This is a genomic window from Streptomyces sp. NPDC031265 (assembly GCF_055570295.1).
The window spans coordinates 19,310-74,501 of sequence record NZ_JBVIHM010000019.1; the positions used below are offsets into that span (position 1 = coordinate 19,310).

Consider the following 55,192-nt stretch of genomic DNA (forward strand, 5'->3'; position numbering starts at 1 on the left):
AGTGCAGGAATGACGGAGCCACAAAACAACAAACCACCACACACCGAACCCCACCCCCCCCCCCCCCCCCCCCCCCCCCCCCCCCCCCCCCCCCCCCCCCCCCCCCCCCGCCGCATGATCACCCGCTTCACCGCTCACGCTTAACCGCTCGCGTCACGCGGCCTCGCCCGGCGCCGGACACAGCGCCTCGTCGCGCAGGCGGGTGCAGCACTGACGCAGCAGACGGCACACGTGCATCTGGGAGATGCCGAGTTCGAGGCCGATGTTCTTCTGCGTCATGCCCTGGAAGTAGCGCAGATAGAGGATCTTCCGGTCGCGGGCGGGGAGTTCGCGCAGACCGGGCTTGAGGGACTCGCGGTCGATCAGCGTGTCGAGCGCCGGGTCCTCGGAGCCGAGGGTGTCGGCCAGCGTGTAGGGGCTCTGCGCGTCGGCCTGCTCGGCGTCCAGGGACATGGCGCGGAAGCTGTCGAGGGCCTCCAGGCCGTCCCGTACGTCCGTCTCGCTCAGGCCGGTGTGTTCCGCCACTTCCCGGACGGTCGGTTCGCCGATTCCGGCGGACTGCAGCTCGTGGCGGGCCGTGCGGACGCGATTGCGGAGTTCCTGGACGCGGCGCGGCACATGGAGGGTCCACATGTGGTCGCGGAAGTGGCGCTTGATCTCGCCGGTGATGGTGGGAACGGCATAGGCGACGAACGGCGTGCCGAGGACGGGATCGAAGCCGTCGACGGCTTTGAGCAGACCGACGGCGGCGACCTGGCGCAGATCCTCCGCGGATTCGCCGCGGTCGTGGAAACGCACGGCGAGCCGTTGCGACAGGGGAAGCCAGGAATTCACCAACTCTTCGCGCAGTGCTGCCCGTTCGGGCCCGTCCGGCAGTGCGGCGAGCCGTACGAACGCTTCATCGGTATCCGGTGTGTCGTCATACGTGCGGCGATTGGCGCAGCGAGTGGACATGACTTGCGCTCCTTGGGCGACAAAGGGTTCACCGCCGAGAGGAATGGGGCGCAGGGCCGGGACACGGGTCCCCGCCACCGCCCATTCCGTGGCAGCGTATTTCCACTGAAACGGGCCGTATGCATGCGGCGGAGCGGAATTCGGGGAACTTCGTGGCGTGTGCGAGGGATGACTTTGGGTGCGAGGCCGTGTGAATGCCGGGGCGTTGTCCGCACCCGTCTCCGCCACGGGGGCGACGCCGCTGCCGGGAGCTGGTTAGATCGAGCCAGGCGCGATCCCGGCGCAGATCGCGGAGGCGGCCCCTGCAGGGCAGAGGGAGACACGATGGGCACGGCCAAAAGGACGGGCGCGGAGTCGCCCGCGCCGCGGGGTGGCGGGAACCACGATCTGCTCCGGGTGCACGGCGCGCGCGTGAACAACCTCAAGGACGTCAGCGTCGAGATCCCCAAGCGCCGGCTGACGGTGTTCACCGGCGTCTCCGGCTCCGGCAAGAGCTCGCTGGTGTTCGACACGATCGCCGCGGAGTCGCAGCGGCTGATCAACGAGACGTACAGCGCCTTCGTCCAGGGCTTCATGCCCAATCTGGCGCGGCCCGAGGTCGACGTCCTCGAAGGGCTGACGACCGCGATCATCGTCGACCAGCAGCGGATGGGCGCCGACCCCCGCTCCACCGTCGGCACCGCCACCGATGCCAACGCGATGCTGCGCATCCTCTTCAGCAGGCTCGGGCAGCCGCACATCGGCTCGCCCAACGCGTTCGCCTTCAACGTCCCCTCGGTCCGGGCGAGCGGCGCGATCACGGTCGAGCGCGGGGCCGGCAGGACCAAGGCCGTTACGGCGACCTTCAACCGCACCGGCGGTATGTGTACGCGCTGCGAAGGCCGGGGCTCGGTCACCGACATCGACCTCACCCAGCTCTACGACGACTCCAAGTCGATCGCGGAGGGCGCGTTCACCATCCCCGGCTGGAAGTCGGACAGCTTCTGGACCGTGCGGGTCTACGCCGAGTCGGGCCTCCTCGATCCGGACAAGCCGATCCGCAGGTTCACCAAGAAGGAGATGCAGGACTTCCTCTACCGGGAGCCGACCAAGGTCAAGGTCGAGGGCGTCAACCTCACCTACGAGGGGCTGATCCCGAAGATCCAGAAGTCGATGCTCTCCAAGGACCGGGAGGCGATGCAGCCGCACATCCGGGAGTTCGTCGACCGGGCGGTCACCTTCACCGCCTGCCCCGAGTGCGGCGGCACCCGCCTCAGCGAGGCGGCCCGGTCGTCGAAGATCGAGGGGGTCAGCATCGCCGACGCCTGCGCGATGCAGATCAGCGACCTGGCCGAATGGGTCCGTGGCCTCGACGAGCCGTCCCCAAGCTCTTCGGGCAGGGGATACGCCAAGGTGGCGCCGCTCCTGGCGACCCTGCGACGGACGCTCGACTCGTTCGTGGAGATCGGCCTCGGCTACCTCGCCCTTGAGCGGCCGTCGGGCACGCTGTCGGGCGGCGAGGCCCAGCGGGTCAAGATGATCCGCCACCTCGGCTCCTCGCTCACCGACGTCACGTACGTCTTCGACGAGCCCACCACGGGGCTGCACCCCCATGACATCCAGCGGATGAACGAGCTGCTGCTGCGGTTGCGCGACAAGGGCAACACGGTGCTCGTGGTGGAGCACAAACCGCAGACCATCGCGATCGCCGACCACGTCGTCGACCTCGGCCCCGGTGCGGGGCAGGCGGGCGGCACCGTCTGCTTCGAGGGCACCGTCGAGGGGCTGCGGGCGGGTGACACCGTCACCGGCCGGCATCTCGACGACCGCGCCGCCCTCAAGGAGAAGGTGCGGACGCCCGGCGGCACGCTGGAGATCCGTGGTGCGACCACGCACAACCTGCGCGGAGTCGACGTCGACCTGCCGCTGGGCGTGCTCTGCGTGGTCACCGGTGTGGCGGGCTCCGGCAAGAGCTCCCTGGTCCACGGCTCGATCCCGCCCGGCGCGGGCGTGGTCTCGGTCGACCAGGGAGCCATCAAGGGCTCCCGGCGCAGCAACCCCGCCACGTACACCGGGCTGCTCGACCCGATCCGCAAGGCGTTCGCCAAGGCCAACGGTGTGAAGCCGGCGCTGTTCAGTGCCAACTCCGAGGGTGCCTGCCCCAGTTGCAACGGCGCCGGGGTCATCTACACCGACCTGGCGATGATGGCCGGCGTCGCCACCACCTGCGAGGAGTGCGAGGGGAAGCGGTTCGAAGCATCGGTCCTCGACCACCACCTCGGCGGCCGCGACATCAGCGAGGTGCTGGCGATGCCGGTGAGCGAGGCGGAGGAGTTCTTCGCCGACGGCGAGGCGCGCACGCCGGTCGCGCACAAGATCCTCACCCGGCTCTCCGACGTCGGACTCGGCTACCTCACCCTCGGCCAGCCGCTCACCACCCTGTCCGGCGGCGAGCGGCAGCGGCTCAAACTGGCCACCCATATGGCCGAGAAGGGCGGCGTCTACGTCCTGGACGAGCCGACCACCGGCCTCCACCTCGCCGACGTCGAGCAGCTGCTCGGCCTGCTCGACCGGCTCGTCGACTCCGGCAAGTCGGTCATCGTCGTCGAACACCACCCGGCGGTCATGGCGCACGCCGACTGGATCGTGGACCTCGGCCCCGGCGCGGGCCACGACGGCGGCCGGATCGTCTTCGAGGGCACCCCCGCCGACCTGGTCGCCGCCCGCTCCACCCTTACGGGCGAGCACCTCGCGCAGTACGTCGGCGCGTGAACCGCGCCCTCGTGGACACCGTACGGCGGGAGCGGGAGCCGGAGTGCTAGGTCCTGACGCTCTGGCTCGTGACCAGGTCGATCACCGCCGGAATGCCGCCTTCCGTGAAGGCGCGGTGCTGCCGGTCGGCGCCGGTACCCCGGCGCAGGAGGCGCTGCATCAGGGAGTTCACCTCAAGCCCGTCGCCCGCGGCCTCCAGGGCGGGGCCGATGTGCCGGGCCAGCTGGCACAGCACGTCGCCGCAGCTGCGGCGCTGCCCGGCGGGGTCGAGGAGCACCCCGTTCAGCCCTTCCCGGGCGGCGCGCCAGGTCGCGGCCTGGAGCAGTTCGAGGGGGCATTCCGGTACGGGGTCGCCGTCCTTGTGCTCCCGGATGGCGGTGGCGACCAGGGCGCGGATGATCCCGGCGAGCATCACCGCCTCGTCGACCCGCACCTGCACGTCCAGACAGCGCACCTCGATGGTCGGGTAGCGCTCGGAGAGGCGTGCGTGCCAGTAGAACTGCCCGCTGTCGCTGACCGCCCCGGCGTTGATGAGGGCTTCCGTGCGGGTCTCGTAGTCGTCGAGGTCGGCGAAGCGCGGCGGGGGGCCGCTGACGGGCCAGCGACTGAAGACGAGGGTGCGCCAACTGGCGAATCCCGTGTCGCGGCCGTGCCACAGCGGTGAGTTCGCCGACATGGCGAGCAGGGTGGGAAGCCAGACGCGGATCCGGTTGAGGACGGCGACGCCGACTTCCCGGTCGGGTACTCCGACGTGCACGTGCATGCCGTTGATCAGCTGCTCGTCGACCAGCTGCCCCGCGTTCGTCTGTATCGCCAGATAGCGGGGCCGTGGAGTGACCGGGACGGGGCCCGCGCCGTTGACGGGGGCGGCCCCCACGGCGGCGACCCGGCAGCCCAGCTGCTCCGCCGCGGTCCCCACCGTGTGCCGCAGGCGCACCAGATGGTTGCCGAGCTCCCCCAGGGCCAGGCAGACCGGGGTCGCGACCTCCAGCTGGGCCTGGAGCAGCTCCAGCTGTACCTCCGGCTCGTCGACCGTATCCGGTCCGGTCAGCGCCCGTACCTCTTCCGAACGGGGCAGGGGCCGGCCGGTCACGGGGTCCACCAGCAAATACTCTTCTTCGACCCCAAAGGTGAGCATGAGAGGTGATTACCCGCGTCCGGACCACTCGAACCGGTGTGCGTTTGCGCCAGTCGGCCGGTACGGGCCCGGGGCGGCGCCGTACGACCGGCGGGCGGAGCAGCGGGACGGGCCGCCGAGATGCCGGAGGGCGTCGGCTGTACGAGGGTGGAGACGCCGCCGACGCGTCAGACGGAGGAGCCGTGAGGATGGAAGCAAGCGATGGCCCGCGTGAGCACAGGCCCGAGCCAGGCTCCGAACCGGCCGACCGGGGCGGGGCGCTCCCGCCGACGCACTCGCGCGTGACCCTGCGGGTGAACGGCGCCGCCCATGTCATCGAGCTCGACCACCGCACCACGCTGCTCGACCTGCTGCGCGAGCACCTCGCCCTCACCGGGTCGAAGAAGGGCTGCGACCAGGGCCAGTGCGGGGCGTGCACCGTGCTCGTAGACGGCAGACGGGTCAACAGCTGTCTGCTGCTGGCGGTCGCGCAGGAGGGACGCGAGGTCGTCACCATCGAGGGGCTCGCCGATGCGGTGGGCACGGACGGCGATCTGCATCCTCTGCAACAGGCGTTCCTGGACCGGGACGCGCTCCAGTGCGGCTACTGCACACCGGGGCAGCTCTGCTCGGCCGTGGGCATGCTGGACGAGGCCAGACACGGTCAGCCGTCGGTCGTCACCGACACCGAACGGCCGACCGGCGCCCCCGTGCGGCTGACCGCCGAGGAGATCCGGGAGCGGCTGAGCGGCAACCTGTGCCGCTGCGGGGCGTATCCGTACATCGTGGAGGCCGTGCAGGAAGTGGTCGTACGGGATGTGGCCGTGCGGGAGGTCACCGCGTGAAGCCGATGTCCTATGTGAGGGCCGGGACCGTCGCGGAGGCGGCAGCCGCCCACGCGGGCCGCCCGGAGGCCCGGTACCTGGCCGGCGGCACCAACCTCGTCGATCTGATGAAGCTCGGCGTGGAACGGCCCGACGTGCTCATCGACATCACACGGCTGCCGCTCGACCAGGTGGAGGAGTTGCCCGACGGCGCGCTGCGGCTCGGCGCGACCGTGCGCAACACCGAGCTCGCCGCGCATCCGCTGGTCCGCGAGCGGTATCCGGTGCTGTCGCAGGCGGTGCTCAGCGGCGCCTCGGGCCAGCTGCGCAATGTGGCCACCACGGCGGGAAACCTCCTCCAGCGCACCCGCTGCGCCTACTTCCAGGACGTGTCCAAGCCGTGCAACAAACGGGTGCCGGGCAGCGGCTGCGGCGCCCTGGACGGCGTCAACCGCGACCACGCGGTGCTCGGCCACTCGGAACACTGCGTCGCCACCCACCCCTCCGACCTGGCCGTGGCGCTTGCGGCCCTCGACGCGGTGGTCGAGTTGGCGAGGCCCGGCGGCGGCCGGACGGTCGAGTTGACCGAATTCCACCGGCTGCCGCAGGACAGCCCCGACCAGGACACCGTGATCCGCCCCGGCGAGCTCATCACCGGGGTGCTGCTGCCGCCCCTGCCCCACGGCGCCGTCTCGCGCTACCGCAAGGCGCGGGACCGGGCGTCGTATGCCTTCGCGCTCGCCTCCGTCGCCGCCGCCGTCCAGGTGGAGGGCGGAGTCGTCCGGCACATCGCGGTCGCGTTCGGCGGCCTGGCCCACCGCCCGTGGCGCGCCCGGCGGACGGAGGCCGCGCTGCTGGGCAGCGCACCCACCCCCGAGGCGGTCGCCCAGGCCGTGGAGGCCGAGCTCGCCGCCGCCGTCCCGCTGCGCGACAACGCGTACAAGGTGTCGCTCGCCCGCGACCTTGCCCGCGAAGTGCTCGGCTCGCTGATCGCCAGGTCCTGAACACCCCGAGAGGAGAACCGCCGTGGGACCGTCCCCGAGCGCCCTGGGCGCGCCCGTCGAGCGCCGGGAGGGCCGCGCGAAGGTGACCGGCGCCGCCAAGTACGCCACGGAGTACGCGCCGCCCGGCCGGGTGCACGCCTGGCCGGTGCCCGCCACCGTGGCGCGCGGCAAGGTCGTCTCCCTCGATGTCTCGGCCGCACTCGCGCTGCCCGGTGTGCTGGCCGTCCTCACTCCGGACTCCGCCGCCCGTCTCGCCGACGCGGGCGATCCGACCCTGGCCGTGCTCCAGGACTCCCAGGTGCCGCACCACGGCTGGCCGGTCGCCCTGGCCGTCGCCGAGACCCTGGAGACGGCACGGGACGCCGCCGGAGCCGTCCGGGTGCGCTACGCGAGCGAGCCGCACGATGTGACCCTGACCAGGGACCACCCGGAGGCCTACAGTCCGGAGGAGGTCAACGGGGGCCATCCCGGGGAGCGTCGGCAGGGCGATCCGGAGGGCGCGTTCGCCGAAGCGGCGGTCCGGGTGGACGTGTCGTACGCGGTGCCCCCGCTGCACAACCACCCCATGGAGCCGCACGGGGCGACCGCGCTCTGGCAGGACGACGCGCTCGCCGTGTTCGACTCCAGCCAGGGCGGCGACACCGTGCGCGCCATCCTGGCGAAGCTCTTCGCCCTGCCGGAGGAACGGGTGAGCGTCGTCTGCGAGCACGTCGGCGGCGGCTTCGGCTCCAAAGGCACACCCCGCCCCCATGTCGTCCTCGCCGCACTGGCCGCCCGGCACGTCGGACGTCCCGTCCAACTCGCCCTGCCCAGACGTGAGTTGACGGAGCTGGTCGGTCATCGCGCCCCGACCCTGCACCGCGTCCGGCTCGGTGCCCGGCCCGACGGCACCCTCACCTCGCTGATCCACGAGGTCACCACGCACACCTCGCGGGTCAAGGAGTTCGTCGAGCAGGCGGCGGTGCCCGCCCGCGTGATGTACGCCAGCGGGAGCAGCCGCACGAGCCACCGGGCGGTGGCCCTCGACGTCCCCACCCCGTCCTGGATGCGCGCCCCCGGCGAGACACCCGGCATGTACGCCCTGGAGTCCGCCGTCGACGAACTCGCCTGCGCCCTCGGTATGGACCCCATCGACCTGCGGGTGTGCAACGAACCCCCGGCCGAGCCGGACAGCGGACACCCCTTCAGCAGCCGGCACCTCGTCGAGTGCCTGCGCGAGGGCGCGGCGCGCTTCGGCTGGGACGGGCGCGACCCCCGGCCGGGCGTACGGCGTTCGGGGCCGTGGCTGACAGGCACCGGGGTCGCGGCCGCCACCTATCCGGTGCTGGTCTCGCCCAGCCGCGCGACGGTCACCGCCCACCCCGACGGGCTGTACGTCGTACGGCTCAACGCCACCGACATCGGCACCGGCGCCCGTACCGTACTCGCCCAGATCGCGGCGGAGGCGCTCGGCGTCGGGGTGGAGTCGGTCCGTACGGAGATCGGCGTCACCGGGCTGCCCAGCGCGCCGCTCGCGGGCGGCTCCGCCGGCACGGCGTCCTGGGGCTGGGCCGTGGACGAGGCGTGCCGGTCCCTGGCCGCTCAACTGGCCGAGCGGTCCGGCCCGTTGCCGCCCGGGGGACTCACGGCGTCCGCCGACACCGCGGGGAAGGCGGATGCGGAATCCCCCTACGCGCGGCACGCGTTCGGCGCCCACTTCGCCGAAGCCGCCGTCGACACGGACACCGGGGAGGTGCGGGTGCGGAGGCTGCTCGGGGTGTACGCGGCGGGGCGGATCCTCAACGCGCGCACCGCCCGCTCCCAGTTCATCGGCGGCATGGTCATGGGCCTCGGCATGGCGCTCACCGAGGGCGGCAGTGTGGACCCCGCCTCCGGCGCCTTCATCGGCAGCGATCTCGCGGGCTACCACGTGCCCAGCCACGCCGACGTGCCCGCGATCGAGGCGCACTGGATCGACGAGGAGGACCCTCACCTCAACCCGATGGGCAGCAAGGGCATCGGGGAGATCGGCATCGTGGGAACGGCCGCCGCGATCGGCAACGCCGTCCACCACGCCACCGGCGTCCGCTTCCGGGAGCTGCCGCTCACCCCGGACCGCGTACACGTCTGACGCTCATACGCGGCGGCGGTGGCTGGTGTCGCACCACGGGTAGGTCCGGCTGCGACGGCAGGTGCACAGCGCGACCACACAGCGGTCGGAGACCGCGCTGGTGCCGTCCTCCAGGACGACTTCCACCGGCCCCTCGACGAGGACGGGCCCCTCGCGCCGGACTCGGATGCGGCGCGGCTTGTCAGACGGGTCGTTCGGCACGGATGACCACCAGTTCTTCCGTCGTCTCGTCGTCCTCGATCAGACCCTGCGCGTCCAGCCACGCCCGCCGGGCCCGCAGGACCGGCCCGAAGGGGATGAACCGCCGCGCGGCCACCGCCGCCTTCAGCCCCGCGCCGCGCAGCTCCCGCAGGCTCGCTTCCGGGCCGCTGAGCGCGGAGTGGACCAGCAGGAGCACACCGCCGGGGCGCAGCAGGAGGGGTGCCTCGCGGCAGATACGGCGCACGAGCAGCCGCCCGTCGTGCCCGGCGTCCCAGGCCCGTGCGGCGCCGTGCCGGGGAGCGGTGGCGGTGCGCGCGGGCACGTAGGGCGGATTGCTCAGAATGAGGTCGTACGCGCGTCCCGCGACCGGCGCCAGCAGGTTTCCGCGCACCACGTGCACCGGCAGACCGGTCAGCCGGGCGTTGAGGCGTGCGGTGAGAACGGCACGCCAGGAGATGTCCACGGCGGTCACCCTGGCACCGCGCCGGGCCGCGGCGAGGGCCAGTGCGCCGGTGCCGGTGCACACATCGAGGATGTGGGCACCCGGCGGCACCGGCTCGTCGCGCAGGGCTTCGGCCAGCAGCGCGGTGTCGGCCTGTGGGGTGTAGACGCCGGGTGGGGCCAGAAGAGTCATGTATGCCGAGTGCCCGGCAATGCAGGAAAGATCCTTGTAAATACGCGTTTATCAGTCGGATTCCGATTTCGGCCCGGCGGACAGGGGGACCGGGGCGGTTTCTCCGTCGTCGAGGGGCGCCCGCAGTGAGGTGCGCCCCGCCCGCCAGTGCCCCAGCAGGTCCTCGCCGAAGCGGTCCTCCAGGAACATGGTGGCGTCGATGCCGAACACGACATCGGGGGCGAGCTGCGGCTCCTGCTCCAGGAGGCCGCCGATCACCTCGTGCCGCACCACCTGCTCGTGCACCGCGTCGGCCTCCACGTGCTCGGTGTAGAAGAGCTCGGCGGCCGGCCCCGCGCCCGCGCGCTTCATCGCGAGCGCCATGCGCCGGGAACCGGGCGACGAGATGACCTCAAGGGTGGCGAAGTGGCCGACGAGTGCGCCCCGCAGGCTCCGGTGCAGCCCGAGCAACGACATCAGGTTCACCGTGGCGAGCATGCGCGCCGACCCGGCGTTCAGGTAGTGGCCGTATGCCGTGTCGAGGCCGAGGTCGGTCATGAGGTCGGCGAAGAGCCGGGCGTGCACCCGCTCGGCGCGCCCGCCGCCGTACTCGTCGAACTCCACCGCCGCCATCCCGGCCTTGGCCCGGCCCCACAGCCGGGGGAGCACCCAGGCGTGCGGGTCGGCTTCCTTGAGGTGGTAGAGCGAGCGCTGGGCGGCGTACTCGCGCAGCTGCCACAGGCGGCCCTCCTCCTGGAGGTAGTGCGAGACACCGGTGCCGTGGACGGGCTCGACGAGCAGTTCGCCCAGGGCCTCGTCCACGTCGTGCGCGCGTGCCGCGTCGCGCCGCAGGGCGTCGAGGAACCGGGCCTCCAGCAGAGCGCGCGCGGTGAGCAGCGCGGGATCCCATTCACAGGCGTCGTCCACCCCGGCGAAACCCCGGTAGTGCGGCTCGTAGCAGACGTACAGCGCGAGCTGGAGGTCGTCGCCGTAGGGGTCGGCGTCGGCGGCCGCCCGCGCGTCCGGCAAGGGGGTGCCGTCGCCGCGCAGGTGGGCGATCACCGCCGCGGAGACCTCACCGCGGCCGTCCGGCAGGGCGGGGCCTCGTTGATCGATGGTCATGGCCTGTGTGTACCCGCTGTACGTCGGCGCATCCGCTGCCCCTCCCGGCGGTGCCCCTCGGATTGCGATCTGTCAGAGCGGGTACCGATGCGTGACCCCTAGTGCACCGCGGGAGCGGATGGCCGTGCCGGGGCACGGAGAGTGGCAGGAGGCCGTGATGGACAGCGACGACAGGAAGCGGCGTACCGACGACGGGCGCGACGAAACCGTCGAGGGGCGCGCGGACCGCAAGTGGGGCGACCTCATCCAGGAGGTCAGGGTGGCCCAGACGGGCGTGCAGATCCTCTTCGGGTTCCTCCTGACCGTGGCCTTCACCCCGCTCTTCCACCAACTCGGCGACACCGACAAGGCGATCTACGTCAGTACGGTCGTGCTCGGATCGGCGACCACCGGCGCCCTGGTGGCTCCGGTCTCCTTCCACCGGATCCTCTCCGGCCGCCACGTCAAACCCACGGCCGTCGCGTGGGCCTCCCGGTTCACCGTCGTCGGGCTCGTGCTGCTGTTCGCCACGATGACCTCGTCGCTCGTCCTGGTGCTGCGGGTGGCGTCGCACGGCGGGTACTGGCCGTGGCTGGTCGGTGCGGTGGTGGCCTGGTACCTGGTGTGCTGGTTCGTGCTGCCGCTGTGGGTGCGCCACTGGCACACGGAGGGTGAGGCGGACTGAGCGCCCGCCTCCGGGGCCACCCGGGTGACCTCCGGCCCGTCAATGGGCCGGATCGGTCGGAAGGCCCACGGGCATCTCGAACCACACGGTCTTCCCCGCTCCGCGCGGCACCCAGCCCCAAGCCGACGAAAGCCTCTGCAGCAGATACAGGCCGTGCCCCGACGACCGGGCCGGGCGGTGCCTCCCGTGCGGGCGCGGCCGCAGGGGGCTGTGGTCGCTCACCTGCACCCACAGCTTGCCGTCGATGCGGTCGAGGCGGAGTTCGTACGGGTCGTCACCGTGCCGGCACGCATTGGTGACCACCTCGGAGACCAGCAGCAGCACGTCCTCCACGACGGCGCGCCTCTCCGCGCCACGCGGGCCGAGCCACTCGTCGAGGACCTCACGGGTCAGATCGCGGCACCGGCCCACCACACCGGGTCCCTGTTCGAGGCTGAACCGGCGACACTCTGTCACGTGTGGGATGGCGTGCCCGCGATTCATGCCGGGCGAGTACCCGGACCGCGATGGATGAACCGCAATCGGCATCAAACCACTGTGAAAAGGGCATCACGTTGTCAGGACGCTCGGACGACGGACCCCGCCGCCAACCGGCGGCGCAGGCCCCCGCCCCGTCGAAGGAGCCCTATGCCAACCGCCCGAGAAGACACCATCCGCACGGAATCGCCGCCCGTGGCACCGGCGGCCACGGGCCGCAGCCGCGCGCTGGACGGCCTACCCGAGGTGGCCAGGCCCGAGGCCCTGAGCACCGACGACGCGCAGTCCCTCTCGGAGACCATGTTCCGGCGCCTGGCCGAGCTCGACGAGGGCACGCCCGAGCACGCGTACGTACGGAACACGCTGGTCGAGCTCAACCTCAGCCTGGTCAAGTTCGCGGCGCGGCGGTTCCGCAACCGCGCCGAGCCGATGGAGGACATCGTCCAGGTCGGCACCATCGGACTGATCAAGGCGATCGACCGCTTCGAGGTCGAGCGGGGAGTGGAGTTCTCCTCCTTCGCGCTGCCCACGATCACCGGTGAGATGAAGCGGTTCTTCCGCGACACCAGCTGGGCGGTCCAGGTACCCCGCAGGCTTCAGGAGCTGCGTCTGCGGATGGCCAGGGCCCTGGAGGTACTCGGCCAGGAGCTGGGCCGCCCGCCGACGACGGCGGAGCTGGCCGTCCACCTCGGGGTGACCGAGGCCGAGGTCGTCGAGGGCGAGCAGGCGGCCAACGGGTACATGGCGCGTTCGCTCGACATCCCGGACGACGAAAGCGGGGCCGCCGTCGGCCTCATGTGCAGGCTCGGCGAGGAGGAGGGCGCGTTCGACGTCGTCGACTCGCTGGAATCCCTCAAACCGCTCATCGCGGGCCTCACGGACCGCGAGCGCACTCTGCTCTCCCTGCGCTTCGGCGAGGAGCTCACGCAGGCCGAGATCGGCGCCAGGGTGGGACTCTCGCAGATGCACGTCTCCCGCCTGCTGGCCCAGATCCTGGAACACCTGCGTGCGGGGCTGCTCGAAGACGTCCCCGAATCCGTCGCCGCCGAATCGGGCACCGTCGAATAGGCCGGAGCCCGGTCAGCGGCTCTCGGGAGAGTGGCGGTACCCGGGCGAGTGCGTGCGCTGCCGCGAGGGCAGTACGACCTCCACCCACACCACCTTGCCCGTCCCCACCGGCATCGAGCCCCAGTCCCCGGCGAGCCGGTCGAGCACCATCAGACCGTGACCGCCGGGCAGCGAGGGGGCCCGGGGGCGGCGTGTGGGGGCGACGGGACTGCCGTCGGCCACCTCCGCCCGGAGGTGGCCGTCCTCGTGGCGCAGCACCAGCTCGCGGGGGCCGCCCGCGTGCAGACAGGCGTTGGTGACGACCTCGGAGACGAGCAGGAGCACATCGTCCACGCGTGCGCGGTCGTCCTCCTGCACGGCCGTGGTCCACCCCCAGTCGGCCAGCGCGTGCGCGGTGAAGTCCCGGCAGCGGGTCACCACGCCCTTCGTGCCGAAGAGCTCAAGGCGGCGGATCTGGCTTCGCCCGGCCCGGCTCGTGTCGCCCATCGCCTTCTCCGCTACTCCGGCGGGCGGCCCGCGAGCGCCTGGCCCAGGTCGGAGTGGATACGGAACACCGCGTCCGCACCGGTGATCTCGAACATCCGGGCGACGGGCGGCTGGAGCGCCACGAGCTCGATGCCGGCGCCCGTGGTCTGCGCGGCCGCCGCCCGCGCCCGCAGCAGCGCGTTCAGCCCGGTCGAGTCGCAGAACCACAGAGCGGCGCAGTCGACCACGATCCGTTCCGGGGCCTCGGTGATCTGCTCCGCGAGCGCGGCACGCAACGGCTTCACCGTGTCGTGGTCCAGCTCACCGGTGAGCGAGAGCACCGCGATCCCGCCGATCCGCCGCGCCGCGACGGCGAACCGTCTGCCTCCGGCGGTGCTCCCGTCATGCGAGTCGTCGCTCGTGTCCGCTGCCATGAGTCACCCGCCTCCTTTGCCACTGCCCGGTGCTCCGCACCGGCGCCTGTAGGGAGAGTGCCCAATGATCGGCGCTCTAGTGCGCGGGCGGGGCCGTGGGTCCGGCCCACTCATCCTGCCCGGCCCGGGCGGCGTCGCGATCGGTGTGGCCGAGCCGTGTGTGTGCCCCGGCCCGCGCCCCGTATCGATGCCTGTCCGGTTTGAGCTGCTGATACGGGGTGACCCGGAAGACAGCGTGAGAATCCGGAGAACGAGAGAGGGGCACCGATGGGCATCACCGACAGCGCGGCCAGGCTCGCGGCCGAGGCGGACGTGAAGGGACGCACGACGCACGCCACCCACAGGACGACCGAGGCGGTGGCCGGGGTCCAGACGGCGGTCGGCCAGGCGGCCCGCACGGTCCGGGACCACACCCCCGCGCCCGTACGCCGGGCGACGGCCGTGGCAGCGGTGGCCGGGCGCGCCCACCCCCAGCAGCTCGTGCTGGCCGCGGTGGCCGTGGCGGCGGCGTTTTTCGTCCTGCGGGGCCGACGCGACAAGGAGTGAGGGCGCCCGCCGCCACGCCGCTCCGCACGCCGTTCGGCCGACCGAGGACCGCGCCCGGTCGCACGCGCGGGCGTCCGGGCGCAGCATGGAAGGCGGAAAGTCGTGCCGATCGGCCTGGGCCTGGCCAGCGGGCGTGTCCCGCACAGGGGCGTACGGGTGAGGAGGCCGGTGATGGCTGGTGCGCAGTCCTTCCCGGCCCGTTCGGGGGCGAGAGATCCGTCGCTGGTGGCCGGTGGTCTGCTGGACGTGCTCGGGGTGGCCGCGGTAGTCCTTGACGCCGAGGGCCGCATCCGGCTGTGGAGTCCGCAGGCCAAACGGGTGTACGGGTACACCGCCGAGGAGGCCCTCGGGCAGTACGCCGCGAAGCTGCTGGTGGACGAGGAGCACCGCCATGTGGTGCTGGGTCTCTTCGCCCAGGTGATGTCCGGTGAGGGCACCTGGGCGGGGGTGTTCCCCGTCCGGCACAAGGACGGCAGCACGCTCCTGGTGGAGTTCCGCAACGTACGCCTCGAAGCCGACAACGGCCGTATGTTCGCGCTGGGCCTGGCCTCCGAGCAGGCCACGCTGCGGCGGGTGGAGCGCGATCTGGCCCTCTCGCTGCGGCTCGTGGACCAGTCGCCCATCGGCCTGGCGGTCCTCGACACCGAGCTGCGGTACGTCCTGGTGAACCCGGCCCTTGAGCGCATCAACGGCATTCCGGCCGACGAGCACCTGGGGCGCCGGATCGTCGACGTACTGCCGTTCCTGGACGGGGCCACGGTCGAGACGAGGATGCGCCAGGTGATGGCGAGCGGACGCCCGGTGCTCGACGAGTTCACCACCGGCCGCACCGCCGCCGACCCCGAGCGGGATCACGCCTGGCTGGTGTCGGTGTACCGGCTCGACGACCAGGCGGGCCACGTCCTGGGTATCGCGGTGTCCGTCGTCGATGTGACCGAGCAGCACGAGGCGGCCGTCTCCGCCGCCCAGGCGCGGCGCCGGCTGTCACTGATCGCGGACGCGTCCGTCCGCATCGGCACCACCCTCGACCTGGAGGTGACGGCCCGCGAGCTGGCCGACGTCGCCGTCCCGGAGGTGGCGGACATCGCGGCCGTCGACGTGCTCGACACCGTCCTGGCCGGTCCCCGGCCGGGGGAGGCGGACGGCGGCGCCGTGCGGTTCCGCGCGCTGGCGCTCAACGCGGCCTACCCCACCCCCGCCACCAAGGCCGCCGACCCGGTCGGCGACGTCGCCCTGTACGGCCCCACCCGGCTGGTGACCCAGTGCGCCCGCACGGGCCGCCCCGTCCTCGTCCCGCGGGTGCGCCCCGAGGATCTGCCGCGCATCGCCCGCAACGAGGACGCCGTCCACCTCCTCGCCGCCGCCGGCGTCCACTCCTACCTCGCCGTCCCCCTCATCGCCCGCGGCCAGGTCCTCGGCGCACTCGACCTCAAACGCGCCCGCAACCCCGCCCCCTTCAGCGAGGACGACGTCCTGCTCGCCACCGAACTCGCCGCCCGCGCGGCCGTGTCCATCGACAACGCCCGCTGGTACCAGCGCCAGCGCGAGACGGCTCTGATGCTGCAGCGCCACCTCCTGCCCCAACGCCCGGTCGCCCCGAGCGGGCTGGACATCGCCTACCGCTACCAGCCGGCCGCCGCCGACGACGAGACCGGCGGCGACTGGTTCGACGTCATCGCCCTCAGCGGCGACCGTACGGCCCTCGTCGTCGGCGATGTGATGGGCAGCGGAATCAACGCCGCCGCCACCATGGGCCAACTGCGGGCCACGGCCCGCGCACTGGCCCGTCTCGACCTGGACCCCGCCACCGTACTGACCCATCTGGACGCCGCCACCGCCGATCTGGGCGATGCGACGGCGACCTGTGTGTACGCGCTCTACGACCCCCACACGCACCTGTGCCACATCGCCGTCGCCGGTCACCCACCCCCGGTGCACCTGCGGCCCGGCCGCCCGCCCCGGCTCCTGGACCTGCCCACCGGTGCGCCACTGGGCGTGGGCGGCGTGCCGTTCTCGACCACCGCCGTCACCCTCGACCCGGGGGACGATCTCGTCCTGTACACCGACGGTCTGATCGAGACCCGCGACCAGGACATCGACACCCGTCTGGCGACCCTCACCGATCTGCTGACCGGCCCGAGCCGCCCCCTGGAGGACACCTGCGACTTCCTCCTCGCGGCCCTGCGCCGCCCGGACACCCACGACGACGTCGCCCTGCTCATCGCCCGGGTCCACGCACTCGCGGACACCTGACCGGGCTCACATCTTCGTGCCGAAGTCCTGGGTCCACCAGGGGCCCCCGGAGCCGTTGTGGATCCCGACCCCCAGCTCCCTGAAGGCGCAGTTGAGGATGTTCGCGCGGTGCCCGGGGCTGTTCATCCAGGAGTTCATGACGTCGGCCGGGGTCTGCTGGCCGCGGGCGATGTTCTCGCCGTAGGTGGACCACTGGTAGCCGGCGGCGTGGATGCGCTCGCCCGGGCCCGCCCCGCTCGGGTCGGTGTGGTCGAAGAAGTTCTGTGCCGCCATGTTGTCGGAGTGGCGCTGCGCGGCCGTGGCGAGCCGGGAGTTGTCGGTCACGGGTCCGCAGCCGTTCCTGGCCCGCTCGGTGTTGACCAGCGCGATCACCTGCTGGGCGGTCGACCCCTGCCTGGCGAGGGAGTTCGGGGCGCTGGGGGAGTGCGACGCGGGAGTTCGTGCGGCGGCACTGCGCGGTGCGGGGCTGTGCGCGGCCGGCTTCGGCGAGGCGGCCGATCGGCTCGGTGACGGCGATGAACTCGGCTTCCGAGAGGCCGAGTTGGGCGACCGTGTGGGCGACGGCCCGGTGGCGGTGGCGCCGTCGGGGCTCGCCGTCGTGACGGTGGCGTCGGCCGGGGCGTCCGCGACGGTGTGGCCGGGCGCGGACGGATCGTTCGAGAGATGGATGACCACGGCGAGGCCGCCTATCGCGGTGGCGCCCGCCAGCACCGCGGCGGCACGGCGCCGCCGCCTGGCACGGTCCCGGTCGCGGCGGAGCTCGCCCCGGGTCGCCGCCTCGGCGTGCGCGCCTCGGCCACGGGGTGCCTGGCGGTGGCGGCCGGGCGCCGACTGCGCCCGTACGGGCTCCGCCGTGGCCCCTTCGGGTTGGGGTCCATCGGCCACCCCGTACGCCATGGGCGCGGTACCCCGGTGTGCGGCCAGGGCCGCGAACAGACCGGCCGCCGAGGCCACCGGAACCAGGGCGAGCCCCGCCAGCAGGCCTTCGGGCGGTACGAGTCCGCTGCCGAGGCCGGAGCAGACCGGGCACACGCGGGTGTGCCGGGTGATGCGTTTGCGCCACAGTGCGGAGGGCACACCGTCCCAGAGCGGGAGCAGGCCGGTGAGTTCGTGGCAGCGCGGGGCGACCGCGAGGGTCCGTACCACTTGGCGGCACGCGTCGAGCCGCTCCTTCATGCGCTGCACGCGTACGGCCGTGTGCTGCGGGGACAGTTCGAGCGACGCGGCCACCTCGGCCCGGGTCAGGCACCCCGCCGTCTCCAGCCACCACAGCGAGAGCAGCCCCCGGTCCTCCGGCTCCAGCCAGCGGGTGGCTTCGGCAGCCTCCCTGCGTTGCCCGGAGAGCCCGAGCCGCAGGATCGTCAGGTCGACGAAGTCGGCGCCGGGGTCGGGCAGGTCGCTCGTCTCCTGGATGCCGGTGCCGTCCGGCCGGGTGCGGGCGCGCTGCCAGTACTGGCGCAGCTGGTTCATGGTGATGGCCACCACCCACGACCGGAAGCTGCCGGAATCCCGCAGCCCCGCCAGGCCGTCGAGCATCCGCAGCACGCTCTCCTGGACCACGTCGTCGACATCGGCGTGACCGTTCAGCGCCCGCCCGACGATGTTGTACACCAGCGGCAGGCAGGCCGCGACGAGCTCGTCCTGGGCCTGCTGATCACCGGCTCGCGCCGCCTCGACCGTGGCCGTCCCGTACTCCATGTTCACGCCTCGTCCACTCTCCCCGGGCCCCGGTGGTCTCCGGGCTCCAACCGACTGCTTCTCCACCGTGGGAGATCGACGGGGGACCGGCGGATAACGAAAAACGTGGAGGGAGTTTTTTCGCGCCCTCGGTCACGCCGCGTCACACCGTCCGTCGGGTCACGAGATGGCTCACGGAGTCATCGAGAACTCCGCCAACCTGGTCTACACGGGGCAGTCCGACGCCATGAACGAGGCGCTCGCGGACTACTTCGGCAACGCCATCGAGACGGACGCGTACGGCATTCCCACCGACAACCCGGACTCGGGCCTGGTGGGCGACGCTGTGCCGGACGAAGTCCCCGCGCGCCTGCGCGCTGCGCTACCTGAACGACGGGCGGACCACCGCCAAGTCCTGCATCGGCGCCGGTTTCGAGGCGGACAACGGCGGTGTCCACCTCAACTCCTCCATCTTCGCGGGCGCGCTGTGGGACGTGCGCGAGGACGTCGGGGCGGCGCCGACGGCAAGGGCCGGCTGAAGCTGATGAGCCCCACCGACGGCCGCTACCAGGTCAACCCGGCGACCGACGGCAAGAACGTGGCGTGGCAGGCGTACGGGGCGAGCGGCGTGGACATCCTGGCCCGGCCGCCCGCGGGCGGACCGGTCAAGGTGCTGTGGCACACCAGCCGCAGCGTGGGCAGCTCCACGTCCGTCGACGGGGGCACCGTGGCCTTCCCGTACTACAACTACGGCGGCAGGCCGGGCGTGGCCTATCTGAGCATGAAGGAACCGGCGAACGTGGTCCAGATCGGCGGCGGCACCTACCACCGCTCGCCCTTCCCGTCGGTGAGCAACGGCAAGGTCGTCCACCAGGACATGCGGCGGGTGCGCGCGGCCGTCTACGAGTACGGCACCCGTGTCGTCCACGTCGCCACGGGTGCCGACACGGTGGTCCAGCGGTCCACGGCGGGTGCGAGCCTCGGCCCGACGGCCATCAACCACACCCACGTCTTCTGGCTGACCGACGAGGTCGACGGTGATGGCAGGACGGCCTTGCGCCGGGCCGGGTTCGACGGCTCCGGCGTGGTCGACCTCAGCCCGGAGAGCGGCCCGGACGGGCTGGGCGGCTACGACCTCACCGCCTCCGAGGACGCGGTGACCGTCGCGCTTGGGGAAGGCCCCCGGATCCCCGACACCGAGTACCGCAACGAGTCGCTCGCCGAGCTCTGGCAGTTCCCGGCGGCCTCACCCACTGGTGAGGGTGTGCGCGGGGAGCGGATGTCGTGCAACCGGGGCGAGCAGTTGTCGGCCGCCGCGGCGAGCGGGCGCCAGGTGGTGTGGCTCGACGCGACCGCCGGCATCAGCGATGTGGTGACGTGCCCCCGGCTCGCAGGCCGCTGCGCCTGACCAGGGAGCACGAGGCTCGGCGGACAGGTGCTGTCCGCCGGGCTCCATGCGGCTGATGCGGTACGGCGGGAAAGTCATCGACCCGATCCAACCCGGCGGATGAGAAGTGTCAGGCCTTCACGGGAACGGCGTCCGCGGTGGGCGTCACGGCAGGCGTCTTGTCCGGGCGGGCCGTGTAGAAGACGGAGCCCTGCTTGCGCTCCCGCTCCAGTTCGCCCTTGGCGACGAGTGCTTCGAGGGTATTGCGGACGACCTGGGGGCTGGTCTTGCGGTCGGGGTGGGCGGTCGTCAGTTCGGTGAGGATGTCGGAGACCGTACGCGGCTCCTGGTGTCCGTCGAAGAGGCCGAGGACGACTTCGCGCAGGGAGGGTCCGGAGGTCTCCGCCTTGCCCCGGGAAGCGGTCTTCGCCGGAGCCGTGTTCTTGCGCGGGGTCCGCGCGGGCTTGGCCGCCGCGGCCTTGACCTCGGTCTTCTTCGTCCGGGGGGTGGGTACCTTCGCCGGTGCGGCGGCCTTCGCGGGAACGGACTTGGCGGGGGTGGCCTTCGTGGGGGTGGCCTTCGCCGGGGCGCCGGTGAGGGTGTGGTGCATGGTCTGCAGCAGGCCGTGGTCCCGCTCCAGGGCTTCGAGCTGGCCCTTGAGTGTGTCGAGTTCGGCGCGGATGCGTGATTGGTCCTGCTGGTTGGCATCCAGATCTGCGGTGACCCGCGCCGCGTACTGGTCCTTGAGTGTGGTGGTGTCCGGCTCGTCCGCCATGGGAGTTCGCTTTCCTCGTGCTGGATGGTGCCGCCGGATGCCGGCCCTTGCTGCGGGCACAGCACAGGCGAGTACGCAGAAAGATACACACCTAACCCAAATAAACGCAGCCCGTCTGAATCGCCTGCACACTAAAGAGTTGATGAGAGAAACGGTGAGTCTCTCGATCACGCGGGGACCGCCGGTTATCGAACACGTCCTACGACCGGCGTGGTAGGTGGACCACGGTTGCCTACCGCGAAAGTTCACCCCGGAATGAAACCTCGGTCTGATGTCCCGTCAGCAGCAGTCGCCCAGTGTGCGGTTGCCGGAATTCGCATGGGAAAACGGACGCGGAAACGGGAGACGACATGAGTGCTGTCAACGTCAACGGACGTCGGGTGTCGGTCGCTCTGAGCGCGGCCGCGCTGATGGTGGGGAGCCTGCTCGGCGCCACCGCGGCGCAGGCCAAACCGGGCGTCGCCAACATGGGTACGGGATCGGGGAACAAGGCCGGGATCAAGTGCGTCCAGCGCGCGTTCAACGCGTACGCGGGTACCAAGCTGGCCGTGGACGGCGTCTACGGAAAGAACACCAAGGACGCCGTGGTGAACTTCCAGCGCTTCTGGCACCTCCCGGTCGACGGGATCGTGGGCCCGAACACCGGCGGCACGATCGAGTTCATGGTGGCCCAGAACAACGGCGGCAAGGACGTGTGGCGGACCGACGGCTGCTGGGCGGTCGTCCCGACCAAGAACTGACCGGGCCGCACAGGTGCCGGTGCCCGTGCCCGTGCTGTCACGTGGGCTGTGACCGGCATCACCAGCATGGTCCCGTCGCACCGGGGCACCTGGACTCCAGGCCCCGTCGCGTCCCCCGTCGCGACGGGGTCGCCCCTGTCCCCGTACCCTGTGCGGTCCGGCCCGGCGGCGGTCGGGGCGGCTCTTTCGTGAAAGCGAGGGGGATTGACTCATGGGAACCCTGGGCAAGTGCGCAGGGGCGAGTGCGGGCGGTTCCGCATGCAGGACGGGGGCAGTGAGGTGAGTGAGGAAACGGCTCCAACATGGAGGACCGGACTCGTGCCGGTCGACGCCGCGGAGGCGCGCAGGCGCGTGAAGACGCTGCTGGGCGCCGCGCTGGACAGATCGCCGTTGTCGACGCAGGACCCGGCGGTCGCGGACGCGCTGCTCGTGACGTCGGAGCTGGTGACGAACGCGCTGCGGCACGCGGGCGGCGTCACGGCCTTCGAGGCGATGGCGGACCGTGTGGGGCTGCGGCTGGTGGTCGAGGACGCGAGCACGGGGCTGCCGTCGACGAAGGAGCCGAGCGGTGACTTCACCCCCGGCGGCTACGGATGGCCGATGATCTGCCGCCTGGCGACCAGTGTCACCGTCAGCCTGCTGCCCGCCGGAGGCAAGCGCATCCAGGTCTTCCTGCCGCTGTGATCGCCGCTGTGAGCTGGGCGGCGTGAGGCCGTGAGCGGCCCGGCGAAACCGGTCGGCCGACCCCCCAGGTCTGTCAGGGCGGTGCCGACCGCGGCGACGACCACGTACACCGCTGAGAGCTGGGCGAAGCTCAGGAGGCCGAGGGCGTACGTGGCGGGGACGCTCAGCAGATACCAGCAGATGGGTGTCGGCGGCGTACTGGCCCGTACGCCGCCGACAGCCACCCGAACCCGCGTCACTCCGTGGCGATGCCCATGCCGGTGCGGAGCTTGGTGAGGATCCGGCGCAGGATGCGGGAGACCTGCATCTGGGAGACGCCGAGCGTCTCACCGATCTCCGCCTGGGTGCGCTCCTCCACGAACCGCAGATGCACGACGAAACGCTCGCGCTCGGTCAGGGTGTCCATCGCGGGCGCGAGGGCCTGGAAGTCCTCGACCAGCTCCATGGCCGGGTCCTCGCTGCCGATGATGTCGGCGAGGGCAGCCTCGCCCTCCTCCTCGTTGCCGGACAGGGCGGCGTCGAGGGACGAGGAGTGGTAGCCGTTGGCGGCCAGCTGGGCCTCCAGGACCTCCTCCTCGCTGATGTCCATCAGCTCGGCCAGCTCCTTGACGGTGGGGGAGCGGTCCAGGCGGCTCTCCAGCTCGGCCCGGGCCTTGCCCAGCTCCGTCCGGCGCTCCTGCAGGCGGCGCGGGACGTGTACGGCCCAGGTCGTGTCGCGGAAGAAGCGCTTCATCTCGCCGACGACGTAGGGCACGGCGAATGTGGCGAACTGCGTCTCGCGCGACAGCTCGAACCGGTCGATGGCCTTGATCAGTCCGATCATGCCCACCTGGACGACATCCTCGATCTCGTCCGCGTACTGGCGAAAGCGCCGCGCGGCGAATCGCACGAGCGACATGTTCATCTCGATGAGGGTATTGCGCGCGTACTGATAGCCGGGCGTCCCCTCCTCCAGTACCGCAAGCTGCTCGAAGAAGAGCCGCGACAACTCCCGTGCGTCACGTGGCGCGAGTTTGTCGGGGCACTCGACCAAAGGCAGCTCGGGTGCCACCTGGCTCCGCTGACCCACCATGGTTCCGACCTCGACCGTCGTCATGATCCCTCCCTGGACCGACCTGTACGCCTTCCAACATGCTCCGATGCCAAGAGCGTGTACCCAGGAAGTCCCCTCTCACACGGACTCATTTCCGAACAGGCCGAAATGATTTGAGCGCGGCACCCGCCGTCGGAGAGGATCGCGGGCATGTTCTCGCGCAAGCACCGCCGTCCGAAGTCCGCCGAACTCCTCAAGGCCTGGGAGTGCCTGGACGCGGGTGACACACCCGGCGCCGTGCGGCTGCTCCGGACCGCTGGGGAGGACCTGCCACTGGGCGAGGTGGCGCTCGTGGCCGGGCGCGCCGCCAAGGCGGCCGGTTTCGACGACCTCGACCGGGCCGCCGCGGCGGTGGCGGCCCGCCCCGACGACGACCGGGCCCTGTACGACTTCGGGTACGCGTGCATCGAGCGCGGCCTGTCCTTCCTCGCCGTCCCCGCCCTGCGCGAGGTACTGACCCGCAACTCGGGCGCGCTCCAGGTGATGCGCGAGCTGGTGGCCGCGTACGAGAGCGAGAACCGGCACGGCGAGGCGGTCGAGCTGCTGGCGCGCCACGAGAGCGGCTTCGAGGAGTGGCCCGACCGCTATCTGCTGGTCTTCAACGCCATCATGGCGGGCGACCTGGCCCTGGCGAACCGCCAGCACGGGCTGCTGCCCGCCCCGGAGGACCCGATGTGGCTGCCCGCGCACCGGCGCCAGCGGCACATGCTGGAGCGCGCCGCGAGCGCCGGCCCTGTGAGCGCCCTCGACCACGCCGATGTGCGCGGCTGGCAGTTCGTCATGGGCGGTACGGTGCTGGGCACGCTCTCCCCGTTCGGTTTCGGTGCCGGGATGAACGGCCGGTACGCCTGGCTGCAGGACTCGTACGGCGAGTGCCTCCAGGGGCTGCTGCGGCTGAAGGCACTCCTTGACGCCGCCGGGGTGCGGCCGCGCTCGGTGTCGCTGCTGCCCGACCGGGGCAGCCGGATCCTCGGCCTGGCCGCCGCCGACGTGCTGGGGCTCCCGGCCGAGCCGTTCGCGCCGGGGCGCGAGGACACCGTGCTGATCGCGTACGACCTGAACGAGCTGGCGGCGGTCGACGAGGGCCCCGAGGTCCTCGGGCGGCTCCAGGAGCGGGTCCCCGGGCAGGTGCTCCACGAGCACGCGAGCAGCTGGACCGACCCGCCCGTCATCACCGCCGACAGCGTCGCGCTGCTGCACCAGTCGGTGGTCGCGCCCTGGGACGGGCAGCTGCGCGCGGGCGAGGACGGCGAGGTCGAGCGGGCCGGGGCCGACGAGCGCCCGGACGCGGTGATCGCCGCCGAGATCGTCGGCGCCGACCCGTCCCCGAGCGAGGGCGACGGCGAGACGCCCGCGGATCCGGACGAGCGCTTCACCGAGTTCGTCACGGCCGTACGGGGCTCGTGGCTCCTGGGCGAGCGCACCCGGCTGACGTCGACCGGCCCGGTGCCCAGCTCCAAGTTCGCCTGACGCCCGACGTGGTGTCGCCCGGCCGTTCAGAACTTGCGCCAGCGTGCCATCGCGAAGGAGAACAGTCCGAAGAGCGCGAGGCCCGCGGCCACCGCGAAGAGCAGCCAGGGACCGGCCGGGGTCTGGGTGAAGGAGCGCAGGGTGTCGTCCATGCCCTTGGCCCGGCCGGGGTCGAACCCGACCGCCGCCCAGAGCGCGAAGCCGCCGGCCGCGGCGAAGACGGCGCCGCGCGACACCCCGCCGGCCACACCCGTGCAGTCCACCAAAAGGCGGGTGCGCGGTGACATCTCGCCGAGCCGCATCCGGTCGTGATACTTGCGCAGCGCCGCCCGTACCGCGATCCACCCACCGACTCCGGCCGCGACCACTCCGGCCGCACCGACCATCCACCGCCCGCCCGGCAGATCGAGCAGCCGGGCCGTGAGGTCCTGGGAGGTGCGGTCGCTGGAGCCGCCTTCGCTGCGGCGGTCACCGAGCGCGTAGGTCGACACGGTGTACGCCACGAAGCCGTAGAAGAGGCAACGCGCACCGGAGAGCAGGCGTTTGCGCGCCTTGTGCCCCTCGGCTCCGGCGGCGCCGAAGAGTGCCTCGGACAGGCGCCACAGGGCCATGCCGGCCAGCCCCACCGCCAGCGCCCACAGGACGGGCGTGCCCAGCGGCCGGTGCGCGATCTCCGCCAACGCTCCCTCACGGTCGGCCTGTTGGCCGCGATCGCTTCCCTCGGCCACTCGCGCGGCGAGCAGCCCCACCAGCAAGTAGATGGCACCGCGCGCCGCGAACCCGGCCCGTGCGGCCCCTTCGACCACCGGGCCCCGAGCCGCCCGCCGGGCCCTGCCCCGCCCCGACACCGTCACCGCACCCACGTCCACGGCCACCTCCCGGTATGCGGGTGCCCCGGGCCGACGCGCGCAACCCCTCCACCGGCCCAGGGGCCGGGCGTTCGCATCCCGGCCGTGAGGCTCACCAGGATTCCGACACCTCGGCCCGGTGCCGCTCCCCGGCTCCCGCCGCCGCCCGGATGCGCAGGGCGACGAGCGGCAGGATCAGTACGGAGAGGATGGCCGCGCCGACGAGCGCCGCGCCTTCGCTGGTGCCGAGCGTGCCGTCGTCGATGCCGATGGTGGTGATGGCGACGACGAGGGGCAGACAGGTCGCGCAGTACAGGGCGAGGGCGGTGCGGTCGCGGCGCCCGAGGTCGTTCGGCGCGAGGAGGAGGGCGGGGGGCGCCGCGTACGAGCAGGAAGAGGAGGAGGAAGGCGGGGACCAGGGCGAGCGGCCGTCCGCCGTGGAGGAGGGCGGACAGGTCGAACTCGATACCCGTGACGATGAAGAAGATCGGTACGAGGAAGCCGAAGCCCATCGCCTCGACCTTGCCCAGGACGTCGCCGCTGTGGTCGGGCGCGGCGCCGACCAGGATGAGCCGCGTGAGCAGACCGGCGGCGAACGCGCCGAGCAGGGAGTCGAGACCGAAGGCCGCCGAGAGCCCGAGCATGCAGGCGAGCAGCAGCATGACGAAGCGGACGGCGAACTGACCGCTGCTGTGCAGGGTCCTGGCGATGATCCGGGAGAACCAGGGCGGCCGCGGCCGCAGCGCCCAGACGACGGCCGCGGCGGTGACGGCGGCGAACGCGAGCAGCACGACACCCGCCCGCCCGGGTCCGCGTCCGCCGAGCAGTACGGCCATGGCGATGATCGGGCCGAACTCGCCGACCGCGCCGAACGCCATCACCACGGTGCCGAAGCGCCCGCGCAGGCTGCCGGAGTCGCGCAGGATCGGCAGCACGGCCCCGAGGGCGGTGCTGGTGAGCGCGGTGCCGATGACGAAGCTCTTGTCGGCGGCGCCGCCGGTCAGCGCGAAGGCGATGCCGAGGGAGACGGCGAGCGTGATCAGCCAGGCCTGGACCGACCGGCGCAGGGTGTCCCCGCGCACGGCGCCGAAGTCGATCTCGTACCCCGCCAGGAAGATCAGCATGGACAGCCCGAGGTGTGACAGCACGTCGATGAGCTGGTCCTTCTCGGCCCAGTCCAGGACGTCGGGGCCGATGAGGACGCCGAGCAGGATCTCGAAGACGGCGACCGGTACGGGAGCCCAGCGGCCGACGGCGTATGCGAGCAGGGGCGCGAGGACCGCGATGGCCATGATCAGGATGAGCGTCCCGGTGTGCGGCATGGCTCGTATCTAGCACAAATATGGACAGGATCCAGCAAACGGGACCTGTCTGCGCCGCGGTCAGGCGAACGTGGCCGCGTGGTCGGCCGCCCACCGTGCGAACGGCAGCGGCGGCCGCCCGAGGATCCTCCGCGCGGTCCCGGTCGCCGGGGACCCGCCCTGGGTGGCGGCTACGATGAACTGCACGATCGAGGCGGCGGCGGCGGGCGACCCGAACCGCTCGAACTCCTGCTGTGCCCGCGCCTCGGTGAGTTCCTCGATCCGGATGGACCGTCCGGCGGCCTCGGCGATCAGCTCGACCTGGCGGCGCTGCGACATCAGCTCGCCGCCCGTGAGGAGGTCGCTGACCCCGCCTTCCGGGCGGCCGGTCAGCGCGGCGACCGCGGCGGCGGCGACATCGCGCTCGTGGATCGGCGCCATGGCCGCCTCTGGGTGCAGCATCCGGACCACGCCCTCCGCGCGGATCGAGTACGACCAGGTCAGCGCGTTGTTCGCGAGGACGAGCGGCCGGATCGGAGTCCAGCGCAGACCGGAGGCGGCGAGCGCCGCCTCCATCGCCCGGTGCTCCTCCGCGATCGCGTTGCCGTGCGCGTACGGCAGGAGCACGCTCCCGGAGGAGAGGACCACCACGTGCTCGACGCCTGCCGCGCGGGCGGCGGCGGCGAAGCCGGCCATGCCCTCCGCCGTGGCGTACACGAACACCTTGCGTACGCCGTTCAGCGCGGCCGGGAGCGTCGCCGGCCTGGTGAGGTCGGCCGCGACCACCGGGACGCCGGCGGGCAGCTCCGCCGTCTCCGGGTCGCGTGCCGACGCCCGGACCGGCTCGCCCAGGGCGAGGAGCTGGTCGAGCACCTGTCGTCCGACGCTTCCGCGAGCCCCGATCACCAGCGTGGTCATGTACGTCCTCCTCGGTCGCCGTGCCTTCCGGGTTCCCTCCCGGCATGGTCAACGACGTCAGAACGGGCTTGTCGCGCCAGACGGTCATAAAATGCTGTTACCGACCAGTCCGCTTCCGAGGGAGGCCTCGATGCGAGCGACCAAGGGTGACCAGCTGGTGCAGCACGGCAGGGTCGTGGGCCAGCACGACAAGACGGGCGAGATCGTCCAGGTGCTGGGGGAGAACGGCACACCGCCCTACCGGGTCCGCTTCTCGGACGGCCATGAGTCGATCATGGCGCCGGGCCCCGACTGCGCGGTTCGGCCGTCGGCCGAACCGAGGAAGGAGCAGTGGTAGGCGAGCCTTCGGGGCTCGTCTTGAAATCGCCCCCGGCAAACCCCACTTGAAGGATTTTCACGTACGCCAGTCCCCCCCTCTTGGGAACCTTTCCGTGCAGGAACATGTCATCCATGGGAAGGTGTCGATCTCCCCTGGAGTGATGGGTGGGACACCAGGGGTGGACGAGTGAAGGGGCGCGCCGGTGGGCGGGGAGCATGGTGTCGATCTGAGTGGCAGTGGGCCCCCGGCGGATCCGCCCGCCCAGAACGGCGGCTCGACGATCGGCTCGCCGGGCACCTACCGCATCAAGAACTCCTCCGACAGCCAATGTCTGAGCAGCGGCGGCACCGGCGGCTCCTACGGTCCCTGCGCGTCCACCGCGTCGTATGCGTGGACCTTCTCGTACGCCTCCGACGGCACCTTCCAGCTGATCAACCGGGCCAGCGGCTACTGCCTGGTGGGAGGCGGCGACTTCGGAGGCGGCGGCGGTTTCACCGGTGACGCCGGCGCCTTCCCCTGCGGGAAGTCGGGCGGCGGTCAGTACCGGCGGATCGGTAGCCGCACGTCGTCCGGCAGCACCATCAGGAACACACAGAGCGGCGAATGCCTCGAAGTGGGCAGCAGCGGCGCGATGGTGACCCCGTGCGACTCCACCCAGCACGCCCAGCTGTGGGTCAACGGCGGGTCCGCCTCGTGAGGTTCGGCCACCGCCGAGTCGGAGGGAGCGCGCCGGGGAAGGGTCCGGGGCGTGACTGACTCCACCCTCTGGATCTCGTCGTTGACCGCCGGCACGGCCGTGCTCGCCAGCTGGGTCACCAGCCGCGGCACGGCCCGCGCGGCGCAGATCCAGGCCGTCGCCGCCGAGCGGACCCAGCGCACCATCCGGATCAGCGAGGCGCGGCGGTCGGCCTATGTGAGCCTGATCGAGCAGGCGCACAAGATGGCGGAGCTGTACTGGACGGTGTCGGACATCCACAAGTCGGGTGGCAGCCGCGCCGAACAGCTCCCCGCGCTGCGGGAGGTGCAGACCAGCCTGCGGGTGGAGTACGGCAGGCTCCGCCACTTCATATGGGTGATCAACCTGGAGGGCCCGGACAACGTGGCCGCGGCCGCCGAGACGCTCAGGCTCTCGACCCGTCCTCCGCACCGGGCACTTGGAGCTTCCATCGAGGGCGAGCCGGACGCCGTCGCGCTTTTCGACCAGTGCTACGACCCTTTCTGGGAGTCGGTCCTGGCCTTCGTCTCCGCGGCTCGCACTGCGGTGCACGACTTGTAGGGCCACACGTACCAGGGCGTGAGGAGCGCCGCCGGAGACTCCACGTCCCGGCCCCGGCGCCCACCCCCGACCGGTGGGGCCACAGAAAATGATGAGACTTCGCGCGTGCCACGTACTACCCTCCCCGGATGCCTCAACTCACCGGTGACGAGCCCCTGCCGGGGCGGTCGCGCTCGCTGTCGCGCGACCGCGACTTCGGCGTCTTCTGGGCCGCGCAGACCCTCTCCGTCGTCGGTGACTCGTTCGCCCTGATCGCCCTGCCGCTGCTGGTGCTGCACGCGACGGGCTCGGTCGCGCAGATGGGCCTGCTGACCGGCGCCGCGGGCGCGGCCGCGGTCGGCGCCGGCGTGTTCGCCGGGGTCGTGGTCGACCGGCTGGACCGCAGGAAGCTGCTGATCGCGTGCGACCTCGCCCGTCTGGTGCTGTACGCGCTGATTCCGCTGGTGTGGGCGTTCGGCCCGCAGATCTGGCTGCTGTACGTGGTCCTTCCGCTGGCCGAGGCCGTCGGGATGCTGTTCTCCGTCACGTACGTCACCGCCGTACGCGCGCTCGTGCCCGGCGACCGCATCACGCAGGCCAACGGCAGGCTCAACGCGACGGCAGCGGCGGCCGGGGTCGTCGGGCCGCTGCTCGCGGGCGTGCTGGCGGCCTGGCTGGGCCCGGCGGCGGCCGTCGCCGTGGACGCGGTGAGCTTCGGGGTGTCGGCCGCCTGCCTGAGCTTCGTACGGTTCAAGGGCCGTACCGGGCCGTCCGGTGACGCGGCGGCGCAGGGCCCTCGGCGGGAGTCGATGGGCAAGGAGTTCGCCGCCGGGGTGTCGTTCCTGCGGCGGCATCCGGTGCTGCGGAGCCTGACCGTTCTGCTGTCGGTCTTCAGCTTTCTGACGCTCGGCCTCAACGACCTGATCATCTATCACCTCAAGCACGACCTGGGCCAGGGCGACGGCGCGGTCGGCACCGTCTTCGCCGTGGGCGCTCTGGGCACGGTCGTGGGCGCGCTGCTCGTCGCCCGGATCCGCCACCGGCTCGGTTTCGGCGCGACCTGGACCGGCGGCGTCGCGGTCTGCGGGCTCGCCCTCGCGGCGATCGGCTCGGCCGGCAGCGTGGCGGGCATCGCGGCGCTGACCGCCGCGTTCCTCGGGTGCGTCAGCGTTTCGGGTACCTGCTCGATGTCGTTGCGGCAGGAGGTGACCCCGGACCATCTGCTCGGCCGGGTCACCTCGGCCTTCTGGACCATCCACTACTCGGCGGCCCCCATCGGCGCGGCCGTCCTCACCTGGGCCGCGCAGCGGTACGGCACGGGGTCGGTGTGTCTGGTCGCCGGGGCGTGCTGTCTGCTCACCGCGGTGCTCGCGCTGTTCACGCCCGTTCGCGCGCGCCGCCCCGAGCAGGCCGGTCCGGTCGCGGGCGGCCCCGTCCCGAGCGGGCCTGGCCAGGAGTCGGCCCGTAGTGGATCATGTTGAGATGACTGATCCACTTCCCTCGGCGCCGCTTGCCGCAGTGCGGCTGGCCGGGTACACGAAGGCCGACCAGAGTGAGATCCTGGGCGATGGCGCCGACCCCTTCGGTGTAGCGGAGGCCGGTCTGACCTGGCTGCCCAAGGAGGACCACTTCGGTGTCCGCCACGAGGGCCGGCTGGTGGCGCACGCGGGACTGCTGCCGCTGCGGATGTCGGTCGGCGGCGCCGACGCACAGGTGATGGGCGTCGGCGGGGTGGCCGTCGCCGCAGCTCTGCGCGGACACGGTCTGGCTCGGCTGGTCGTGGGCGCGGCTCTGGACCACGCGCGCACCAGGGGGCCGCGGTACGCGCTCCTGTTCTGCCGGCCACCGCTCGTCGCCCTCTATGAGCGCCTCGGCTGGCGAACCCTTGACCGGGACGTCGAAGTGGAGCAGCCCGGGGGACCCGTCGTCATGCCGCTGCGGACCATGTGGATCCCGCTGCACGACGACGAGCCGTGGCCCGACGGCCCGGTGAGGCTGCTCTCGTACCCCATGTGAGTGCCGGACGGCGAGGTCAGGCCATCCGGGGATCGGGCTTGAGGATGGCGAAGGGGGCGCCGTGGGGGTCGGCGAGCCAGGCGATCCGGCCGACGTCCGGCACGTCCGCCGCGGGCATGATCACCGAGCCGCCGTTCTCCTGCACCCGGCCGACCGTGGCGTCCGCGTCGGCCACCGCGAAGTACGGGATCCACCGCGGCTCCATGCCCTCCTGGGCCGGGGCGAGGCCGCCGAACGAGGCGTTCTTCTGGTCGCCCTCGGCGGTGGACAGCACGGTGTAGGTCATGCCGGGGGACTGCATCTCCTGGGACCGCCAGCCGAACAGGGAGCGGTAGAAGGACAGCGCGGCCGGTACGTCCTTGGCGTGCAGTTCGGCCCAGAGGAGCGTGTCGTCCTGGCACGTCACCTCCAGGCCCTTCGTGGCGGCGGGCTGCCAGACGGAGAACTCGGCGCCGCCCGGGTCGGTGAGGCAGGCCATCCGTCCGGCGTCCATGACGTCGAAGGGCTCCGCCCGAACTTTCCCGCCGGCCTGCTCGACCGCCTTGGCAGTGGCGTCCGCGTCCGGCGTCTGGAAGTACACCGTCCAGGCCGGGCTCGCACCCTCCTCGGTGAGCGGGCCCAGGGCGGCGACCGTCTTGCCGTTCTTCTGGAAGAAGCCGTACCCGCCGGCGTCGGGGCCCGCGGACTGGAAGTTCCACCCGAAGACGCCGCTGTAGAAGTCCGCCGCGGCCGCCGTGTCGGGGCTGCCGAGGTCGAGCCAGTTGGGTGCGCCGGGGACGAAGTCGGTGCTGAGCATGGTTGCGTGCCTGCCTTTCGCGGGTCTGGCCGTGAGGGCGGGGAGTCCGCGGCCGGGCCGGTGTTCTCCCGGGGGCGAACCAGCCCATAACGGATCGTAATGACAGAGCCGCGCATCGGGCATACGGAAGGGCGGAACGGGTGACGTCCGGACGGATGCGGGGCCCGGCCCCGCGGGGCTGTGCGGGCCGCGCACCACCGCGTGAGGCCGGTCGCGGCCCCCTCAGTGGCACTCAGTGGCACTCAGCGGCGAGGCGCGGCGGCCCGCCGCTCGCCGAAGCGCCACGTCCGGCTCGTCTTCCCGCCCTCGCGCCGCCGCTCCCCGAGGTGGTGGAAGCCGCGTCCCATACGGCGGCCGAGCACCAGATAGCCGAGCAGCGCCCCGGAGGTGTTGAGCAGCACGTCGTCCACGTCGAACGCGCGCCCCTCGACGAGTGCCCCCTGCGCCAGCTCGATGAAGACCATCACGACGACCGTGTACAGCAGCACGCGCACCGCCCGCAGCCGTCGGCGCACCAGCACCGGCAGGATCAGCCCGAAGGGCGCGCCCAGCAGCAGATTGCCGCCGACCTGCCGACACGCTTCGAGGAGCGTGTACTCGTCGGCGTACTGGCGCAGCGAGTGCCCCGGCCGCAGATTCGACCCCGCGATGTCGCGCGACGCGGGCGACGGGGTGAGGGTCACCTCGGCGAGGACGACGGAGAACGCCACCAGCGCCGCGATCGCCACCACCATGATCAGAATCCGAACGGCCATGACCCGCCTGGCCGTTCGCGCCTTGGCCCGCTCGACTTGAGTGGTCATGCCGTGCGGATTCCCCGTAACACGGACGGTACGCCCCGGCGCGCGGGGCACCCGTCACGCGAGCAGGGTGAGCGCCCCAGGCAGGACCCGCGCGGTGACCGGCAGGACGGCCTCGACCTCGCCGTCCGCCCCGTACGGCAGGGGGCGGTCCGCCTCGATGCGCACTTCGCGGCCGCGCAGGATCTCCACCTGCGGCCGGTGGACGTGGCTGCCGTCGTCGAGCTCCTTCATGACCTTGAAGAACAGCCGGCGGGGGGAATCGTTGAGGATGACCACGTCAAGCAGCCCGTCGTCCACGGCGGCGTTCGGCGCGATGTGCCGTCCGAAGCCGTAGAAGCCGGAGTTGGCGGCGATGACGGTGTAGCCGCTGCGCTCGTGGAGCGTGCCGTCGATGGTGACGCGGTAGTGGGCGGTGCGCCAGCCGAGGACCGCGCGCAGTCCGCCCATGTAGTACGAGGCGGCGCCGCGCAGCAGCCGAGAGGCGTTGGCGTGCCGGTTGGCCACCGCGTCGACCCCGGCGTAGACGCTGCCGAGGACGGCGACCTTGTCGTGCACGGCCGATTCGACCTCGATGGCGTCGACCTTCCTGGGTGCGCCGCGCAGCAGGAGCTCGGCCAGCGCGGCGGGCTCGGAGGGCAGCCCGAGCGCGCGGGCGAAGTCGTTGCCGCGCCCGGCCGGCACGATGCCCACGAGGGCGTCGGTGCCGGCCAGAGCGCCCGCCACACATCCCGCCATGCCGTCGCCGCCGACCCCGAGCACCACACGGCCCTGTTCGGCGGCCCGGCGGGCCAGTGTCCGTGCGTGATCGAGGCCGCGGCTGTACTCGACCTCCAGCTCCGCACCCCCTTCGCGCAGCAGCCGGGCCAGCGGGATCAGGGCGGCGGCGCCCTGTGACCCGCCCGCGGTGGGGTTGACGACGGCCGTGAACTGTCGCATGGCTACGCTCCGATGGGCGACGACGGTGTTGCTGCGGGCGGGGGACGCGGGTGCTGCGCGCGGTCAGACGGCGGGCAGCGGCGGCAGCAGGATGCCGGGGTTCAGGATGCCTGCCGGGTCGAGCCGGTCCTTGACCGCGTGCAGGACCTCGACGCCGAGCGGGCCGATCTCCCGGGCGTACCAGTCGCGGTGGTCGGTGCCGACGCCGTGGTGGTGGCTGATGGTGCCTCCCGCGGCGAGGATGGCGTCGTTGGCCGCCCGCTTGGCCGGGGCCCAGTGTGCCACCGGCTCCTTGCCCTGGGCGCTGACCACCGTGAAGTAGAGCGAGGCGCCCGCCGGATAGACGTGGGAGACGTGGCACATCACCAGCGGCGGGGTGCCCGCGTCGGTGAGGGACTGGGTGAGGGCGGCGCGCACGGCCTCGTACAGGGCGGGGATGTCCGACCAGAACGCGGCCGTCTCCAGCGTCTCGGCGAAGGCGCCGGCGTCCAGGAGCGCGTCGCGCAGATAGGGCGCGGAGTAGCGGCCGTGGGCCCAGCCGGTACCCGGGTCCTCGCCGAGCGGCTCGCCCTGCGCCCCGCTCAGTGCGGTGTGCACACGCGCCTTGCGGTGGGCGACCTCGTCGGCGGTGCCCTCGTACCCGACGATCGCCAGGCAGCCCGCGTCGGAGGCGAGACCGCCGCCGATGGCGTCCGGCTTGGCCAGGCCGATCATGGTCTCGGTCTCGTCGGACAGCCGCAGCACGGTGGGCATCGGCCCGTCCTGGGCGAGCGCGCGCAGGGCGGCCTGTCCCTGGGCGAAGGACGGGAAGCGCCAGCCTTCGTAGACCTTGGCCTGGGCCGTGGGGTGGATCCGAACGGTCACCGAGGTGATGACGCCGAAGGCCCCCTCGGAGCCGAGGACGAGCTGGCGCAGATCCGGTCCGGCGGCCGAGCGCGGGGCCCGGCCGAGGTCCAGCGTGCCGCGCGGGGTGGCGACCTGAAGGGCCGTCACCATGTCGTCGAAGCGCCCGAAGCCCGCGGAGGCCTGGCCGCTGGAGCGGGCGGCCGCGAACCCGCCGACCGTCGCCCACTCGAAGGACTGGGGGAAGTGGCCGAGCGTGTAGCCCTGTTCGGCGAGCAGGGCCTCGGCCTCGGGGCCGCGCAGCCCGGGTTGCAGGGTGGCGGTGCGCGAGACCCGGTCGAGGGCGACGAGGCGGTTCATACGGCGCAGGTCGAGCGCGACGAAGGCATCGTGCGCCTGGGGGGCCAGTCCGCCGACGACGGAGGTGCCGCCGCCGAAGGGGACGACGGCGACCCGGTGCTCGGTGCACGCCGTGAGGACGGCCAGGACCTCGTCGTGGTCGGCGGGCAGCACCACGGCGTCCGGCGCGTCACTGACCTCACCGGCCCGGATGCGCAGCAGGTCGGGCGTGGACTTGCCGCGGGTGTGGCGGACCCGGGTCTCGTCGTCGCCGTGTACGTGCGCCTCGCCGACCGCCGCCTCCAGGGCGGCCCGGGCCGCCTCGGTCAGCCGCGAGGGGCCGGGCGTGACGGCCGTGAGGGCCTTCGCCGGGGCGTCCGCCGGGCGCACCCCCAGCAGGTCCCGCAGGAGACCCACCACTTCTTCGGGCAGTGGTGCCGCCTTGGCCGGGTCGCCCCAGCCGCTCCACAGCATGTCCACCGAACCCACCTGATCACCCGCTTCGTCGCGCAGTTGTTCCGGTCCCACGGCGTGGGGGGCGGCTTGCCGTCGCCCGTTCCGTCGTTACACTGTGACAGATGAAGCCCATTCGTCACAACCGTCGGGACGACGAGGCGGTGCTCGACGCCGCCCGGGACTGCGTTCTCGCGGTCGGCGTCCGCCGGACGACCCTCACCGACGTCGCACGCCGGGCCGGGGTCTCCCGCATGACCATCTACCGGCGCTGGCCCGATGTGCGCACCCTGGTGGGCGACGTCATGACACGGGAGTGGGTGTCCGTCACCCTCGGGGACACGCCCACGACCGACACCACCCGCCCCGTGCGCGAGCAGTTGGTCGACGGGCTCGTGGCGGGGCTGCGCGCCTTCCGGTCGCATCCGCTGCTGTGCAAGATCCTCGACGTCGACCCGGAACTGCTGCTGCCGTACCTCTTCGACCGGCGGGGCGCCAGCCAGGACGCGCTGCTCGCCTTCGTCCAGGAGGCGCTGGAGCAGGGGCACGCGGACGGTTCCGTACGCGCCGACCACCCGCTGCGGCAGACCAGGTCGCTCTTCCTGGTGATCCAGTCCTTCGCGCTCTCGCTGCAGACCATGACCGACGCGGCGGACCCCGAACTCGCCGACGAAGCGTTCTACGACGAGCTCCGGCACATCCTTGAGAGGACCCTCGCCCCATGAGCCGTACCGAACCCCGCTCGGACTTCTCCCTCACCGCCGCCCGCCGCGCTCGCGAACTGGAGGGGCTGGCGGCCGGGACGACCGTCGACGTCCTGGTCATCGGCCTCGGCGCGACCGGTGCCGGAGCCGCCCTGGACGCCGCCTCGCGCGGTCTGTCGGTCGCCGCGATCGACGCGTACGACCTGGCGTTCGGCACCTCGCGCTGGAGCTCCAAGCTCATCCACGGCGGACTGCGCTACCTGGCCTCCGGGCAGCTCGGCGTCGCGCACGAGAGCGCGGTGGAGCGCGGGGTGCTGATGGAGCGCACCGCCCCCCACCTGGTGCGCGCGCAGCCGTTCGTGCTGCCCCTCACCTCGCTGACCTCCCGGCGCAACGCGGCGCTCGCGCAGGCCGGGCTGCGCGCCGGCGACCTGCTGCGCGTCTCGGCGGGCACCGCACGGCGCACCCTGCCCGGCCCGCGCCGGCTCTCGGCCGTCGAGACCCTGCGGACCGCGCCCGGTCTGCGCCCGCACGGCCTGTACGGCGGGCTGCTCTCCTGGGACGGCCAACTGGCCGACGACGCCCGCCTGGTGACCGCCATCGCCCGCACCGCCGCCGGACACGGGGCGCGCATCCTGACCCGGACCCGTGCCCTGTCCGTCACCGGTTCCGGCGCCCTCGTACGCGACGAGCTGACCGGGCAGGAGCTGACCATCAGGGCCCGGGCGGTCGTCAACGCCACCGGCGTCTGGGCGGACCAGCTGGTCGACGGCGTCAAGTTGCGCCCCTCACGCGGCACCCACCTGGTGCTGCGCGGCAGCACCCTGCCCGGCCTGACCGCCGGGCTCCACATCCCCGTGCCGGGCGAGAGCAGCCGCTTCGTCCTGGTCCTGCCGCAGGGGGACGGCAGGGTGTACGTGGGGCTCACCGACGAGCCCGTCGACGGGCCGCTCCAGGACGAGCCCACGCCCCCCGAGTCCGACATCGGCTTCCTGCTCGACATCCTCAACACGGCCCTGGACACACCGGTCCACCGCGACGACGTGGTGGGCGCCTTCGCCGGGCTGCGGCCGCTCCTCGACGACGCCCCCGACGACGGCTCGGGCAGCCGCACCTCCGACATCTCGCGGCGGCACGCGGTGCTGACGTCGAGCGAGGGCGTCGTGACCATCGTCGGCGGCAAGCTGACCACCTACCGGCGGATGGCCCAGGACGCCCTCGACGCCGCGCTGGGCGCCCGCGGTATGTCGGCGGCGCCCTGCCGCACCGCGCGACTTCCCCTGGTCGGCGCCGCCGCGCCCGCGGAGCTCGCTGCCCTGCCCGTACCGCGCAGGCTGCTCGCCCGGTACGGCACCGAGGCCACCGCCCTGCACGCGCTCGGCGAGGCCGACCCCCGGCTGCGCGAACCGGTGGCCGACGGAGTGGAGACCACCCGGGCCGAACTGTGGTGGGCGGTCAGGCACGAGGGCGCGCTCGACGAGTCCGACCTCCTCGACCGCCGCACCCGCGTCGGCCTGGTGCCCACCGACCGGGCCGCGGCCCTCGACGCGGCGCGCGAGGCGCTGGACGCGGCGGCGCACGAGCCGGCCGGGCCCTGAGCCGCTTCGGGATACCGGCCCGGGGCCAGAAGGGAGACGTGGCCCTGAGCCGGATGGAGCAGTGTGAAGGCGTGAAACAGCAGGGCGCCTGATGCTGGGTCAGGGGAAACGGGCGAGCCGGACCCGGCCGCTGCCATGTCTTCAGGAGGTACCCACATGGTCGCACACCTGCCCGGACGCCGTGCCCGTCTGCCGTTGGCCGTCGCCGCTCTGCTCGCCGCCGCGTCGGCCGGCGCACTCGTCCAGCCCGCGCAGGCCTCGCAGACACCTCCGCCGCCGCAGGACCGGGCGCTGCAACGAAGGCTCGATCAACTCGTCGGCGCGGTCGGCGGCCCGCCCGGCGCCATCGCCGTACTGAAGCGGGGCGACCGGGCCGAGGTCTACCGGGCCGGGGTCGCGGACATCGAGTCCGGGCGGCCGCCCCGCTCCACCGACCACATGCGGCTCGCCAGTGTGTCGAAGGCGTACAGCGGGGCCGTGGCCCTGCGGCTGGTCGACCAGGGGCGGCTGACGCTGGACACCACCATCGGCAGGCGCCTGCCGGGACTGCCCGCCGCGTGGTACAAGGTGACACTTCGTCAGCTGCTCAACCACACCAGCGGGCTCCCCGACTTCACCGCCTCCGACGACTTCCGCAGAATCCTGGGCGAGGACCCCCACCACGTCTTCGACTCGCGCAGGCTCCTTGACTTCGCCGCCGGGGAACCGCTCGCCTTCCCGCCGGGCTCGCGCTACCAGTACTCCAACTCCGACAACATCGCCGTCGCGCTCATGGCCGAGGCCGCGACGGGCCGCCGCTACGAGGACCTGCTCAAGCACCTCGTGTACCACCCGCTGGGCCTGCGGCAGACCAGCCTGCCCCGGGGCTTCCGGCTGCCCGAGCCGTATCTGCACGGCTATGCGGTCGACCCGCCCGCCCCGCCCGAGGACGTCACCGAGCTCTTCGGCTCCTCGGGAGTATGGGCGTCCGGGGCCGTCGTGGCGACCCCGAAGGACCTCGGCCGGTTCATCCGCGGCTACGCCGGAGGAAGCCTCCTCTCTCCGCACACCCGCAAGGAACAGCTGAAGTTCGTCCCCGGTGGCGCGTCCGAACCGGCGGGCCCGGGCGTCAACTCGGCCGGACTGGCGATCTTCCGTTACGCCACCCGCTGCGGCGTGCTGTACGGCCACACCGGCAACACCGCCGGATACACCCAGCTGGCAGCCGCGACACCGGACGGCAGGAAATCCCTGACGTTCTCCATCACGACCCAGACCAGCAAGAGCATCAAGCCCGCCCTCCTTGCCCAACTGCGCAAGGTGCAGGAGGACTTCGCGTGCGCGCTGCTGCGCCGCTGAGAGGACGTCCGGGGGATATCCCCACCCGCCACCCACCGGCCTGCCGGATGTTCCCGCCAAGGTGAGGCGGGCCACCATGACTTCATGATCACGCAGTTCAGGAAGACCGCGGCGCTCGTCGCCGGACTGTGCGCGCTCGGCGCACTGACCACCACCGGCGTGGCGGACGCCGCGGAACGGCCCGGCCCCGACGGCCTCTGGCAGGTCGACGACTACGGGACCGTGCTCGACGTACACGGCGGGCGTCTCGACACCTACCAGGTGACGTCCTTCAGCTGTCTGAAGGGTGTCGCGGGCACCCGCGAGAAGGGCGCTCCGGCGCGGTACGCGATGGCGGACGGGGACGTATACACCTTCCGCGGCGGGGCGAGGACGAAGATGCACATCGACGGGGCGCCGGGGGACCGCGCCCTGCGGCGGCTCGCCGCACTGCCCGCCACCTGCCGGGCACCGCAGCCCGGCGCGTTCGACGTCTTCTGGCAGACGTTCCAGGAGAACTACCCGTTCTTCGCCGCCAAGGGGATCGACTGGCAGGAGGTGCGCGACCGCTACCGGCCGCGCGCCGAGGCGGCGCGCACCGACGCCGAGCTCTACGGCATCCTCACCGAGATGGTCGCGCCGCTGTACGACGCACATGTCGTCGTCTCCGCCGACAAGACCGGGTTCTTCGGCATGACCCGCCCCGGGACCGTCGTCCCCGGCCCCGACCTCGACGCCAAGGTCACGGCGTTCGTCGAGCGGCGCGATCTCGCGGGGCGGCCCCTCCAGCGGTACGCCAACGGCCGGATCGGGTACGCCGACGTGCCCGCGCCGGGCGGCGGAAGCTACGGCTATCTGCGCCTTTCCGCGTTCAGCGGCTACAGCGAGCAGAACACCTACGCGGCGAACCGCGCCGAGCTCGACCGCGCCCTCGACGCGATCCTCACCCCTGACCGGGTGCACCGGCTGCGCGGGCTGATCCTCGACGTACGCATCAACGGCGGCGGTTCCGACAGCCTCGGCCTCGACCTCGCCGCCCGCCTCACCGACCGGCCGTACTTCGCCTACGCCAAGCGCACCCGCCACACCGCGCCCCAGCCCCAGTACGTCCGCCCGGCCGCCGCCGCGCGCTACGCCGGGCCGGTCGCCCTGCTCACCGGAGGGTCGACGTTCAGCGCGGGGGAGACGTTCACCCAGGCCATGATGGATCGCCCCGCGCCGACGACGCGGATCGGGGAGTCCACGCAGGGTGTCTTCTCCGACGTGATGGAGCGCGGGCTGCCGGGGGAGGGCCACGGAGAGTGGTGGTTCGGGCTGCCCAACGAGGAGTTCCTGACCCGCGACGGCAGGACGACGTTCGACGGGACCGGTGTACCGCCCCTCCTGCCCGAACCCGTCTTCACGGACGCGGAGTTCGCCCACGACAGGGATTCGGCGTTCGACCGTGCCGTGAGGTGGCTGGGGGAGCGGGTGCGTTAGGGCGTGGACCCCGGCCCTCTTCCGAGCGCCGGGGTCCGGTCGGCCTTACGAGGCGTCGCGCACCGTCCCGGTGAACTCCGGGCCGGGGTGGGGGACTCGCTGAACGTGTCCTTGGGCCACCGCGGGTCGACGTCCAGGGTGGTCAGCCCCGGCGCCACGGATGGTCAGCCTTGGCGCCGCCGCCCCGCCGCCTCTTGGTCCGTCCCCTTCGTCCCGGGTTCGTCCGCGTCCAGTACGGACACGGCGTGGGCCGCCGAGGCCAGGGTCACGTGGCGGTGCCAGCCGGCGTAGGAGCGGCCGGTGAAGTCGCGGATGCCGAGGCGGTCGGTGGTCTCGCGGAAGTCGTGGTCGGCGCGTCGGACGAGTCGGCTCAGCCGCATCAGGGTGGGCAGCCGCGTCTCCGTCATATCGGTGAGCCACAGCTCCACGGGGCCCTGGCGGCGGCTCTCCGCCACCCCCAGCAGGGCCAGTTCACCCGGTCCCGCCAACTGGCGCACGGCGGGCGAGGGGCGGACGCGGATCTTGGTGGTGAGGTGGATCGGCCGCCCGCTGCCGGGACCGCGCCCCGGCAGCGGGGCCGGACGCATCCGGTCACGGGCGGCGGTCATGATCTGGATGGCCTGCTGGACCTCCGGCGTCCGCCCCTGCATCCCGGGGTCGGTCACGGTGAGCTGGACCGCGCCGTTGATCCGGGCGAGGAAGGGGACGCCGGCGGCCCGGAACGACGCGATGGTGGAGGCCAGGTCCATGTGCCGGGCGTCCAGCACGACCGGCCGCTGCGGTAGCCCCCAGCCGCTCGCCGTCTCCACGGCCGCCTCGACCGCCGAGTCGCCCAGGGTGCGGTCGCCGAGATCGTCGGGGATGGACGCCTGGCGGCGCCGGATGCGGTCGTTGAGCCAGGAGGACGACAGATGCAGCCGCCAGTTGAGGGGCACGCTCATCCGCTCATTGGCGGACCAGACCCCCACCGCCTGCTGGGCGTTGACGAGCTGGCCCAGCTCGGAGACGAACTGCCGGTCCACACCGACGGAGTTCTCCCCGGTCTTCGGGATGACCATGGGCCGCACCACATACGCCAACGGCGGCTCCAGCTGGGTGATGTGACGGGCGAGGGAGCGGCGCACCGGGACCCAGTCCCAGGTCGAGTCGCTCACGAAGTGGTGGAGGCTCTGCTCGGTGGCCGAACCGCCCAACAGGGCCGCCATGTTGCGTATCGAACGGCGCCCCTTCGCTCCGAGGAGGCCGCGCAAGTACGCGATGCCCCTGAGGCGTTGGTCGCTCCGGCGCAGGGAGGCGAACAGCACCGTGCTCACCTCGGTGAGCACCCGTTCGTCCCAGGCCGCGGGTGTGCTGGACCGGTGGCAGTCATCGTCCGGCGGACAGTTCTCCAGTATCTCGGCAACGGCATTCATGAGTCCCCCGTGGACCTTGGAATGAGTGGGAGGAAGGCTCGCCCACTCCGGCGAACCACTTGATTCCGGATCCAACGATGCTCGTCGCGCACTCGCGTGCCAAGGTAGAGGGGGCACCCTCTCACCGCCCCGGAGCGAGGGGTAACCTCCCTCCGGCCGCTTCCAATCTTCCGGCCCCCACTTCTTGCCGGAGACAACCGTCACACGTGCCGATCCGAGGTGGTGGCGGACACCACGGGGAACGGCATGCTCCGGCAAAGGACAGGCCGGCCGACCGGCGCGCTCTCCCCGATTCCCTGGTCAGGACGCTGCTGTGGTGGTGACGGAGGGCGGCGCATGTGTGGCCCGGCCACACAGGACGCACCCTGAAAGGATGCCGGAGTGGGTGGTGCACCCTGCTACCGGCGGTACGGCCGCGACGCTCAGCGTACGCCCGCGCCCTCGTCGGGAAACACCCTGCTGCATACGCGGAAACGCCCGGCCGCGAAGACCGTGGAGGTCTTCGGGGCCGGGCGTTCCGGCGTGCCGTTCCGGCTCAGGCCGAGCGGGCTCCGCTGTGGGCCAGCAGGTCGAGCGAGAGCAAGGGGGTGGTCTCCCTGGGAGCGTCGATCACCGGGTCGCAGGCCAGCACCGCCTGGTGGAGGCGGTTCATCCGGGGAGACGGTTCGAGCCCGAGCTCGTCGCCCAGCATCCTGCGCAGCCGCTGTACGACCTCCAGCGCCTGGGTGCGCCGGCCTGAACGGCTCAGCGCCAGCATGAACTGGGCGTGCAGATTCTCATGGGTGGGATACGACGCGCACAGCGCGCTCAGTTCACCGAGAAGGTCATGGTGCCTGCCGAGCCTGAGATCGGCGTCGATGCGCTGTTCCTGGACACTGATCCGGGTTTCCTCCAGACCCGCCAGATGAATACGCAGAACGGGTCCCGCCTGGACGTCGGAGAGCGCCGATCCCTGCCACAGCCCCAGTGCTGTCGACAGCAGTTCGGAAGCGTCGGCGTCATTCTTGCCGAGTTCGGACCTGCCCTGTCGTACGAGATCGTGAAAGAGAGTGACGTCGAGTTCCTCGGGGTGGACGGCGAGCAGATATCCGCCGTCCCTGGTCTGCAGCAATTCGCGCGCCGCCTTGAGGCTGCCGATGCGCGGCACCCGCTTCAGGATGCGCCTGAGCTGCAGAACGTACGACTGGAGCGTGGAAAGCCCGGTATCCGGGGGGCTTTCTCCCCACAGCTCCTCGATACAGGTGCCGACCGTGACGACTTGATTGGCGTTGAAGACGAGCAGCGCGAGGAGCTGGCGCTGTTTGGGCGCCGTGGGGGCGTAATCGTGACCGTTTTCACGCACGCGCAGCGAACCGAGCACCGAGAATTCCATGACGACCTCTCGCTTGTTTCCCCGTAATAACGAAACCGGCGACGACCGACGGCTTCGTTGTTCAGCGAGACTATCCCCGGGGTCCGGGCGGCTCTCCCAGGAGAGTTCAGGATCCGTCAACTCGCTCCATCGCGGCCCCCCATCGGGAGTTCAGTCAGCCTCCCTCGGGATTCCGTAACGTCGGCCCCGTCGACACGATCCCCGAGGAGGCACACGTGCGACTCGCAGGGAAGGTCGCCATCGTCACCGGTGGCACCAAAGGCCTGGGGTACGCGATCGCCCAGGCATACGCCAAAGAAGGGTGCCGCGTCGTCTGCGCCGCCCGCGAGCCCGACGAGGGACGCGAACTGCCGCCGGTGGGCGAGGGCGACCTCGCCTACCATCCCGTCGACGTCCGCGACCCGGACTCGGTGGAAGCGCTGATGCGCGGCACATACGAGGCATACGGCCGCCTGGACGTCCTGGTGGCCGGCGCGGGCGTCAGCCGGGCCGGTCCGGCCGAACGGCTGGACGCCGCCCACTGGGCGGACGTCATCTCCACCAACCTCAACGGTACGTTTCTGTCCGTGCGTTCAGCGGTGCCTTACCTCTTGCGCGACGGCGGGGGCCGCGTCATCACCATGTCGTCGGCGCTGGCGACCCGGGTGGCCCCCGGCTCGTCGGCTTATGCGGCGTCGAAGGCCGGGATCGAGATGCTCACCCGGGTCGTCGCCGTCGAGCTGGCAGGACAGCCCATCACGGTGAACTGCCTGAGCCCCGGCTTCATCGACGAGGGGATGGGGCGCCAGCTGGCCCGCAACGAAGCCGTCTGGGACTACTACCGCGGCAAGATCGCGGCCGGGCGCGCCGGGCGGGCCGAGGAGATCGCCGATGCCGCGCTCTTCCTGGCCGACGACGGCTCCGACTACGTCAACGGCCATGTCCTGGAGGTCAACGGCGGGCTGAGGTGGTGAGCGACGACCACTCCGGCCCGGACCTCACAGGCACTGACGACCAGCAGCCGTCGTAACTTTCGCAACCACCCTCGTAACCTTCCGACAAGGAGATCCACAACCATGTCCCCATGGACCAAAGCGACTTGGGCGGAGGCCTCGTGAAGGCACTGGTGTCCGGTGACTCCGGACTGCGCCTCGACTCGGTCGCCGAGCCCGAGCCGCGCCCCGACCAGGCGCTCGTGGAGGTGCACGCGATCGCCGTCAACCGCGGTGAGCTCGCACTGACGGGGCAGCTCCCCCCGGGGTCCCGGCTCGGCTGGGACGTGGCGGGCACGGTCCTGCGCGCCGCCGCCGACGGGACCGGGCCCGTGGCGGGCACCCGCGTCACCGCGCTCGCCGAACGCGACGGCTGGGCCGAGCGGATAGCCCTGTCGCCCACCCGGCTGACCCCTGTGCCCAGCGGCATGGACTGGCCCGCCGCCGCGGCCCTGCCGGTGGCCGGACTGACCGCGCTGTACGCACTGGAGTACGCGGGACCGCTGCTCGGCAGATCCGTGGTGATCACCGGCGCGGGCGGCGGAGTGGGCCGGATGCTGGTGCAGCTCGCCGCCGCGGCCGGCGCCGAGGTGATCGCCCAGGTCGGCTCCCCGGGCCGCGCGGAGGGCCTGCGGTCCCTGGGCGCCCACACCGTCGAGACGTACGAGGAGGGCGACGCCACCGGCGGTCCGGTGGACGTCCTCGTCGACAGCGTCGGCGGGCAGGTGCTCGCCGGTGCCTTCGGGCGCGTACGGCCGGGAGGCACGGTCGTCTGCTACGGCAACACCGTGCGCGAGGAACTGCGACTGCCGCTGGACTGGGGCCATGCGCGCCCCGGACTGCGGATCAGCTATCTCCACCTCTTCGACGAGGTGACCCGCCGCAGCGTCGCCCGGGACCTCGCCTCGCTGGTGCGTCTGGTGGCCGAGGGGCGGCTCACTCCCGAGGTCGCGGCCGTCGGGTCCTGGAGCGATCCCGAGCCCGCGCTCGACGCGCTGCGGCAGCGGCGGGCCAACGGCAAGGTCGTCCTCACCCTCTGAGACCTTCCTCCCCGGGGCCCGGCGGTTTGTGCGGACCGCCGGGCCCATACCCCTGCCGTGACGCGGCCCGGGTCCCTCCAGCCGCCGGTCATCGGCGCACCTCCTGTCCTCCAGGAGGCCCGGCCACCGTGGAACACATGAGCCTGCCATCCACAACGCCCTCCGACACCCACCTCGCCCAGGTCCCGCCGCCCCGCGTGGAGGAGGTGGCCGACCGGATCTTCGCGTACGTCCAGCCCGACGGGGGCTGGTGCCTGAACAACGCCGGGATCCTCGCCGGCCCCCACTCGGTGGCGCTCGTCGACACCGCGGCCACCGAGACCAGGGCCCGCGCCCTGCGCGGCGCCGCGCTCGAACTCGGCGGCGCCGAGCCGCGGACCGTGCTCAACACCCATCACCACGGCGACCACACCTTCGGCAACGCCGTCGCCGCCCCGCACGCCACCGTCATCGCGCACGCGCACACCCGCGCCGAGATGGCCGAGAAGGGCGAGGGCCTCAAACACGTGTGGCCCGGCACCGACTGGGGCGACCTCGGCGACCTCGGCCGCTCCCTGCCGATGGTGACCTTCGAGGACCGGCTGACGGTGTACGTCGACGAGCTGGCGGTCGAGCTGCTGTACGTGGGCCCGGCGCACTCCAGCAACGACGTCGTGGTGTGGGTGCCCGAGCACCGGGTGCTGTTCGCGGGCGACGTCCTGATGCCCGGCTGCACGCCGTTCCTCCTCGGGGGGTCGATCCTCGGCACCCTGGAGGCGATCGCGCGGCTGCGCGCCCTTGAGCCCCGTACGGTCGTCGGCGGGCACGGGCCGGTGGCCGGGCCCGGGGCCCTCGACGAGGCCGAGGCGTATCTGCGCTGGCTGCAGAAGGCCGCCACGCAGGGGATCGACGCGGGACTCACCCCGTTCGAGGCGGCCCGGGACACCCCGCTCGGCGCGTACGCGGAGCTGCGCGACCCGGAGCGGCTGGTGGCCAATCTGCACCGCGCCTACTCCGAGGCGCTGGGCAAACCCCTGGACACCCAGATCCGCTCGGCCCCGGTGATGGCGGAGATGGCCCGCCTCAACGGCGGGAGCGCCCTGGCCTGTCTGGCTTGAGCACACGCGCATGACCTCGCCCCGCCGGTTCGACCGGCGGGGCGATGTCATGTGCAACTAGGGCGTGTTTCGAAAGTCCCGTCTGCCCGGCGGCGTCTGGCACGCACGCTCGCCGCGTTGTCGGGATCACCCCGATACAACCAGTATCGGGGCGACCCTCCGCCTTGCGATCGCACGCACCAGACGCCGCCGGGCCCGCCCTTCGGGCGGACGACGCTACTTTCGAAACACGCCTAGGCGCGCTCGGCCGACGCCTCGGAGGAGGGTGCGACGGTGTGCAGGGCGCCCCGGTGGAAGACCAGCGGCGGGCGCGCGGCGTCCACCCCGAGACCCACCACCTCGGCGACGGCGAAGAAGTGGTCGCCGAGCCGCTGGACCTGGCGCACCAGACAGTCCAGCCAGGCGGTGGTGCCCGGCAGTACCGGGTTGCCGTGCGGCGACTCCCACCACGTAAGACCGGCGAACTTGCCCGCGGTGTCGCCCGGTCCGCCGCTCTTGGCGAAGCGCGCGCACAGTTCCTGCTGGTCATGGGCGAGGATGTTGACGGTGAAGGACCCCGCCTCGCTCATCGGCGGCCAGCTCACCGATTTCTCGTCGATGAAGATACCGACGAGCGGCGGCTCCAGCGACACCGACACGAACGACCCCACCACAAGCCCGGCTGGCCCGGCCGCCGTCGCCGCGGTGACCACGGTGACGGGGCTCGGGACGTGGCCGAGTATGTGCCGGAACAGCTGCGGCTCCACGAACGCACCCACAGGCGGTGCCCAGGACATGTCGACCTCCCAAATGGTGTTCTCCGGTCAACAGCCATGCTGGCGGAGGTGGTTGGGGAACCGGTCGGAGGTGGATGCAGAGCCGCCGATGAGCGCGTCGCGCGCCCCCGGCGTCGCCTTTCATCCTCCATCCGTCCCCTATCGGCCACCTCGACCATGGGGACACCCGTATATGGATGGAGGAGCCGGCCATGCCCGTGCCCCAGCAACGAGATCCCGAACTCACCCGGAAACATCTGACGACCTGGCTCGGCGAACGGCTGCCGGAGGCGGCGGACCTGCGTGTCCGTGTCGAGGTGCCCGAGGGCCTCGGCTTCTCCAACGAGACGCTGCTCGTGGACACCGAGTGGGGGCGGGCGGGCGCCGAGCACCACCGCCGACTCGTCGTCCGGGTCGCCCCCACCCGCTACCGGGTGATGCCGGGCTCCCGGCTCGACGAGGAGTACCGCGTCCTCGACGCCCTGCGGGACACCGATGTGCCGGTGCCCGGTGTCCTCGGCTTCGAGCCCGACCCCGGACTGCTCGGCGCGCCCTTCTACGCCATGGACCGCGTCGAGGGCTGGGTCCCGCCGGACCTGCCCTCGTACCACCGCGACGGCGGACCGGTGGCCGCGCTCGACGAGGGCGGTCGCGCGGCGGTGTGGTGGGGCGGTGTGGAGGCGCTGCACCGCATCCACCACCTCGACGTCACCTCTCTCGGCCTCGACGGCCTGCGCCTCTCGGCCCACGGCCCGTACGGGCTCGGCGCCCAACTCGACTACTACGAAGCCCATATGGACCACTTCGGCGGCGCGGACTCGGTCCCGGTCCGCGAGGCGCTGGCGCTGCTCCGGGACGGGCTGCCGCCCGAGCCGGAGCGGCCGAGCCTGCTGTGGGGGGACGCGCGTCTGGGCAACCTGATGTTCTCCGGTGTGGCGCCCGTGGCCGTACTGGACTGGGAGATGACCTTCCTGGGACCCGGCGAGGCCGACCTCGGCTGGTACCTCTACCTCGACCGGCACCTCAGTGAGGGTGTCGGCGCACCCCGGCTGGCCGGGCTTCCCGGGCGCGCCGAGACGATACGGCGCTACGAGGAGCTGGCGGGGCGGCCCGTCGCGGCACGCATGGACTGGTACGAGGTGTTCGCGGGCTTCCGGTTCGCCCTGATCGCCTCCCGGGTGGGACGGCTCCTGGTGGAGCACGGCCTGGTCGCCGCAGAGGCCGACGTCCCGCTGGCGCGCAACGCCGCCAACCTGCTCGCCCGCACGCTGGAACCGCTGGGCTGAGTCCCGAGTCCCCGCTTCCCCCCACGCAACCAACTGGCCCCACCCTTACGTACCTTCGGACCGTTCAGAGAGGCCGTTCCATGGAAACCCATCAGCACCGCACCGACGCCCTGGTCGTCGGCAGCGGTTACGCCGGATCGATCGCGGCCCTGCGGCTCGCCGAGGCCGGGGTCGCCACGATCGTGCTTGAGCGAGGCCGCCGCTGGCAGGTCGGCGCCGACGGCGACACCTTCGCCACCCAGCACCGGCCGGACGGCCGCGCGTCCTGGCTGAGCCCGAAGTCCCCGCTCACCGACCAGACGCTCGACATCTACCCCGGCGTCCTCGAATCCCTGGAGGGCGAGGGACTGACGATGATCGCCGCGGCGGGCGTCGGCGGCGCCTCGCTGCTGAGCAACGGCACGATGGTCGAGCCCTCGCCCGAGCTGTTCCGCCGGGCCTTCGGGGACTTCCTCGACCAGCGGGAGATGCACGACGTCTGGTACCCGCAGGCCCGGGAGCTGATCGGCTGCTCCCCGATACCGAAGGACGTCCTCGACTCGGACTTCTACCGCTCCTCGCGCGACTTCATGGACCAGCTGGAGCGGGCGGGCATCCCCTACGACCTGGTCGACCTGGCCGTCGACTGGGACGCGGTCCGCGAGGAGATGGCCGGCCGCCGGGCCGCCTCGCACATCGCCGGGCTCAACGTCTTCGGGGTGAACAGCGGCGCCCAGCGCAGCGTCGACCTCACCGTCCTTGCCCGCGCCGAGGCGACGGGCCGCGTCGAGGTGCGCCCGCTCAGCGTGGTCACCGGGATCCGTCCGCAGGGCGACGGCCACCTGGTCTCGTACGACGAACTGGACGAGCGCGGCGCGCTGGTGGCCCGGCATGAGGTGCGCACCACGCACCTGGTCCTGGCGGCGGGCACGCTGGGCACCACCCGGCTGCTGCTGCGTGCCAAGGCCGCGGGGTACCTGCCCGGCCTGGACGCCTCGGTGGGCACCAGGGTCGGCAACAGTGAGGTGATCACCGCCCGGACGGGGATGGCCCCCAACAACCCGGCGCAGGGCGGCCCGTGCTCGGTCATCGTCAAGGACTGGCAGGACAACCCGCACGCCCCGGTGACCCTCCTCAACTTCCCCTGGGTGGACGCCCCGTCCGACGAGGGGTGGATCACCACGATCGGCGCCTCGCCGACCGAACCGCTGGGCTCTTTCCGGTACGACGCCGGCAAGGACGACGTCGTCCTGAACTGGCCCGTGGAGGACCCGCGCGCGGTGCGGGCGACCCACGCGGTCCAGCACACCCTGGACCGGCTCAACGCGGCCACCCCGGGCAGCAGGACCGCCTTCAACCGCATCGGCACCACGGGCGGGAACGTGGTGGGCGGTGTGCCGCTCGGCCTCGCCACCGCCGCCGACGGCAGTGTGCACGGCGCGCGCAACCTGTACGTCGTCGACAGCTCGCTGCTGCACGGCTCGTCCGGCGCCGTACCGCCCGCGCTGACCATCTCGGCGGTCGCCGCGCGCGTGGCCTCGCTCCTGGTGGCCTCGGTCGCGGGCGCCTGACGCACCGCGTCCGACGCACCGCGTCCGCCGGCGGACATACGAGAGGGGCTCCCCCGATGGTTTCGGGGGAGCCCCTTCCTCGTGCCTCGCGGTGGTGCGAACTGCCACGTGCTTACCGGAAGTTCGGGATCACCTGCTCGGCGAAGAGCCGGGCGGTGCGGGCCGTCTCCTCGTAGGGCGGGTTGCCGGAGATCATCTGGAGGCTGATGGTGACGTCGCCGTACCACTCGCGGATGGTGCGCAGCCGCTCGGTGACCTCGTCGGGGGTGCCGACCAGCGTCTTGTTCTCGGCCACCGACTTGTCGAAGTCGGACTTCTTGATCTTGTCCACGATGGCCTCGTACCCGGCGTAGCCCTCGCTGCGGCGGGTGCCCCACGCGGCGACGGCGTCGACCATCACGGCGTTGGTGCGCTGCGAGTACTCACGGCCCTTGGCCATCGCCTCGGCGGAGTCCTCGCTCAGGTAGCAGCCGTAGCTCAGGTGCACCTCGTCGCCGCCCGGCGCGTGGCCCGCGTCGGCGTACGCCTTGCGGTACAGGGTGAGCATCTCCTGCACCTTCTCGCGCTTGGAGATGGACGGCACGAGCAGCAGCCCGTGGCCGTCGTGGCCGGCCTGCTCGCACGACGAGGGCGTGATGGCCGCGGCCACCAGGATCCTCGGGTGCGGGCGCTGGTAGGGCCGGGGGAGCAGGGTGACCGGGCCGAACTTGTGGAACTCGCTGTCCCAGACCACGTTCTCCTCGGACCACAGCTTCTGGCAGGCGCGCAGGCCGTCCAGGAAGCGGGGCCGGCTCTCGTCCATGGCCAGCTCGAAGGCGTCGAACTCGTCGGGCAGGAAGGCCCGGCCGAAGCCCACCTGGAGGCGGCCGTGCGAGATGTTGTCCAGCATGGCGAGCTTGCCCGCCAGCTTCAGCGGGTGGGTGAAGGCCGGGATCACCGCGCCGGTGACCAGCTTGATCCGGCTGGTCCTGGCGGCCGCGGCGGCCAGGAACGTCACCGGGTCCGGGCTGTAACCGCCGTACTTGAAGAAGTAGTGCTCCACGGTCTTGATGTGGTCGTAGCCGAGCTCCTCGGCGAGCTCCACCAGCCGCAGGGCCTCGTCGAAGTACACGTCGGCGGGCTTCTCTTCCGGACCGACGGTGGGGAAGAAATTGATACCGAATTCCATTGCTACTCCGTGTCGTTGCAGACGTGCCGTTGCGGACGTCTCGTTGTGGACGTGTCGTTGGGCGGTGCGGTCAGAACACGACTCCGGCGCCGCCGTCCACCGGCAGCACGAGGCCGGTGGCGAAGGACGCCTCGGGGCGGGCGAGGTGGACCAGCCACCAGGCGATCTCCTCGGGCTGTCCGACCCGGCCGAGCGGCACCCGGGCGCGCTGTCGCTCGCGCATCCGCTCGACGCCCGCGGGGTCGAGCCCGGCGTGCTCGCCGATGGGCGTCTCCACGGGGCCGGGGGCCACGGCGGCGACCCGGATGCCGCGCGGTGCGAGTTCGAGCGCCCAGGTGCGGGTGAGGAAGTCGAGCGCCGCCTTGGTGGCGCCGTAGACGGAATGGCCGGGCCAGCCGCGCTGGTTGCCGGCGGTGGTGACGTTGAGGACGGTGCCCTTGGCCGCTTCCAGGTGGGGGAGCGCCTCCTGGGTGAGGAAGAGCGGCGCGAGCAGGTTGGTGGCGACCTGGCGGTGGGTGTCGTCCGCCTCGATGGTGCCGAGCGGGGCGGACCGCATGGTCACGGCGTTGTTCACCAGGACGTCGAGGCCGCCGAGTTCGCGGACGGCCGCCTCGACGACCAGCCGCGGTCCGTCCGGCGCCGAGACGTCGGCGGCGAACGGGTGGATGCCGGGGCGCCCGGCCGCGGTCTCGGCGAGCCGGGCGGCCCCGCGCCCCACCACCAGGACCCGGGCGCCCTCGTCGGCGAACGCGTGCGCCACCGCCCGTCCGATGCCGCTACCGGCCCCGGTGACGACGACGCACCGCCCGGCCAGGCCCGTGTCCGCGCCGGTGGCCGGGCCGGTCACAGCTCCGTGCGCTCTCCGTCGGTGCCGACCGGCGACCACCACAGGTTGCCGCGTGTGACACCGTCGGCGAACAGGGCGCTGCGGCCCTCGACGATCTTGCCGTTCTCCCAGCGCAGCATGTGCACGCCCTCGACCTGGAGCCGCTCGTACGGGGAGACGGTGCCCTCCTCGGCGTGCGCGCGGTAGCCGTCGAGCCGGTAGATGTCGACGGAGATGCCCTCCGCCTCGTTGATCAGGATGCTCAGCGTCTCGGCCTGGATGCGGCCGCCGCACGCCTCGCCCAGCTTGCCCATCTTCTGGAGATAGTCGTCCAGGCCGTTGAACCAGCCGGCGAACTGGTGGTTGCCGGGCATCTGGAAGCGCAGGTCCTCGGACCAGTATTCGGTGATCTTGTTCCGGTCGCCGGTCATGAGGGCCGCGTAGGCAGCCTCCACCCGCTCACGTGTCAGATCGGCCATGGTGTTCCTCCTGCTCGGTGCCGGTGTGCGAACCGGCCACGCTGTCATGGGAGTTGACCCGGTACCGGACGAGCCAGCCGTCGTCGTGACGGACCAGCTCGTCCCGCCCGGTGGTGCTCAAGTGGAGCTCGCAGGGCCGGCCTCGCGGGGTCTGTACGAGCACCGCGTCGTAGCGGGTGTGCACGGCGCCGTCCGGGGCGGGACGCACGGTCAGCATCCCGATCAGATACCGCCGCACCCGCCCGTCCGCCCGGCGCTCACCGACCGCCCCGCGGGCCGCCGCCGCGATGGCCGCGCGCCCGGTGCGTACGGGCGGCGCGTTCCCGGCGAAGACCTTGTCCGCCGGGGCCTCCTGCTCGAAGACGGCGTCCTCGGTGAAGGTGAGCGCCCAGCGGTCCACGTCGCCCTCGCCGAGGAGGCGCACCTGGCGGGCGTAGAACCGCTGGATCTCGGCATAGAGGCGGCCGTCCGCGGTTTCCGGGAGCGGGGGCGCCATCGGTTCAGGACCCGTCGTGGGCGATGTCGCGGTGCTTGATCAGCCACCGGCCGGACCGCCGCACCAGCACGTCCTCGCCGGTGGTGCTCAGATACACCGAGGCCTTGCCGCCGTGCGGGGTCTCGAAGACCACCGCGTAGTACTGGGTGCGGACCGCCTCCTCGTCCCCCGTCCCGGCGCTCTCGGGGACCGCGACCACCATGGAGAACCAGTGGCGGCGCTGGACGCCGCGCCCGGCGAGGCGGTCGACACCGCGCCGCATCGAGGTGGCGATGTGCGAACGGCCCTTCCACGGCTCGGGCTTGACGTTCTGCGCGAACACCCCGTCCTCGGTGAAACCCTCCGCCCACTCCTCCGCGGAGCCCGCGTCGAGCAGCTGCATATGGCGGGCGTAGAACTGGAGGATCTGGGCGTACGTGTCCGCCGAGACGGCGGGCACATGGGTGCCGGCGGACGCCATGACCGCGGCGACATCGGGGGTCACCGGGCCGCTCCGGCCTCGCGGGCGACGCCCTCGACCACGACGTCGCTCAGGTGCGGCTCACCCTTGATGACGGTGCCCAGCGCCTTGAGGCGGGCCCGGAACTCGGGCTCGGCCAGCGCCGTGTCGAAGGACTCCTTGCTGTCCCACTCGGCCACGTTGAAGTAGATGCCCGGCTCCTTCTGCGAGCGGATCAGCTGGTAGCGGATCAGACCGGGCTGCACCTCCATGAACTCGGCGACGTGTGCGTAGATCCGCTCCAACTCCTCGGGCTTGCCGATGAGCGTCAGCTTGTTGACGAAGACGACCACGAAGACTCCTCGTTAGGGCGAACGGTGACACCCGGCCACCGGCGCGGGCCGGAAGGCTCCGGATCGCGGGGTGGTGGCCCCGGGGGCGCTCTCCACACTCCGCTCCGCCGCTGATGCCTGGTTGGTGACTCGGTGGTGGACGGCGGCGCCGTAAACGCCACGACCGGGCCCCCAGCCCGTCGGCATCGCGCCCCGATCCGGTCACCGTCCCGGCTGCCGATGCTGAAGGCACCGTCTTGTCCACCGAACCCGGGAGTGTCCGTGTCCGAGGCATCCGTGCCCGTTCTCATCGCCGGCGGCGGTCTGTCAGGCCTGTCCACCGCGCTCTTCCTCGGCCTGCACGGCGTCCGGCCGCTGCTGGTCGAGAAACACCCCGGCACCTCCGTCGTGATGAAGGCGCGCGGGCAGTACCCGCACACGATGGAGGCGCTGCGCATCGGCGGCGTGGCCGACCGGATCACCGCCGCCTCGCCGGGCGGCACCGGTGACTTCTACATGGCGCTCGCCGAGACGCTCTCCGGCCCGGTGCTGCGCGGCATCATGACGCAGGGCGAGATGAGCATGGGCCATGTCTCGCCCGAGGACTGGGCCATGGCCAGCCAGGAACACACCGAGGTCATCCTCGCCGAGCGCGCCCGCGAGCTCGGCGCCGAGCTCGCCTTCGGCACCGAGCTGGTCTCCTTCACCCAGGACGCCGACGGGGTCACCGCGCTCCTGCGCGACGTGGCCACCGGCGCCGAACGCACCGTGCGCGCGGGCCACATGGTGGCGGCGGACGGCCGCAAGAGCCCGGCTCGCCGGGCCCTTGGCGTCGGCATCCACGGACGCGGGCGCCTGGGCGAGGTCTTCCGGGTCTTCTTCGACGCGGACATGAGCGGCCCCCTGGAGGGGCTGGCGGGCGGGGTGACCGAGGGCCGCAGGTTCGCCTTGTTCCACCTCCTGCAGCCGGTGCCGGGCGTCTTCTACACCACGGACATCCCGGGCCGCTACGGCTACATCCACGGCATGACCAAGGACCAGCCCGACTTCCGCGGCTACACCGAGGAGCAGTGCGCCGCCCTCGTACGGACCGGTCTGGGGATGCCGGACCTGGAGCTGACGGTGGCCGGCTCGGGCCGCACCGAGATCGTGTGCGAGGTCGCGGACCGGTTCTCGGTGGGGCGGGTCCACCTGGTGGGCGACGCGGCGAAGGTGGTGCCGGCGCCCGGCGGGCTCGGCGGCAACACGGCCGTCATGGACGGCTTCTACCTCGCCTGGAAGCTGGCCATGACCGTGCGGGGGCAGGCCGGTCCCGGGCTGCTCGCCAGCCACGACGCGGAGCGCAGGCCGGTCTCCGACATGATCGCGGAGCAGCAGTTCGCCAACACGGTGGAGCGCCTGGGCCCCGACCTCGACGACGGTACGGCCGCCGCGCCCATCGACCCGGTCGCGCAGGTCTTCGGCTACCGCTGCGCCCAGGGCGCCGTCGTCCTGGAGCCGGGCGACGAGGGCGAGCTCCTCGAAGACCCGACGGCCCCCACCGGACGCCCCGGCTCGCGGGCGCCCTACGTACAACTCGGCGACGGCGGCTCCACCACCGGCCTGTTCGGCCGGT

At 72.2% G+C, this 55,192-nt stretch carries 53 protein-coding genes and 1 pseudogene (1 of these 54 only partly in view); 27 read left to right on the forward strand and 27 right to left on the reverse strand.

Translation table 11 applies throughout. The annotated features are described in order from the left end of the window. Positions 1-153 precede the first annotated feature (153 nt). Positions 154-954 (reverse strand): SigB/SigF/SigG family RNA polymerase sigma factor, encoded by an 801-nt coding sequence (locus ACZ499_RS25850; protein ID WP_468678337.1) that lies wholly within the window; start codon positions 952-954, stop codon positions 154-156. Between the two features lie 324 nt (positions 955-1,278). On the opposite strand from ACZ499_RS25850, the gene ACZ499_RS25855 reads away from it, so the two are divergent. Continuing rightward, positions 1,279-3,705 carry an ATP-binding cassette domain-containing protein gene (locus ACZ499_RS25855; protein ID WP_468678338.1) on the forward strand — a complete coding sequence of 809 codons (2,427 nt, stop codon included), beginning with the start codon at positions 1,279-1,281 and terminating at the stop codon, positions 3,703-3,705. Between the two features lie 46 nt (positions 3,706-3,751). Here the strand turns inward: ACZ499_RS25855 and ACZ499_RS25860 are convergent, their stop codons facing one another. After that, a complete protein-coding gene (locus ACZ499_RS25860) occupies positions 3,752-4,843 on the reverse strand; it encodes a carboxylate-amine ligase (RefSeq protein ID WP_468678340.1) in 1,092 nt (363 codons plus the stop codon). A gap of 188 nt (positions 4,844-5,031) precedes the next feature. Between ACZ499_RS25860 and ACZ499_RS25865 the strand changes: the two genes are divergently transcribed. The 3 genes from ACZ499_RS25865 to ACZ499_RS25875 are packed head-to-tail and all read left to right on the forward strand — an operon-like array spanning position 5,032 to position 8,760. After that, on the forward strand, positions 5,032-5,667 hold the full coding sequence (locus ACZ499_RS25865; protein WP_468678342.1) for a 2Fe-2S iron-sulfur cluster-binding protein: 636 nt from the start codon (positions 5,032-5,034) through the stop codon (positions 5,665-5,667). Beyond that, entirely contained in the window at positions 5,664-6,650 is a 987-nt protein-coding gene (locus ACZ499_RS25870; RefSeq protein ID WP_468678344.1) for an FAD binding domain-containing protein, read from the forward strand. The genes ACZ499_RS25865 and ACZ499_RS25870 overlap by 4 nt, the downstream gene beginning before the upstream one ends. A 22-nt stretch (positions 6,651-6,672) precedes the next feature. Next, complete coding sequence (locus tag ACZ499_RS25875) at positions 6,673-8,760, forward strand: xanthine dehydrogenase family protein molybdopterin-binding subunit (protein WP_468678346.1); 2,088 nt, start codon at positions 6,673-6,675, stop codon at positions 8,758-8,760. A gap of 3 nt (positions 8,761-8,763) precedes the next feature. On the opposite strand, the gene ACZ499_RS25880 is transcribed toward ACZ499_RS25875, so the two are convergent. From ACZ499_RS25880 to ACZ499_RS25890, 3 genes are read right to left on the reverse strand one after another with little or no spacing between them, the layout of a single operon-like run. Then, on the reverse strand, positions 8,764-8,961 hold the full coding sequence (locus ACZ499_RS25880; RefSeq protein ID WP_101386583.1) for a CDGSH iron-sulfur domain-containing protein: 198 nt from the start codon (positions 8,959-8,961) through the stop codon (positions 8,764-8,766). Next, entirely contained in the window at positions 8,942-9,595 is a 654-nt protein-coding gene (locus tag ACZ499_RS25885) for a HemK2/MTQ2 family protein methyltransferase (protein WP_468678348.1), read from the reverse strand. The genes ACZ499_RS25880 and ACZ499_RS25885 overlap by 20 nt, the downstream gene beginning before the upstream one ends. A 51-nt stretch (positions 9,596-9,646) precedes the next feature. Next, positions 9,647-10,696, reverse strand: a complete 1,050-nt coding sequence (locus ACZ499_RS25890; protein WP_468678350.1) for an iron-containing redox enzyme family protein — start codon at positions 10,694-10,696, stop codon at positions 9,647-9,649. Positions 10,697-10,853: 157 nt separating this feature from the next. Between ACZ499_RS25890 and ACZ499_RS25895 the strand changes: the two genes are divergently transcribed. Then, on the forward strand, positions 10,854-11,360 hold the full coding sequence (locus tag ACZ499_RS25895) for a DUF6328 family protein (RefSeq protein ID WP_468678351.1): 507 nt from the start codon (positions 10,854-10,856) through the stop codon (positions 11,358-11,360). A 39-nt stretch (positions 11,361-11,399) separates the two neighbouring features. Here ACZ499_RS25895 and ACZ499_RS25900 read toward each other — a convergent pair whose 3' ends face one another. Continuing rightward, positions 11,400-11,816 carry an ATP-binding protein gene (locus ACZ499_RS25900; RefSeq protein WP_468678353.1) on the reverse strand — a complete coding sequence of 139 codons (417 nt, stop codon included), beginning with the start codon at positions 11,814-11,816 and terminating at the stop codon, positions 11,400-11,402. Between the two features lie 171 nt (positions 11,817-11,987). On the opposite strand from ACZ499_RS25900, the gene ACZ499_RS25905 reads away from it, so the two are divergent. Further along, complete coding sequence (locus ACZ499_RS25905; RefSeq protein ID WP_468678354.1) at positions 11,988-12,905, forward strand: SigB/SigF/SigG family RNA polymerase sigma factor; 918 nt, start codon at positions 11,988-11,990, stop codon at positions 12,903-12,905. Between the two features lie 12 nt (positions 12,906-12,917). Here ACZ499_RS25905 and ACZ499_RS25910 read toward each other — a convergent pair whose 3' ends face one another. After that, positions 12,918-13,391 carry an ATP-binding protein gene (locus ACZ499_RS25910; RefSeq protein ID WP_468678356.1) on the reverse strand — a complete coding sequence of 158 codons (474 nt, stop codon included), beginning with the start codon at positions 13,389-13,391 and terminating at the stop codon, positions 12,918-12,920. An 11-nt stretch (positions 13,392-13,402) separates the two neighbouring features. Continuing rightward, positions 13,403-13,804, reverse strand: a complete 402-nt coding sequence (locus ACZ499_RS25915) for an STAS domain-containing protein (protein WP_468678357.1) — start codon at positions 13,802-13,804, stop codon at positions 13,403-13,405. A 267-nt stretch (positions 13,805-14,071) separates the two neighbouring features. Here ACZ499_RS25915 and ACZ499_RS25920 point away from each other — a divergent pair, with 267 nt between their 5' ends. Then, a complete protein-coding gene (locus ACZ499_RS25920; protein ID WP_468678359.1) occupies positions 14,072-14,350 on the forward strand; it encodes a hypothetical protein in 279 nt (92 codons plus the stop codon). Between the two features lie 171 nt (positions 14,351-14,521). Continuing rightward, positions 14,522-16,603 carry a SpoIIE family protein phosphatase gene (locus ACZ499_RS25925; protein WP_468678360.1) on the forward strand — a complete coding sequence of 694 codons (2,082 nt, stop codon included), beginning with the start codon at positions 14,522-14,524 and terminating at the stop codon, positions 16,601-16,603. A gap of 6 nt (positions 16,604-16,609) precedes the next feature. On the opposite strand, the gene ACZ499_RS25930 is transcribed toward ACZ499_RS25925, so the two are convergent. Beyond that, entirely contained in the window at positions 16,610-18,301 is a 1,692-nt protein-coding gene (locus ACZ499_RS25930; RefSeq protein ID WP_468678361.1) for a sigma-70 family RNA polymerase sigma factor, read from the reverse strand. 166 nt (positions 18,302-18,467) lie between these two features. Here ACZ499_RS25930 and ACZ499_RS25935 point away from each other — a divergent pair, with 166 nt between their 5' ends. Next, positions 18,468-19,688, forward strand: a complete 1,221-nt coding sequence (locus tag ACZ499_RS25935; RefSeq protein ID WP_468678363.1) for a M4 family metallopeptidase — start codon at positions 18,468-18,470, stop codon at positions 19,686-19,688. 109 nt (positions 19,689-19,797) lie between these two features. On the opposite strand, the gene ACZ499_RS25940 is transcribed toward ACZ499_RS25935, so the two are convergent. After that, on the reverse strand, positions 19,798-20,442 hold the full coding sequence (locus ACZ499_RS25940; protein ID WP_468678365.1) for a hypothetical protein: 645 nt from the start codon (positions 20,440-20,442) through the stop codon (positions 19,798-19,800). Between the two features lie 350 nt (positions 20,443-20,792). Between ACZ499_RS25940 and ACZ499_RS25945 the strand changes: the two genes are divergently transcribed. After that, the gene (locus tag ACZ499_RS25945) at positions 20,793-21,182 is read left to right on the forward strand and encodes a peptidoglycan-binding domain-containing protein (protein ID WP_468678367.1); all 390 of its coding nucleotides are present in this window, start codon (positions 20,793-20,795) and stop codon (positions 21,180-21,182) included. 318 nt (positions 21,183-21,500) lie between these two features. Next, positions 21,501-21,866: an ATP-binding protein gene (locus ACZ499_RS25950; protein ID WP_385545284.1), complete on the forward strand. Its 366-nt coding sequence runs from the start codon at positions 21,501-21,503 to the stop codon at positions 21,864-21,866. Between the two features lie 235 nt (positions 21,867-22,101). On the opposite strand, the gene ACZ499_RS25955 is transcribed toward ACZ499_RS25950, so the two are convergent. Beyond that, on the reverse strand, positions 22,102-22,962 hold the full coding sequence (locus ACZ499_RS25955) for a SigB/SigF/SigG family RNA polymerase sigma factor (protein WP_385545286.1): 861 nt from the start codon (positions 22,960-22,962) through the stop codon (positions 22,102-22,104). A gap of 147 nt (positions 22,963-23,109) precedes the next feature. On the opposite strand from ACZ499_RS25955, the gene ACZ499_RS25960 reads away from it, so the two are divergent. Then, complete coding sequence (locus ACZ499_RS25960) at positions 23,110-24,429, forward strand: hypothetical protein (RefSeq protein ID WP_468678369.1); 1,320 nt, start codon at positions 23,110-23,112, stop codon at positions 24,427-24,429. Between the two features lie 26 nt (positions 24,430-24,455). On the opposite strand, the gene ACZ499_RS25965 is transcribed toward ACZ499_RS25960, so the two are convergent. From ACZ499_RS25965 to ACZ499_RS25975, 3 genes and pseudogenes are all read right to left on the reverse strand, one after another. Further along, positions 24,456-25,298 carry a DUF1206 domain-containing protein gene (locus tag ACZ499_RS25965; protein ID WP_468678371.1) on the reverse strand — a complete coding sequence of 281 codons (843 nt, stop codon included), beginning with the start codon at positions 25,296-25,298 and terminating at the stop codon, positions 24,456-24,458. A 91-nt stretch (positions 25,299-25,389) separates the two neighbouring features. Continuing rightward, positions 25,390-26,599 (reverse strand): annotated as a pseudogene (locus ACZ499_RS25970) (cation:proton antiporter). Positions 26,600-26,659: 60 nt separating this feature from the next. Beyond that, a complete protein-coding gene (locus ACZ499_RS25975; RefSeq protein ID WP_468678373.1) occupies positions 26,660-27,496 on the reverse strand; it encodes an SDR family oxidoreductase in 837 nt (278 codons plus the stop codon). Between the two features lie 130 nt (positions 27,497-27,626). Between ACZ499_RS25975 and ACZ499_RS25980 the strand changes: the two genes are divergently transcribed. The 5 genes from ACZ499_RS25980 (at position 27,627) to ACZ499_RS26000 (ending at position 31,086) form a co-directional block, all read left to right on the forward strand. Beyond that, positions 27,627-27,833: a DUF1918 domain-containing protein gene (locus ACZ499_RS25980; RefSeq protein WP_468404121.1), complete on the forward strand. Its 207-nt coding sequence runs from the start codon at positions 27,627-27,629 to the stop codon at positions 27,831-27,833. A gap of 184 nt (positions 27,834-28,017) precedes the next feature. Continuing rightward, complete coding sequence (locus tag ACZ499_RS25985; protein WP_468678375.1) at positions 28,018-28,512, forward strand: RICIN domain-containing protein; 495 nt, start codon at positions 28,018-28,020, stop codon at positions 28,510-28,512. A 51-nt stretch (positions 28,513-28,563) separates the two neighbouring features. After that, positions 28,564-29,091, forward strand: a complete 528-nt coding sequence (locus ACZ499_RS25990) for a hypothetical protein (RefSeq protein ID WP_468678377.1) — start codon at positions 28,564-28,566, stop codon at positions 29,089-29,091. Between the two features lie 128 nt (positions 29,092-29,219). After that, entirely contained in the window at positions 29,220-30,551 is a 1,332-nt protein-coding gene (locus tag ACZ499_RS25995) for an MFS transporter (RefSeq protein ID WP_468678379.1), read from the forward strand. Between the two features lies 1 nt (position 30,552). After that, the gene (locus ACZ499_RS26000) at positions 30,553-31,086 is read left to right on the forward strand and encodes a GNAT family N-acetyltransferase (protein WP_468678381.1); all 534 of its coding nucleotides are present in this window, start codon (positions 30,553-30,555) and stop codon (positions 31,084-31,086) included. Positions 31,087-31,102: 16 nt separating this feature from the next. Here the strand turns inward: ACZ499_RS26000 and ACZ499_RS26005 are convergent, their stop codons facing one another. From ACZ499_RS26005 to ACZ499_RS26020, 4 genes are all read right to left on the reverse strand, one after another. Next, positions 31,103-31,882 carry a VOC family protein gene (locus ACZ499_RS26005; protein ID WP_468678382.1) on the reverse strand — a complete coding sequence of 260 codons (780 nt, stop codon included), beginning with the start codon at positions 31,880-31,882 and terminating at the stop codon, positions 31,103-31,105. A 242-nt stretch (positions 31,883-32,124) separates the two neighbouring features. Continuing rightward, positions 32,125-32,685 carry a VanZ family protein gene (locus tag ACZ499_RS26010; protein ID WP_468678383.1) on the reverse strand — a complete coding sequence of 187 codons (561 nt, stop codon included), beginning with the start codon at positions 32,683-32,685 and terminating at the stop codon, positions 32,125-32,127. A 54-nt stretch (positions 32,686-32,739) separates the two neighbouring features. Beyond that, entirely contained in the window at positions 32,740-33,621 is an 882-nt protein-coding gene (locus tag ACZ499_RS26015) for a diacylglycerol/lipid kinase family protein (RefSeq protein WP_468678384.1), read from the reverse strand. 63 nt (positions 33,622-33,684) lie between these two features. Then, complete coding sequence (locus tag ACZ499_RS26020) at positions 33,685-35,283, reverse strand: FAD-binding oxidoreductase (protein WP_468678385.1); 1,599 nt, start codon at positions 35,281-35,283, stop codon at positions 33,685-33,687. Positions 35,284-35,381: 98 nt separating this feature from the next. Between ACZ499_RS26020 and ACZ499_RS26025 the strand changes: the two genes are divergently transcribed. From ACZ499_RS26025 to ACZ499_RS26040, 4 genes are all read left to right on the forward strand, one after another. After that, on the forward strand, positions 35,382-35,981 hold the full coding sequence (locus ACZ499_RS26025) for a TetR/AcrR family transcriptional regulator (RefSeq protein WP_283145062.1): 600 nt from the start codon (positions 35,382-35,384) through the stop codon (positions 35,979-35,981). Further along, the gene (locus tag ACZ499_RS26030; protein ID WP_468678388.1) at positions 35,978-37,558 is read left to right on the forward strand and encodes a glycerol-3-phosphate dehydrogenase/oxidase; all 1,581 of its coding nucleotides are present in this window, start codon (positions 35,978-35,980) and stop codon (positions 37,556-37,558) included. The genes ACZ499_RS26025 and ACZ499_RS26030 overlap by 4 nt, the downstream gene beginning before the upstream one ends. 156 nt (positions 37,559-37,714) lie before the next feature. Beyond that, positions 37,715-38,896 (forward strand): serine hydrolase domain-containing protein, encoded by a 1,182-nt coding sequence (locus tag ACZ499_RS26035; RefSeq protein ID WP_468678389.1) that lies wholly within the window; start codon positions 37,715-37,717, stop codon positions 38,894-38,896. A gap of 84 nt (positions 38,897-38,980) precedes the next feature. Beyond that, positions 38,981-40,354, forward strand: coding sequence for a S41 family peptidase (locus tag ACZ499_RS26040; protein WP_468678391.1), 1,374 nt, complete (start codon positions 38,981-38,983; stop codon positions 40,352-40,354). A gap of 164 nt (positions 40,355-40,518) precedes the next feature. On the opposite strand, the gene ACZ499_RS26045 is transcribed toward ACZ499_RS26040, so the two are convergent. Together ACZ499_RS26045 and ACZ499_RS26050 are read right to left on the reverse strand one after the other, a co-directional pair. Continuing rightward, positions 40,519-41,766, reverse strand: a complete 1,248-nt coding sequence (locus tag ACZ499_RS26045; RefSeq protein WP_468678393.1) for an IS701 family transposase — start codon at positions 41,764-41,766, stop codon at positions 40,519-40,521. Positions 41,767-42,301: 535 nt separating this feature from the next. After that, entirely contained in the window at positions 42,302-43,138 is an 837-nt protein-coding gene (locus ACZ499_RS26050; RefSeq protein ID WP_468678395.1) for an AfsR/SARP family transcriptional regulator, read from the reverse strand. 215 nt (positions 43,139-43,353) lie between these two features. Here ACZ499_RS26050 and ACZ499_RS26055 point away from each other — a divergent pair, with 215 nt between their 5' ends. The 3 genes from ACZ499_RS26055 to ACZ499_RS26065 all read left to right on the forward strand — a co-directional run bounded on the left by ACZ499_RS26055 (position 43,354) and on the right by ACZ499_RS26065 (position 46,246). Next, a complete protein-coding gene (locus ACZ499_RS26055) occupies positions 43,354-44,091 on the forward strand; it encodes an SDR family NAD(P)-dependent oxidoreductase (protein WP_385540733.1) in 738 nt (245 codons plus the stop codon). A gap of 110 nt (positions 44,092-44,201) precedes the next feature. Continuing rightward, positions 44,202-45,149, forward strand: coding sequence for a zinc-binding dehydrogenase (locus tag ACZ499_RS26060; RefSeq protein WP_468678397.1), 948 nt, complete (start codon positions 44,202-44,204; stop codon positions 45,147-45,149). 137 nt (positions 45,150-45,286) lie between these two features. Beyond that, entirely contained in the window at positions 45,287-46,246 is a 960-nt protein-coding gene (locus tag ACZ499_RS26065) for an MBL fold metallo-hydrolase (RefSeq protein ID WP_468678399.1), read from the forward strand. Positions 46,247-46,479: 233 nt separating this feature from the next. On the opposite strand, the gene ACZ499_RS26070 is transcribed toward ACZ499_RS26065, so the two are convergent. After that, positions 46,480-47,022, reverse strand: coding sequence for a flavin reductase family protein (locus ACZ499_RS26070; protein ID WP_468404090.1), 543 nt, complete (start codon positions 47,020-47,022; stop codon positions 46,480-46,482). Positions 47,023-47,213: 191 nt separating this feature from the next. On the opposite strand from ACZ499_RS26070, the gene ACZ499_RS26075 reads away from it, so the two are divergent. Continuing rightward, a complete protein-coding gene (locus ACZ499_RS26075; RefSeq protein WP_468678401.1) occupies positions 47,214-48,287 on the forward strand; it encodes a phosphotransferase family protein in 1,074 nt (357 codons plus the stop codon). 80 nt (positions 48,288-48,367) lie between these two features. Then, positions 48,368-49,837, forward strand: a complete 1,470-nt coding sequence (locus tag ACZ499_RS26080) for an FAD-binding protein (protein WP_468678402.1) — start codon at positions 48,368-48,370, stop codon at positions 49,835-49,837. 112 nt (positions 49,838-49,949) lie between these two features. On the opposite strand, the gene ACZ499_RS26085 is transcribed toward ACZ499_RS26080, so the two are convergent. The 6 genes from ACZ499_RS26085 to ACZ499_RS26110 all read right to left on the reverse strand — a co-directional run bounded on the left by ACZ499_RS26085 (position 49,950) and on the right by ACZ499_RS26110 (position 53,598). Further along, positions 49,950-51,005 (reverse strand): LLM class flavin-dependent oxidoreductase, encoded by a 1,056-nt coding sequence (locus ACZ499_RS26085; RefSeq protein WP_385540745.1) that lies wholly within the window; start codon positions 51,003-51,005, stop codon positions 49,950-49,952. Positions 51,006-51,075: 70 nt separating this feature from the next. Continuing rightward, positions 51,076-51,852, reverse strand: coding sequence for an SDR family NAD(P)-dependent oxidoreductase (locus ACZ499_RS26090; protein WP_385540746.1), 777 nt, complete (start codon positions 51,850-51,852; stop codon positions 51,076-51,078). Further along, positions 51,849-52,310 (reverse strand): nuclear transport factor 2 family protein, encoded by a 462-nt coding sequence (locus tag ACZ499_RS26095; RefSeq protein WP_385540748.1) that lies wholly within the window; start codon positions 52,308-52,310, stop codon positions 51,849-51,851. Before ACZ499_RS26095 ends, ACZ499_RS26090 begins: the two co-directional genes overlap by 4 nt. Continuing rightward, on the reverse strand, positions 52,291-52,806 hold the full coding sequence (locus tag ACZ499_RS26100; protein ID WP_468678406.1) for a nuclear transport factor 2 family protein: 516 nt from the start codon (positions 52,804-52,806) through the stop codon (positions 52,291-52,293). The genes ACZ499_RS26095 and ACZ499_RS26100 overlap by 20 nt, the downstream gene beginning before the upstream one ends. 4 nt (positions 52,807-52,810) lie before the next feature. Continuing rightward, positions 52,811-53,290 carry a nuclear transport factor 2 family protein gene (locus tag ACZ499_RS26105; protein ID WP_385540752.1) on the reverse strand — a complete coding sequence of 160 codons (480 nt, stop codon included), beginning with the start codon at positions 53,288-53,290 and terminating at the stop codon, positions 52,811-52,813. After that, the gene (locus ACZ499_RS26110) at positions 53,287-53,598 is read right to left on the reverse strand and encodes an antibiotic biosynthesis monooxygenase family protein (protein ID WP_283145080.1); all 312 of its coding nucleotides are present in this window, start codon (positions 53,596-53,598) and stop codon (positions 53,287-53,289) included. The genes ACZ499_RS26105 and ACZ499_RS26110 overlap by 4 nt, the downstream gene beginning before the upstream one ends. Before the next feature lie 261 nt (positions 53,599-53,859). Between ACZ499_RS26110 and ACZ499_RS26115 the strand changes: the two genes are divergently transcribed. Continuing rightward, on the forward strand, positions 53,860-55,192 hold the 5' portion of the coding sequence (locus ACZ499_RS26115) for an FAD-dependent monooxygenase (RefSeq protein WP_468678408.1). 248 nt of this gene lie beyond the right edge of the window; the window shows 1,333 of its 1,581 coding nt (coding positions 1-1,333); the start codon lies at positions 53,860-53,862; its stop codon lies off the right edge, out of view.

Excerpts from the sequence above, each read along its gene's own strand:
- ACZ499_RS25850 (WP_468678337.1), bottom strand. The coding sequence starts at position 954 with ATGTCCACTCGCTGCGCCAATCGCCGCACGTATGACGACACACCGGAT.
- ACZ499_RS25855 (WP_468678338.1), top strand. The coding sequence starts at position 1,279 with ATGGGCACGGCCAAAAGGACGGGCGCGGAGTCGCCCGCGCCGCGGGGT.
- ACZ499_RS25860 (WP_468678340.1), bottom strand. The coding sequence starts at position 4,843 with ATGCTCACCTTTGGGGTCGAAGAAGAGTATTTGCTGGTGGACCCCGTG.
- ACZ499_RS25865 (WP_468678342.1), top strand. The coding sequence starts at position 5,032 with ATGGAAGCAAGCGATGGCCCGCGTGAGCACAGGCCCGAGCCAGGCTCC.
- ACZ499_RS25885 (WP_468678348.1), bottom strand. The coding sequence starts at position 9,595 with ATGACTCTTCTGGCCCCACCCGGCGTCTACACCCCACAGGCCGACACC.
- ACZ499_RS25890 (WP_468678350.1), bottom strand. The coding sequence starts at position 10,696 with ATGACCATCGATCAACGAGGCCCCGCCCTGCCGGACGGCCGCGGTGAG.
- ACZ499_RS25895 (WP_468678351.1), top strand. The coding sequence starts at position 10,854 with ATGGACAGCGACGACAGGAAGCGGCGTACCGACGACGGGCGCGACGAA.
- ACZ499_RS25905 (WP_468678354.1), top strand. The coding sequence starts at position 11,988 with ATGCCAACCGCCCGAGAAGACACCATCCGCACGGAATCGCCGCCCGTG.
- ACZ499_RS25910 (WP_468678356.1), bottom strand. The coding sequence starts at position 13,391 with ATGGGCGACACGAGCCGGGCCGGGCGAAGCCAGATCCGCCGCCTTGAG.
- ACZ499_RS25915 (WP_468678357.1), bottom strand. The coding sequence starts at position 13,804 with ATGGCAGCGGACACGAGCGACGACTCGCATGACGGGAGCACCGCCGGA.
- ACZ499_RS25920 (WP_468678359.1), top strand. The coding sequence starts at position 14,072 with ATGGGCATCACCGACAGCGCGGCCAGGCTCGCGGCCGAGGCGGACGTG.
- ACZ499_RS25925 (WP_468678360.1), top strand. The coding sequence starts at position 14,522 with ATGGCTGGTGCGCAGTCCTTCCCGGCCCGTTCGGGGGCGAGAGATCCG.
- ACZ499_RS25930 (WP_468678361.1), bottom strand. The coding sequence starts at position 18,301 with ATGGAGTACGGGACGGCCACGGTCGAGGCGGCGCGAGCCGGTGATCAG.
- ACZ499_RS25935 (WP_468678363.1), top strand. The coding sequence starts at position 18,468 with ATGGCTCACGGAGTCATCGAGAACTCCGCCAACCTGGTCTACACGGGG.
- ACZ499_RS25940 (WP_468678365.1), bottom strand. The coding sequence starts at position 20,442 with ATGGCGGACGAGCCGGACACCACCACACTCAAGGACCAGTACGCGGCG.
- ACZ499_RS25945 (WP_468678367.1), top strand. The coding sequence starts at position 20,793 with ATGAGTGCTGTCAACGTCAACGGACGTCGGGTGTCGGTCGCTCTGAGC.
- ACZ499_RS25955 (WP_385545286.1), bottom strand. The coding sequence starts at position 22,962 with ATGACGACGGTCGAGGTCGGAACCATGGTGGGTCAGCGGAGCCAGGTG.
- ACZ499_RS25960 (WP_468678369.1), top strand. The coding sequence starts at position 23,110 with ATGTTCTCGCGCAAGCACCGCCGTCCGAAGTCCGCCGAACTCCTCAAG.
- ACZ499_RS25975 (WP_468678373.1), bottom strand. The coding sequence starts at position 27,496 with ATGACCACGCTGGTGATCGGGGCTCGCGGAAGCGTCGGACGACAGGTG.
- ACZ499_RS25980 (WP_468404121.1), top strand. The coding sequence starts at position 27,627 with ATGCGAGCGACCAAGGGTGACCAGCTGGTGCAGCACGGCAGGGTCGTG.
- ACZ499_RS25995 (WP_468678379.1), top strand. The coding sequence starts at position 29,220 with ATGCCTCAACTCACCGGTGACGAGCCCCTGCCGGGGCGGTCGCGCTCG.
- ACZ499_RS26000 (WP_468678381.1), top strand. The coding sequence starts at position 30,553 with ATGACTGATCCACTTCCCTCGGCGCCGCTTGCCGCAGTGCGGCTGGCC.
- ACZ499_RS26005 (WP_468678382.1), bottom strand. The coding sequence starts at position 31,882 with ATGCTCAGCACCGACTTCGTCCCCGGCGCACCCAACTGGCTCGACCTC.
- ACZ499_RS26010 (WP_468678383.1), bottom strand. The coding sequence starts at position 32,685 with ATGACCACTCAAGTCGAGCGGGCCAAGGCGCGAACGGCCAGGCGGGTC.
- ACZ499_RS26015 (WP_468678384.1), bottom strand. The coding sequence starts at position 33,621 with ATGCGACAGTTCACGGCCGTCGTCAACCCCACCGCGGGCGGGTCACAG.
- ACZ499_RS26025 (WP_283145062.1), top strand. The coding sequence starts at position 35,382 with ATGAAGCCCATTCGTCACAACCGTCGGGACGACGAGGCGGTGCTCGAC.
- ACZ499_RS26030 (WP_468678388.1), top strand. The coding sequence starts at position 35,978 with ATGAGCCGTACCGAACCCCGCTCGGACTTCTCCCTCACCGCCGCCCGC.
- ACZ499_RS26035 (WP_468678389.1), top strand. The coding sequence starts at position 37,715 with ATGGTCGCACACCTGCCCGGACGCCGTGCCCGTCTGCCGTTGGCCGTC.
- ACZ499_RS26040 (WP_468678391.1), top strand. The coding sequence starts at position 38,981 with ATGATCACGCAGTTCAGGAAGACCGCGGCGCTCGTCGCCGGACTGTGC.
- ACZ499_RS26045 (WP_468678393.1), bottom strand. The coding sequence starts at position 41,766 with ATGAATGCCGTTGCCGAGATACTGGAGAACTGTCCGCCGGACGATGAC.
- ACZ499_RS26050 (WP_468678395.1), bottom strand. The coding sequence starts at position 43,138 with ATGGAATTCTCGGTGCTCGGTTCGCTGCGCGTGCGTGAAAACGGTCAC.
- ACZ499_RS26060 (WP_468678397.1), top strand. The coding sequence starts at position 44,202 with ATGGACCAAAGCGACTTGGGCGGAGGCCTCGTGAAGGCACTGGTGTCC.
- ACZ499_RS26065 (WP_468678399.1), top strand. The coding sequence starts at position 45,287 with ATGAGCCTGCCATCCACAACGCCCTCCGACACCCACCTCGCCCAGGTC.
- ACZ499_RS26070 (WP_468404090.1), bottom strand. The coding sequence starts at position 47,022 with ATGTCCTGGGCACCGCCTGTGGGTGCGTTCGTGGAGCCGCAGCTGTTC.
- ACZ499_RS26075 (WP_468678401.1), top strand. The coding sequence starts at position 47,214 with ATGCCCGTGCCCCAGCAACGAGATCCCGAACTCACCCGGAAACATCTG.
- ACZ499_RS26080 (WP_468678402.1), top strand. The coding sequence starts at position 48,368 with ATGGAAACCCATCAGCACCGCACCGACGCCCTGGTCGTCGGCAGCGGT.
- ACZ499_RS26085 (WP_385540745.1), bottom strand. The coding sequence starts at position 51,005 with ATGGAATTCGGTATCAATTTCTTCCCCACCGTCGGTCCGGAAGAGAAG.
- ACZ499_RS26095 (WP_385540748.1), bottom strand. The coding sequence starts at position 52,310 with ATGGCCGATCTGACACGTGAGCGGGTGGAGGCTGCCTACGCGGCCCTC.
- ACZ499_RS26100 (WP_468678406.1), bottom strand. The coding sequence starts at position 52,806 with ATGGCGCCCCCGCTCCCGGAAACCGCGGACGGCCGCCTCTATGCCGAG.